At 71.8% G+C, this 56,393-nt stretch carries 51 protein-coding genes and 2 pseudogenes (1 of these 53 only partly in view); 27 read left to right on the top strand and 26 right to left on the bottom strand.

All coding sequences use genetic code 11. The annotated features are described in order from the left end of the window. Window positions 1-56: 56 nt before the first annotated feature. Window positions 57-3,596 (bottom strand): choice-of-anchor D domain-containing protein, encoded by a 3,540-nt coding sequence (locus ACFWVC_RS05110; protein ID WP_384277656.1) that lies wholly within the window; start codon window positions 3,594-3,596, stop codon window positions 57-59. A gap of 288 nt (window positions 3,597-3,884) precedes the next feature. Here ACFWVC_RS05110 and ACFWVC_RS05105 point away from each other — a divergent pair, with 288 nt between their 5' ends. Next, a complete protein-coding gene (locus ACFWVC_RS05105) occupies window positions 3,885-4,448 on the top strand; it encodes a PadR family transcriptional regulator (RefSeq protein WP_384277649.1) in 564 nt (187 codons plus the stop codon). A gap of 47 nt (window positions 4,449-4,495) precedes the next feature. Here ACFWVC_RS05105 and ACFWVC_RS05100 read toward each other — a convergent pair whose 3' ends face one another. Further along, complete coding sequence (locus ACFWVC_RS05100; protein ID WP_384277699.1) at window positions 4,496-5,596, bottom strand: sensor histidine kinase; 1,101 nt, start codon at window positions 5,594-5,596, stop codon at window positions 4,496-4,498. Window positions 5,597-6,080: 484 nt separating this feature from the next. Between ACFWVC_RS05100 and ACFWVC_RS05095 the strand changes: the two genes are divergently transcribed. Next, complete coding sequence (locus tag ACFWVC_RS05095) at window positions 6,081-6,755, top strand: histidine phosphatase family protein (RefSeq protein WP_384277643.1); 675 nt, start codon at window positions 6,081-6,083, stop codon at window positions 6,753-6,755. A 278-nt stretch (window positions 6,756-7,033) separates the two neighbouring features. Here the strand turns inward: ACFWVC_RS05095 and ACFWVC_RS05090 are convergent, their stop codons facing one another. Next, window positions 7,034-8,062: an NlpC/P60 family protein gene (locus ACFWVC_RS05090; RefSeq protein WP_384277637.1), complete on the bottom strand. Its 1,029-nt coding sequence runs from the start codon at window positions 8,060-8,062 to the stop codon at window positions 7,034-7,036. An 882-nt stretch (window positions 8,063-8,944) separates the two neighbouring features. Between ACFWVC_RS05090 and ACFWVC_RS05085 the strand changes: the two genes are divergently transcribed. Beyond that, the gene (locus tag ACFWVC_RS05085) at window positions 8,945-9,610 is read left to right on the top strand and encodes an IS5 family transposase (RefSeq protein WP_384277630.1); all 666 of its coding nucleotides are present in this window, start codon (window positions 8,945-8,947) and stop codon (window positions 9,608-9,610) included. Beyond that, a complete protein-coding gene (locus ACFWVC_RS05080) occupies window positions 9,586-9,726 on the top strand; it encodes a hypothetical protein (RefSeq protein ID WP_384277624.1) in 141 nt (46 codons plus the stop codon). The genes ACFWVC_RS05085 and ACFWVC_RS05080 overlap by 25 nt, the downstream gene beginning before the upstream one ends. Here the strand turns inward: ACFWVC_RS05080 and ACFWVC_RS05075 are convergent. The 5 genes and pseudogenes from ACFWVC_RS05075 to ACFWVC_RS05055 form a co-directional block, all read right to left on the bottom strand. Beyond that, a complete protein-coding gene (locus ACFWVC_RS05075; RefSeq protein ID WP_384277617.1) occupies window positions 9,692-10,174 on the bottom strand; it encodes a hypothetical protein in 483 nt (160 codons plus the stop codon). The two genes, ACFWVC_RS05080 and ACFWVC_RS05075, sit on opposite strands and share 35 nt — an antisense overlap. Window positions 10,175-10,286: 112 nt before the next feature. Next, window positions 10,287-11,516, bottom strand: a complete 1,230-nt coding sequence (locus ACFWVC_RS05070; RefSeq protein WP_384277610.1) for an amidohydrolase family protein — start codon at window positions 11,514-11,516, stop codon at window positions 10,287-10,289. 23 nt (window positions 11,517-11,539) lie between these two features. Then, window positions 11,540-11,671, bottom strand: a pseudogene (locus ACFWVC_RS05065) (IS5/IS1182 family transposase); the annotation flags it as partial. 20 nt (window positions 11,672-11,691) lie between these two features. After that, window positions 11,692-11,841, bottom strand: a pseudogene (locus tag ACFWVC_RS05060) (hypothetical protein); the annotation flags it as partial. Between the two features lie 574 nt (window positions 11,842-12,415). Further along, complete coding sequence (locus tag ACFWVC_RS05055) at window positions 12,416-12,733, bottom strand: hypothetical protein (RefSeq protein ID WP_384277604.1); 318 nt, start codon at window positions 12,731-12,733, stop codon at window positions 12,416-12,418. A 314-nt stretch (window positions 12,734-13,047) separates the two neighbouring features. Here ACFWVC_RS05055 and ACFWVC_RS05050 point away from each other — a divergent pair, with 314 nt between their 5' ends. The 4 genes from ACFWVC_RS05050 to ACFWVC_RS05035 all read left to right on the top strand — a co-directional run bounded on the left by ACFWVC_RS05050 (window position 13,048) and on the right by ACFWVC_RS05035 (window position 18,935). Then, entirely contained in the window at window positions 13,048-16,416 is a 3,369-nt protein-coding gene (locus tag ACFWVC_RS05050) for an amino acid adenylation domain-containing protein (protein WP_384277598.1), read from the top strand. Window positions 16,417-16,733: 317 nt separating this feature from the next. Continuing rightward, window positions 16,734-17,807, top strand: a complete 1,074-nt coding sequence (locus ACFWVC_RS05045; protein WP_384277592.1) for an FkbO/Hyg5 family chorismatase — start codon at window positions 16,734-16,736, stop codon at window positions 17,805-17,807. 147 nt (window positions 17,808-17,954) lie between these two features. After that, complete coding sequence (locus ACFWVC_RS05040) at window positions 17,955-18,311, top strand: isomerase (RefSeq protein WP_384277587.1); 357 nt, start codon at window positions 17,955-17,957, stop codon at window positions 18,309-18,311. A gap of 120 nt (window positions 18,312-18,431) precedes the next feature. Continuing rightward, the gene (locus ACFWVC_RS05035) at window positions 18,432-18,935 is read left to right on the top strand and encodes a DinB family protein (protein WP_384277581.1); all 504 of its coding nucleotides are present in this window, start codon (window positions 18,432-18,434) and stop codon (window positions 18,933-18,935) included. 101 nt (window positions 18,936-19,036) lie between these two features. Here ACFWVC_RS05035 and ACFWVC_RS05030 read toward each other — a convergent pair whose 3' ends face one another. Beyond that, a complete protein-coding gene (locus tag ACFWVC_RS05030; protein WP_384277575.1) occupies window positions 19,037-20,110 on the bottom strand; it encodes a transposase family protein in 1,074 nt (357 codons plus the stop codon). Window positions 20,111-20,122: 12 nt separating this feature from the next. Here ACFWVC_RS05030 and ACFWVC_RS05025 point away from each other — a divergent pair, with 12 nt between their 5' ends. The 3 genes from ACFWVC_RS05025 (at window position 20,123) to ACFWVC_RS05015 (ending at window position 28,927) form a co-directional block, all read left to right on the top strand. Next, complete coding sequence (locus ACFWVC_RS05025; protein ID WP_384277568.1) at window positions 20,123-20,389, top strand: hypothetical protein; 267 nt, start codon at window positions 20,123-20,125, stop codon at window positions 20,387-20,389. A 1,312-nt stretch (window positions 20,390-21,701) separates the two neighbouring features. Next, complete coding sequence (locus ACFWVC_RS05020; protein WP_384277560.1) at window positions 21,702-23,498, top strand: non-ribosomal peptide synthetase; 1,797 nt, start codon at window positions 21,702-21,704, stop codon at window positions 23,496-23,498. Continuing rightward, entirely contained in the window at window positions 23,495-28,927 is a 5,433-nt protein-coding gene (locus ACFWVC_RS05015; protein ID WP_384277551.1) for an amino acid adenylation domain-containing protein, read from the top strand. The genes ACFWVC_RS05020 and ACFWVC_RS05015 overlap by 4 nt, the downstream gene beginning before the upstream one ends. Here ACFWVC_RS05015 and ACFWVC_RS05010 read toward each other — a convergent pair. Next, window positions 28,893-29,654, bottom strand: coding sequence for a thioesterase II family protein (locus tag ACFWVC_RS05010; RefSeq protein ID WP_384277542.1), 762 nt, complete (start codon window positions 29,652-29,654; stop codon window positions 28,893-28,895). The two genes, ACFWVC_RS05015 and ACFWVC_RS05010, sit on opposite strands and share 35 nt — an antisense overlap. A 142-nt stretch (window positions 29,655-29,796) precedes the next feature. Beyond that, window positions 29,797-30,168 carry a hypothetical protein gene (locus ACFWVC_RS05005; RefSeq protein WP_384277533.1) on the bottom strand — a complete coding sequence of 124 codons (372 nt, stop codon included), beginning with the start codon at window positions 30,166-30,168 and terminating at the stop codon, window positions 29,797-29,799. A gap of 122 nt (window positions 30,169-30,290) precedes the next feature. Between ACFWVC_RS05005 and ACFWVC_RS05000 the strand changes: the two genes are divergently transcribed. Continuing rightward, on the top strand, window positions 30,291-30,905 hold the full coding sequence (locus ACFWVC_RS05000) for a flavin reductase family protein (protein WP_384277526.1): 615 nt from the start codon (window positions 30,291-30,293) through the stop codon (window positions 30,903-30,905). Between the two features lie 157 nt (window positions 30,906-31,062). Here ACFWVC_RS05000 and ACFWVC_RS04995 read toward each other — a convergent pair whose 3' ends face one another. Continuing rightward, a complete protein-coding gene (locus ACFWVC_RS04995) occupies window positions 31,063-31,749 on the bottom strand; it encodes a TVP38/TMEM64 family protein (protein ID WP_384277520.1) in 687 nt (228 codons plus the stop codon). 66 nt (window positions 31,750-31,815) lie between these two features. Here ACFWVC_RS04995 and ACFWVC_RS04990 point away from each other — a divergent pair, with 66 nt between their 5' ends. The 4 genes from ACFWVC_RS04990 (at window position 31,816) to ACFWVC_RS04975 (ending at window position 35,600) form a co-directional block, all read left to right on the top strand. Continuing rightward, window positions 31,816-32,523 (top strand): DNA alkylation repair protein, encoded by a 708-nt coding sequence (locus ACFWVC_RS04990; protein WP_384277513.1) that lies wholly within the window; start codon window positions 31,816-31,818, stop codon window positions 32,521-32,523. A gap of 16 nt (window positions 32,524-32,539) precedes the next feature. Next, the gene (locus ACFWVC_RS04985) at window positions 32,540-33,193 is read left to right on the top strand and encodes a class I SAM-dependent methyltransferase (RefSeq protein ID WP_384277510.1); all 654 of its coding nucleotides are present in this window, start codon (window positions 32,540-32,542) and stop codon (window positions 33,191-33,193) included. Window positions 33,194-33,489: 296 nt separating this feature from the next. After that, entirely contained in the window at window positions 33,490-34,662 is a 1,173-nt protein-coding gene (gene tuf, locus ACFWVC_RS04980; RefSeq protein WP_384277507.1) for an elongation factor Tu, read from the top strand. Window positions 34,663-34,742: 80 nt separating this feature from the next. Continuing rightward, window positions 34,743-35,600, top strand: a complete 858-nt coding sequence (locus ACFWVC_RS04975; protein ID WP_384277500.1) for a spermidine synthase — start codon at window positions 34,743-34,745, stop codon at window positions 35,598-35,600. On the opposite strand, the gene ACFWVC_RS04970 is transcribed toward ACFWVC_RS04975, so the two are convergent. Together ACFWVC_RS04970 and ACFWVC_RS04965 are read right to left on the bottom strand one after the other, a co-directional pair. Further along, window positions 35,540-36,877, bottom strand: a complete 1,338-nt coding sequence (locus ACFWVC_RS04970; RefSeq protein WP_384277494.1) for an MFS transporter — start codon at window positions 36,875-36,877, stop codon at window positions 35,540-35,542. The two genes, ACFWVC_RS04975 and ACFWVC_RS04970, sit on opposite strands and share 61 nt — an antisense overlap. A gap of 72 nt (window positions 36,878-36,949) precedes the next feature. After that, window positions 36,950-37,969 (bottom strand): hypothetical protein, encoded by a 1,020-nt coding sequence (locus ACFWVC_RS04965; RefSeq protein ID WP_384277488.1) that lies wholly within the window; start codon window positions 37,967-37,969, stop codon window positions 36,950-36,952. Between the two features lie 72 nt (window positions 37,970-38,041). On the opposite strand from ACFWVC_RS04965, the gene ACFWVC_RS04960 reads away from it, so the two are divergent. Together ACFWVC_RS04960 and ACFWVC_RS04955 are read left to right on the top strand one after the other, a co-directional pair. Next, window positions 38,042-38,494, top strand: a complete 453-nt coding sequence (locus ACFWVC_RS04960) for a DUF4442 domain-containing protein (RefSeq protein ID WP_384277480.1) — start codon at window positions 38,042-38,044, stop codon at window positions 38,492-38,494. Window positions 38,495-38,628: 134 nt separating this feature from the next. Next, window positions 38,629-39,276: a DedA family protein gene (locus tag ACFWVC_RS04955; RefSeq protein ID WP_384277473.1), complete on the top strand. Its 648-nt coding sequence runs from the start codon at window positions 38,629-38,631 to the stop codon at window positions 39,274-39,276. 11 nt (window positions 39,277-39,287) lie between these two features. On the opposite strand, the gene ACFWVC_RS04950 is transcribed toward ACFWVC_RS04955, so the two are convergent. Then, a complete protein-coding gene (locus ACFWVC_RS04950) occupies window positions 39,288-39,875 on the bottom strand; it encodes a gamma carbonic anhydrase family protein (protein ID WP_384277467.1) in 588 nt (195 codons plus the stop codon). 56 nt (window positions 39,876-39,931) lie between these two features. On the opposite strand from ACFWVC_RS04950, the gene ACFWVC_RS04945 reads away from it, so the two are divergent. The 4 genes from ACFWVC_RS04945 to ACFWVC_RS04930 all read left to right on the top strand — a co-directional run bounded on the left by ACFWVC_RS04945 (window position 39,932) and on the right by ACFWVC_RS04930 (window position 43,105). After that, window positions 39,932-40,852, top strand: coding sequence for a pseudouridine-5'-phosphate glycosidase (locus ACFWVC_RS04945; protein WP_384277461.1), 921 nt, complete (start codon window positions 39,932-39,934; stop codon window positions 40,850-40,852). Window positions 40,853-40,892: 40 nt separating this feature from the next. After that, window positions 40,893-41,642, top strand: a complete 750-nt coding sequence (locus tag ACFWVC_RS04940; RefSeq protein ID WP_384277455.1) for an acyltransferase — start codon at window positions 40,893-40,895, stop codon at window positions 41,640-41,642. A gap of 90 nt (window positions 41,643-41,732) precedes the next feature. Continuing rightward, entirely contained in the window at window positions 41,733-42,290 is a 558-nt protein-coding gene (locus tag ACFWVC_RS04935) for a YbaK/EbsC family protein (protein WP_384277448.1), read from the top strand. Next, complete coding sequence (locus ACFWVC_RS04930) at window positions 42,287-43,105, top strand: GNAT family N-acetyltransferase (RefSeq protein ID WP_384277442.1); 819 nt, start codon at window positions 42,287-42,289, stop codon at window positions 43,103-43,105. Before ACFWVC_RS04935 ends, ACFWVC_RS04930 begins: the two co-directional genes overlap by 4 nt. On the opposite strand, the gene ACFWVC_RS04925 is transcribed toward ACFWVC_RS04930, so the two are convergent. Then, entirely contained in the window at window positions 43,080-43,511 is a 432-nt protein-coding gene (locus ACFWVC_RS04925) for a GNAT family N-acetyltransferase (RefSeq protein ID WP_384277693.1), read from the bottom strand. The genes ACFWVC_RS04930 and ACFWVC_RS04925 overlap by 26 nt on opposite strands. Window positions 43,512-43,579: 68 nt before the next feature. Then, complete coding sequence (locus tag ACFWVC_RS04920) at window positions 43,580-43,987, bottom strand: CoA-binding protein (protein WP_384277435.1); 408 nt, start codon at window positions 43,985-43,987, stop codon at window positions 43,580-43,582. Window positions 43,988-44,067: 80 nt separating this feature from the next. Here ACFWVC_RS04920 and ACFWVC_RS04915 point away from each other — a divergent pair, with 80 nt between their 5' ends. Beyond that, entirely contained in the window at window positions 44,068-44,694 is a 627-nt protein-coding gene (locus ACFWVC_RS04915) for a YigZ family protein (RefSeq protein ID WP_384277430.1), read from the top strand. A gap of 184 nt (window positions 44,695-44,878) precedes the next feature. After that, window positions 44,879-45,367: a DUF302 domain-containing protein gene (locus ACFWVC_RS04910; RefSeq protein ID WP_384277422.1), complete on the top strand. Its 489-nt coding sequence runs from the start codon at window positions 44,879-44,881 to the stop codon at window positions 45,365-45,367. A gap of 21 nt (window positions 45,368-45,388) precedes the next feature. On the opposite strand, the gene ACFWVC_RS04905 is transcribed toward ACFWVC_RS04910, so the two are convergent. The 5 genes from ACFWVC_RS04905 to ACFWVC_RS04885 all read right to left on the bottom strand — a co-directional run bounded on the left by ACFWVC_RS04905 (window position 45,389) and on the right by ACFWVC_RS04885 (window position 49,501). Beyond that, the gene (locus ACFWVC_RS04905; protein WP_384277418.1) at window positions 45,389-45,943 is read right to left on the bottom strand and encodes a histidine phosphatase family protein; all 555 of its coding nucleotides are present in this window, start codon (window positions 45,941-45,943) and stop codon (window positions 45,389-45,391) included. Window positions 45,944-46,020: 77 nt separating this feature from the next. Beyond that, entirely contained in the window at window positions 46,021-46,281 is a 261-nt protein-coding gene (locus ACFWVC_RS04900; protein WP_384277414.1) for a hypothetical protein, read from the bottom strand. Further along, window positions 46,278-46,823 (bottom strand): GbsR/MarR family transcriptional regulator, encoded by a 546-nt coding sequence (locus ACFWVC_RS04895; RefSeq protein WP_384277407.1) that lies wholly within the window; start codon window positions 46,821-46,823, stop codon window positions 46,278-46,280. The genes ACFWVC_RS04900 and ACFWVC_RS04895 overlap by 4 nt, the downstream gene beginning before the upstream one ends. A gap of 48 nt (window positions 46,824-46,871) precedes the next feature. Further along, window positions 46,872-47,813 (bottom strand): hypothetical protein, encoded by a 942-nt coding sequence (locus ACFWVC_RS04890; protein WP_384277400.1) that lies wholly within the window; start codon window positions 47,811-47,813, stop codon window positions 46,872-46,874. Between the two features lie 92 nt (window positions 47,814-47,905). After that, window positions 47,906-49,501 carry a serine/threonine-protein kinase gene (locus ACFWVC_RS04885; protein ID WP_384277393.1) on the bottom strand — a complete coding sequence of 532 codons (1,596 nt, stop codon included), beginning with the start codon at window positions 49,499-49,501 and terminating at the stop codon, window positions 47,906-47,908. A 202-nt stretch (window positions 49,502-49,703) separates the two neighbouring features. On the opposite strand from ACFWVC_RS04885, the gene ACFWVC_RS04880 reads away from it, so the two are divergent. After that, window positions 49,704-50,864 (top strand): exonuclease SbcCD subunit D, encoded by a 1,161-nt coding sequence (locus ACFWVC_RS04880; RefSeq protein WP_384277388.1) that lies wholly within the window; start codon window positions 49,704-49,706, stop codon window positions 50,862-50,864. After that, entirely contained in the window at window positions 50,864-53,866 is a 3,003-nt protein-coding gene (locus ACFWVC_RS04875) for an AAA family ATPase (RefSeq protein ID WP_384277384.1), read from the top strand. Before ACFWVC_RS04880 ends, ACFWVC_RS04875 begins: the two co-directional genes overlap by 1 nt. On the opposite strand, the gene ACFWVC_RS04870 is transcribed toward ACFWVC_RS04875, so the two are convergent. Continuing rightward, window positions 53,831-54,280 (bottom strand): Lrp/AsnC family transcriptional regulator, encoded by a 450-nt coding sequence (locus ACFWVC_RS04870; protein WP_384277380.1) that lies wholly within the window; start codon window positions 54,278-54,280, stop codon window positions 53,831-53,833. The two genes, ACFWVC_RS04875 and ACFWVC_RS04870, sit on opposite strands and share 36 nt — an antisense overlap. A 94-nt stretch (window positions 54,281-54,374) precedes the next feature. Between ACFWVC_RS04870 and ACFWVC_RS04865 the strand changes: the two genes are divergently transcribed. Continuing rightward, on the top strand, window positions 54,375-54,884 hold the full coding sequence (locus ACFWVC_RS04865; protein WP_384277374.1) for a rhodanese-like domain-containing protein: 510 nt from the start codon (window positions 54,375-54,377) through the stop codon (window positions 54,882-54,884). Between the two features lie 209 nt (window positions 54,885-55,093). On the opposite strand, the gene ACFWVC_RS04860 is transcribed toward ACFWVC_RS04865, so the two are convergent. The 3 genes in view from ACFWVC_RS04860 to ACFWVC_RS04850 are tightly spaced (at most 53 nt apart) and all read right to left on the bottom strand, a layout consistent with a single transcriptional unit that may run on beyond the window. After that, window positions 55,094-55,252, bottom strand: coding sequence for a hypothetical protein (locus ACFWVC_RS04860; RefSeq protein ID WP_384277368.1), 159 nt, complete (start codon window positions 55,250-55,252; stop codon window positions 55,094-55,096). Between the two features lie 20 nt (window positions 55,253-55,272). Next, a complete protein-coding gene (locus tag ACFWVC_RS04855) occupies window positions 55,273-56,082 on the bottom strand; it encodes an ATP-grasp domain-containing protein (RefSeq protein WP_384277361.1) in 810 nt (269 codons plus the stop codon). A gap of 53 nt (window positions 56,083-56,135) precedes the next feature. Continuing rightward, on the bottom strand, window positions 56,136-56,393 hold the 3' end of the coding sequence (locus ACFWVC_RS04850) for a GNAT family N-acetyltransferase (protein ID WP_384277355.1). 273 nt of this gene lie beyond the right edge of the window; 258 of the gene's 531 nt are visible here — the last part of the coding sequence; the start codon falls outside the window, past its right edge; the stop codon is at window positions 56,136-56,138.

Below are 56,393 nucleotides of genomic sequence, written 5' to 3'. Positions count from 1 at the left end.
GGTGCGTACGCACCCGGCGGCACCGGCGTTCGGCGCTCCGTTCCTGTCAGGTCAGGTCAGATGTTCCAGACCTGGAACTCCGAGAGCTGACCCGCGGGCCAGCCGTCGTTGGCGGTGACCGTGACCCGGACGTAGCGCTGGGTGGACGCGGCGAAGGTGATCGTGACGGTGTTGCCTGCGCCCGGGCTGAAGTTGTAGGAGGCGGACGACTTCAGGGTGCTGAAGGTGCTGCCGTCGGCGCTGCCGGTGAGCGACAGCGTCTCGTTGCGGGCGCCCCAGCCGGACGGCAGCTTCAGGACGACCTTGCTCACGCTCTGTGCCGAGCCGAGGTCGACCTGTGCCCACTGCGGGAAGGCGTTGTTGGCGCTCTCCCAGTAGGTGGCCTGGTTGCCGTCGGTCAGGTTCGACGACGGGTAGACATCGGTGTGGCTGGACTCGCTGGTGGGCCGGCCGGCCGCCAGGTTGGTCGCCGTCGTGCCGCTGCCGGTGCCGGAGAGGGCGACGGTGGTGGGGCTGTTGGTCGCGTTGCTGTTGATCGTCAGAGTGCCGGTGCGGGTGCCGGACGCGGTCGGGGTGAAGGTCACCGCGATCGTGCAGCCGGCGCCGGCCGCGAGCGACGTGCCGCAGGCGTTGGTCTGAGCGAAGTCGCCTGAGGCGGTGACCGAGGAGATCGACGCGGTCGCGGTACCGGTATTGGTGACCGTCACGTTGCGCGCGGCGCTGGTGGTGCCGGGCGTCTGGGCCGCGAAGGTGAGCGAGGCCGGATCGACCGTCAGGGCCGCCGACGACGGGTTGCCGCCGCCGCTCGGGAAGACCTGGAGGTCGGACAACTGGGCGGCGTTCCAGCCGCTGTTGGCGGTCACGTTGATCCGCACGTAGCGGGTCGTCGCCGCCGGGAAGGTGATGGTCACCGTGTTGTTGTTGGCGTTCGGGTCGAAGGTCTGCGCGGCGGACGGCGCCAGGGTGGAGAAGGCGGAGCCGTCGGTGGAGCCCTGCACGGACAGGGTCTCGGTCCGGGTCGCCCACGCGGTGGCCGGCGGGAGCTTCAAAGTGGCCTTGCCGACGCTGTAGTTCTGGCCGAGGTCGACCTGAACCCACTGCGGGAAGGCGCCGTTGGCGCTCTCCCAGTACGTCGACGCGTCCGTGTCCGTGACATTGCCCGGGGCGAAGGTGCCGTTGGTGGAGCTCGCCGACGCGGGACGGCCGGCGGCGATGTTCGTGCCGCTGTCGATGCCGGTGCCGCCGAGCGCGACCGTGGTCGGGCTGTTGTTGGCGTTGCTGGTCACGGTCAGGGTGCCGTTGCGGGTGCCGCCCGCCGTGGGCTTGAAGGTGACGGTCACCGTGCAGGACGAACCGACCGGCAGGGAGGCGCAGTTGTTGGTCTGGCTGAAGTCACCGGTCGCCGCGACGGCCGAGACGGCGGCCGCGCTCGTTCCGGAGTTGGTCACGGTCACCGTCTGCGAGCCGGCCGTCGAGCCGACGACGGTACCCGGGAAGGACAGACTCGCCGGGTTGGTGTTCAGCACCGGGCCCGGCGCGATGCCGGTACCGGTCAGGGAGACGGTGCTGCTGTTGCCGCCCGCGGTGACGGTCAGGGTGCCGTTGCGTTGCCCGGTCTGGGTCGGCCTGAAGGTGACGCTGACGGTGCAGGAGCCGTTCGCCGGTACCGACGAGCCGCAGGTGTTGGTCTGCGTGAAGTCGCCCGAGGTGGCCAGTGCGGAGATGGCGGCGGCGGTGCCCGTCGGGTTGGACACCGTCACGGTCTGCGGGGCACTGCTCGAACCGGTGGCGCTGGAACCGAAGTTGAGTGCGCCCGGGGTGGTGGTGACTCCGGTGACCGGGTAGGGCGGGAAGACCGGGGCGGGGAAACCGCCGCAGAAGGGTGTCCCGGAGATGCCGGAGTTGCCGCCGCCGTCGGTGACGGCGAAGTTGGAGCCCTCACAGCTGTAGACGGGCGACGAGGCGCCGACGCCGGTCGCCGTGACATTGGTGAACGTGGCCGCGCCGCCGGTCTGCTCCTGGAGCGCGAACGTGCCCGTGCCGGCGATCGTCACATTGCTGAGGTGGACGCCGCTGACGGTGCCCTCGACCCACTGCACGGCCTCGTAGGGGCTCTGCTGGATCAGCGCGTTGGTCACGTTGATCGGTCCCGTGATGGCGCCCTGGCTGCCGTCGAACCACAGCGCGCCGACACCGAACTGCCAGTTCGGGTCGAGGCTGCCGTCCCGGATCATGGTGTTGTTGGTGATGTTGGTGGTGCCGACCGGCGTGGAGGTGAAGCGCTGGCCGACGTGGATGCCGCCGCCCTGCGCCAGTCCGGAGTCGACCACCAGGTTGCCGCTCACCGTGTTGTCGTGGCCGCCGTAGATCGCGATGCCGTTGGCCAGGATCTGCAGCTGCACGGTGTTGTTGGAGAAGGTGTCGTTGACATCGGCGCCGAGAGCGGAGTCCGCCCAGGTCGCCAGGCCGTCGTCACCGGTGTTGCGGATGTCGCTGTTGGTGACCGTCGAATTGGTCACGCCGCCGTGGAAGTTGACGCCGTCGGCGGTGGTGTTGCGGATCCGCATCCCGCTGAGGGTCAGCTTGTCCATCGGGCCGTCCATCCAGGCCCCGACCTTCATGTGGTCGATCCAGATGTTCGACGCGGAGGAGTTGCTCATCGCGCCGCCGATGCCGTTGACCTGGTCGCAGTCGTTGCGGGTGCCGACCTGGCCGAAGATCGCGAAGTCGGACAGATGGACACCGCTGCTGACCCCGCGGTTGCCGCCGACCCCACAACTGTCGGGCTCGCCGAGGCCGTAGAAGCCGGGCGCCGCACCGGTCACCGTCGAGTACCACATGCCCGCACCGGCGACGGTGACGTTGTTGACCGTGATGTGGCCGGGGATCTTGAACGTGCCCGGCGGTATCCACACCGTGCCGCCGGCTCCGGCCGCGCTGATGGCCGCGTTGAAGGCCGCCGTGGCATCGCTGCCACCGGTGGAGTCGGCGCCCTTGCTGGTGACCGACACCGAGCCGGCCGGCTGCGGGAGGGGCGCGCCGACCTGTTCGAAGTCGGCGAAGTCGATGGTGGTCGTGGTGCCGCCGGCGCCCACCTGGAGGGTGAAGGTGGTGCCCGCCGGATACGTCTGCGGCAGCAGCCGGTGGACCTCGTCGTAGAAGTGGTGCGGGTTGCTGCCGGGGGAGTTGGTGAACGGGTAGCTGCCGTAGTACCAGCTGTAGGCGTTGGTGAGGGTGAAGTCGGGCTGTGCCGTGCCGTTGATGGTGAACGACAGCGGGGCGGTGTACACGGAGCCGCCGGAGCCGTCCGGGATGCTGTAGCGGAAGTCGATGGAGTTGGTCGCCACGGGGGTGGTGAAGGTGACGAACTTTCCGCTGCCCTGCAGGGTCACCGCCTTGCGGTACGACGCCTCGTCCGCGAGCTCGCCGTACTTGAAACTCGGCCCGATCACCGTGCCGTTGGTCGTGGAGTTCTCCGCCTGCACCTCGACGTAGGGCAGGTTCGCGCCGCTGCCGCCGGTGGCTGTCGCGGCGAAGGCCGGGGTGGCGCTCAGCGCGAGCGCGCCGCCGGTGGTCAGCAGGGTCGTGCCGGCCATGACGGCGATCGTTCGTCTTAAGGCAGGCCGTCTCCGACCTCGAAGGATGGGGGGTACACGAAACATCACATGCTCCTTTCGGCGCAGAATGTCTGTTCTGCACCAGCGAGGTGGAGCGCCAATGCAAGGGGCACCGTAATGTCGCGGTTACTCGCCCGCAATATCTCCGCTCATTCTCGTGAGAAAGTAACTTTTTTGCGCAAGAAGCTGCGCTCTCCTGCAAGTGAGTATCTGGAATGGCTTATTAGTCGTTTTCTTGTCTAGTCAAGAGGGCGATAAGATCCGGGTATGGCATTGCGCAACGCGGTCATGGCGGCCCTCCTGGAGGGCGAAGCGTCCGGCTACGACCTGTCCAAGAGGTTCGACGCGTCGGTGGCCAACTTCTGGATGGCCACGCCCCAGCAGCTGTACAAGGAGCTGGACCGGATGGAGTCCCAGGGGCTGATCGAGGCCCGGGTCGTCCAGCAGGAACGCAGGCCCAACAAGCGGCTGTACTCACTGACCGGGGCCGGCCGGCAGGCTCTGCGCGACTTCACCGCGGAACCTCCCAGACCGACCGCCATCCGCGATGAGCTGCTGGTCAAGGTGCAGGCGGTGGACGAGGGCGACGCGACGGCCGTCCGTGCCGCGATCGCCGAGCAGCTGGAGTCGGCGCGCACCAAGCTGGCCCGCTACGACCTGGACCGTGCGCGCCTGCTCGCCGGGCGCACCGAGGAGCAGTTCCTCGCCGGGGCCGACCGGGTCGGCCCGTACCTGACCCTGATGCGGGGCCGTGCCTTCGAGACGGAGAACATCCGCTGGGCCGAGCGGGCGTTGGGCATCCTGGAGCAGCGGTCCTCGCTTCCGGCCTGACGGCAGGGCGGCCCTCCGCAGGTGCCGGGCCCCGGCCGGGTTCCCGGTCAGTCCGTGGTCTCGACCGGCAGTTCCAGGCGGACCTCGTAACCCCCCTCAGCCGTGGGCCCCGAGCTGAACGAGCCGTTCAGGAGCGCGGCCCGCTCGCGCAGTCCGACCAGGCCGTATCGCGCACTCGGCAGCGGAAGGGGCCGGCGGGTGGGCTGGTCGTTGGTGACCGTGGCGCGGACGACGCCCGCTTCGCGCCGGATCCGTACGGAGGCCCGTGCGCCGGGCGCGTGCTTGCGCACGTTGGTCAGGGCCTCCTGCACCGTGCGGTAGACGGCGCGCTGGACGGGCGCGGGGAGCCCTTTCGGGAGGTCCATGTCGAGGTCGGCCTCGATGCCGCTGCCGGCGACCAGCCGTTCGAGGTCGGACACGGACGGCTGCGGAGTCAGTTCGGTCGGACGGCTGCCGGCCGCCCGCAGGACGTCCACCATGTGCCGCAACTCGTCCAGGGTCTGCACGCTCAGTCGCCGGATCGTCCCCGCGGTCTCCTTGACGGACGCGTTCGGCGCGCCGACCTGCAGAGCTCCGGCCTGCACGGCGATCAGACTCACCTGATGGGAGACGACGTCGTGCATCTCCCGGGCCAACTGGGCGCGCTCCGTGGCCAGCACGGTCTGATCGGTGAGCAGGCGTTCGTGGTCGCGTGCCTCGGAGATCTCGCGGAGCCGGAGCGACAGGTCCCGACGGGCCTGCACGAGTTGTCCGAGGAAGAGCGGGGCGGCCGCCGTCGTCGCGGTGTAGCCGAGGGTGATGTAGGTCGCGGAATCGGTGAGGTCGAACTTCGGGCCCCAGGGGGGCACGTCGCAGAAGGTGAAGGCCACGCCGCACAACGCCAGCAGGGTGCGGCGCCGGGTGAAGGTGGCGAGCGTGTACAGGGCGGCCAGCGACGCGAAGACCGCGGAGGAGACGAGCACGGCGGGGAGCGTCAGCAGGAACGTCAGCAGCGGGCGGTGGCGTCGCAGCATCAGGGAGAGCGCGGCCGTCAGGGCCCAGGCCAGGCTGGCCGAGTCGTTGAAATGGACGTTGATGCGGACGTCGAGCAGCGCGAAGAAGACCAGGACCGCGTCCAGCAGCAGGGGAGGCGGGGTGCGGAAGGTCATCCGTCGGCCCGCCCGCACGGGCGGCGACGATGGCGACGATGGCATGGATCGGAGCGTCGCGGAACGGCACCGGCGCCCGCACAGGTGTGGCGGATGCGCCGGGCTCCCGTCGCCGGTCCCCGGACGGCCGAGGCCGGCAGATTCGTGCGCGCCGCACGGCATGGGGCCATGATCCGATCCCTACCACGCTCCGGGCCGCACGGCTTCCCCAGGCCGCCGCACCGGCCGGATGGCGGATGCCGTCCAGCCGGTCGGTGGAGGCGACGACCGCCGATCGCCGGATGTTCCCCGGGGCGCCGGGGCGCGACCCTGTAGACACACATCACGTATTACGCATCGCGGTCCACAGGCAGGCGTGTGACCTCCTCCGCTCTCGTCGTCACCTGAGTGGCGGCAGACAACCCGGGGGCCGTGTGGGAGAACGGTTGCCGGAGCCTCACAGCACGCCCCCGGTACCCGACCGGGAAAGGAAGGAGGCCACCGTATGGCGATCCACGTGACCCTTCTGTGCGCGGCCGCCGCGACCAGCGGACGCGAGGCGGTCTTCGGAGACGCGCCCGCGGGCAAGCAGCCTCCCGGCAGCGCGGCCCTGCCGGCGTTCGTCGCCCACCCGATGACCATCCGGGCGCCATCGACGCGCTGCGCACGGACCGCCGCGGCCCTCGGCCTCGAGCCGACGGTCGAACCCGCACTGCGGGACCTGGACTACGGGCGCTGGCAGGGGCGCACACGCGAGGAGATCGCAGCCGCCGAGCCCTACGGCCTGTCCTTGTGGCTGACCGATCCCGATGCCGCGCCGCACGGCGGGGAATCCGTCCGGCAGCTGTGCGACCGGGCCGCCGACTGGCTGATCAAACTGCCGCCCGGCACCCGCCCCACCCTGGCCATCGTCGACTCCGCCGTCATCCGCGCCCTGCTCGTGCACGCGCTCTCCGCCCCGGAGAGGACCTTCTGGCACCTCGACGTGCGGCCCCTGTCAGCGGTGTCGCTCGTTTCCACGGACAGCGGCTGGCAGGTCACCCCCGCCTACGATGCGGAATGGGACTCGCCTCGTCCGGCCGGGAACGTTCCACTCGCCGTCCACCGGACGCCGTTCGGCGCTCTCCGCCACCATGCGTCCCTGGACCAGGCGAAGGCGACGACACCGCCGCTCGTGTGACGCGCCACCCGGTGCAGGGGCCGCCGGTCGATGGGGCGACGACAGAGGCGCCTGATGCCGGACAGCCGGCACCGGGCGCCTCCCATCGCGTCAGGGTGTTGCGGTGACTTCCTTCATGCGCTCCTGGGTGACCTCGGTCATGATCGCCTGCAGGGTGGCTTCGTCGACGCCCACGCAGGCCGGGCGGTGCCCGGGCTGTGACACGCCGAAGACCCCGGCTCGGTGAGCGCGGGGCCTTCGGTCACTTCTCTGCCGGCAAGCGGCCTGGCGGCCCGTGATCAGATGCGGACGCCGAACTGGAACGGCATGTTGTTGATCGACTCGTAGCGGACGAGCGCGCCCGAGTGGGGAGCGTGCAGGACCATGCCGTTGCCCGCGTAGAGGCCGACGTGGTGCAGGTCGCCGTAGAAGAGGACCAGGTCGCCGGGCATCAGCTGACTCATCGACAGGCGCGTGCCGGCGTTGGCCTGGTCCTGCGAGGTCCGGGGTATGCGGACATCGGCCTGGGCGTAGGCCCAGGAGGTGAGGCCGGAGCAGTCGAAGGAGTCCGGACCCGCGTGGGTGAAGACGTACGGCGAGTTGATCTTGCTCTGGGCGGCCGCGAGGGCGGCGGCGGCGCGGCCGGAGGCCGGGGTGTCGTTGCCCAGGTCGACGCGCTCGTTGCCGCGGCTGGAACGGGCGTCCTCGGCGGCGGCGAGCGAGGTCCGCTGAGCGGCGGTGAGCGAGTTGAGGAGGGTTCGCGTCTCGGCGAGTTTGCCCTGGACTTCCCGCTTCTTCTTGCCCAGTTCGGTGCGGGTCCGGTCGAGCTCGGAGAGCTTGCTCGCCGCCTCCGCCTTCTGCTGATCGAGGGTGCGCTTCTTCTCCGCGATCTGCTGGAGCGCCTCGGCCTGCTTGGTGCTCAACGCTTCGAGGGTGGACGCCTTGTCGAGGTAGCTGTCCGGGTCGGCGGAGAGGAAGAGCTGCAGCGTCGGGTCGATGCCGCCGCTGCGGTACTGGGCGCTGGCGAGGGTGCCGAGCTCGTCCTGGAGGTCGTTGAGGTCGCTTTGCTGGCGGGCGACCTCGTCCTGGATGTCCTCGACCTGCTTCTGCAGTCGCTCCTGCTTCTCCGTCGCTCCGTTCAGTTTCTCGGTCGCCTGCTCCGTCTGCTCGTACAGGGCGTCGACCTTGGCCTTGACGCTCTTGACGGACTGCTTGGCGGGAGCGGCCTGGGCTGCCTGGGCGGAGATGGCCACGGCTGCGGCGGCGGTCGCGGTGAGCACGGTGACACGTGCGCGACTGGTCTGCTTGGGACGACGGTGGGACGCCACTCAGTCGAGCTCCTTCTTCCTCCAGCCGCCTGCCGTGTGCATCGGGAACCCTGGTTCCCCGGTTCCGAGCGTCGGCGTCCCCCTTACTGCGCACGCCACTTCGGATCGGCGGGACCCCCGCCGCCACCCCGATTGGGTGATCGACCGCGCGGAGGTTCGAGGTCTGACCCTAGTGACCATCTTGTGATCTGATCAAATCCCTGACGCAATAAAGTTGTGCCGCGGCGACTTTTCTTACGCGCATCACACGTACGGTGACGGCGAGTTGACGTGGAGTCGTCGCCATGGAGGCGTCGGCCCGGGTCGCCCGCGCGCCTGGACGGACCGGTCCGGGTTTCGCTGCGGGTCGCCCCGGGTCGCGCCGGAGGGGGTCGTTGGGATGGGCACTCGCCGGGGATACTGGCGACCATGCGTAGCGAGGCGGGGACGGCCAATCTCGCGCCTGCGAAGTTCTGAGGAAAACGGTAGCGGTCCCGGAGCACGTTAGTCCTGGTCAAAGGTCTGTGTAAGGTGGAAGTTCCCCGAAGAGGGCGGTTGGTTGCTTGATCTGCAGCGCCCATGAAGGGTCTCAGGGCGACCAGTGAGCTGTTTCCAACCTCAGGTCGACGCGTTGAGAACCGTTTCTCTATCGATCATGGTGAGCATCGGTTCGAGTGTGGCGACTCGGTCGGGTGATCTTCCGGATGTCCGGGCATGAGGGCAGGGCCTCCTGCACAGCTCATGGGTGTCGAATCCAATTGAGCAACAGGAGGCCCTGGGCTGCAGTCTTGCGTTCCGGTAGCGGCGGAGTCCAACTCGCTTCCTCTGTCGTGTGACTGTCTCGCGCACCGGTTCGGGAACGCCGTGGATCGCTCGCACAGGAGGCCGAAGTATCCATCTGACATGACGGACACGGAGTGGGCGGCCATGCGCGAGCTGCTGCCGGTGCCGGCGTGGATGGAGGGCCGGGGCGGGCAGCCGGAGGTCTACTGCCATCGGCAGATGCGCGATGCGGTCCGCTACCTGGTCGCGGGCGGTATCACGTGGCGGTCGATGCCCGCGGACTTCCCCGCGTGGGACCGCGTCTATGCATTCTGGCGACGCTGGCGCGACGAGGGCCTGATCGGTGAACTGCACGAACGGCTACGTGACCGCGTCCGCCAGAGCGAGGGCCGCGATCCGGAGCCGACCGCGGGCGTCATCGACGCGCAGTCGCTCAAGGGGGCGGCGTCGGTTCCGGCCGCCAGCAGGGGGTTTGACGGAGGGAAGAAGGTCAACGGACGCAAGCGCCACATCGTGGTGGACACCCTCGGGCTGCTACTGGTCGTGATGGTCACGGCCGCGTCCGTGACCGACCGTGAGGCTGCCGGCGCTCTGCCGGCCCGGCTGCGCGAACGGCACTGGCGCATCTCGCGCGTGTGGGCGGACGGCGGTTACACCGGTCAGCTGGTCGACGTCGCCCGCACCCTCTGGCGGATCGCGCTGACCGTGGTCAAGCGCACCGACGACACCCGCGGCTTCACCGTACTGCCCAAAGGCGGCTGGTGGAGCGGACGTTCGCGTGGCTGATGCGCTCTCGCCGCCTGGCCCGCGACTACGAGACCCGCACCGACAGCGCCGAAGCGATGATCCACTGGTCGATGAGCATGGTCATGAGCCGCCGGCTCGCCCGGCTCGGACGCTGAACATCCCCGGACTCTCTTCGGCCAGCCAGCCCCGCGCGACCAGGCGCTTGGCCTTCGACCGCACCCCTTCGACCATCGCCGGCACCGGCGCGAGCCCGAGCGCGACAGCAAGCTGACGGCAGTCCGCCGCCTCCCCGTCCCGGCCGGCCAGGATGTCCACGAGCCGCCGGTAGCCCGGCGCCAGCACCGCCGGCTCGAAGCCAGCCCGCCATGCCGGCACCACCGAACCGGGCGCCCCACCCGCAACCGGCACAGGCCGTTCGTCGGACGCGGCAACGGGCGCATCCTCACGCCCGCTCGATTCCGCCAAGACCTGGCCCACCGTCTCGCGGGCAGTCACGAATCGCTGCCACGTGGCTTCAGCGTCCCGCAACTCGACCCGCAGGATCTCCACCCTCTGACGAGCAGCACGCTCCCGCTCCTCCAACAGCCCCATCACCGACGGCATCCGGCACCCCACCCGAAAAGACGACACGACACACCATCCCTCCCGCCCAAGCACCGATCTCATGCCTGACCAGCGGAAACGTAGCTACCACCTTCGGAAAGACAACACCTTCTCAGTCTGAGGCAGGGCCCTGGTGCCGGCGTTGCGGATCGACTCGGGTGCCGCGGGAATAGACTGCCGCAATCCGGTGCAGGGCGGAGGGATCGCCGATCGGATCGCCCTGTACGACAACGACATCGGCGTCGTACCCCGGCTTCAGCTTGCCCTTGCGGTGGCCGAGACCGCAGACACCGGCGGCGACCGACGTCATACTCCGCAGGATGGCCATCCGGCCCATTCCGTATGCGGCCAGCCGATCCTGCGCGTACGGGAGCACATCGTGCGGTTTGTACGGGCCGATCCCCGCGTCCGAGCCCGCGACGATCACCGCTCCCGCCGCGTGCAGGGCCGCGAAGTTGGCTATGATTTCAGGCATTCTCCGGGATACGGCCGCGGGCACCACCGAGCCAGTTCCGGGTAGCGATCCGGCGGTGGCGCCGAGCGCGACGCGCTGGGAGACGATCCGCTCGACGAGTTCAGGCCCCGGCGCGACGACTCCTTCGGCCGACCAGAAACCGACGTGTTCCACACCATCCACCCCGGCCTCGATCGCGTCGAGTGCAGCGTCGTAACCGTGCGCGTGCGCGGTCACGGGGATCCCGTGCCGGTGCGCCTCCATGACAGCAGCACGCAGGGCTTCCCGGGCGAACTGTGATTGCTCCGGGAAGCTGGCCGACGTCATCGTGCCGCCGCTGGCCATGATCTTGACGATGTCGACACCACGTTCCACATGGGTACGCACCGCGACTCGGAGTTCGGCGGGGCTGGGCCCGACCTCACCGCCGAGGAAATGACAGTGCCCGGCCACGGTGGTCAGCGGCGGCCCGGCCGCCACGATGGTCGGCAGGTCCGTCGCGCCTCGCAGGGCCAGTGACAGGAAGTTTCGGTCGCCGAGGTCACGCACGGTCGTGATGCCAGCGCGCAATGCTGTCGTGGGCGCGACGCGCATCGCGGCCACGACAGCATCGTCGTCGCGATCGGCGAGTGACTTCACCGGGTCGGGGCTCGCGTCGAAGGCGAGGTGCACGTGGGGATCGATCAGACCGGGAATGAGGGTGGCGCCCGGAAAGTCCACGACGGTCTCTCCAAGCCGCAGATCCGCCGTACGGCCGATTCCGACTATTGTCGTTCCTTTGAGGATCACGACGGGGTCGTCCCACGGCATGACCGTTTCGCCGTCGAACAGCCGTGACGCCCGCAGCACCGTGGTGCCGTGATGTGCGGGTTCGTTCACCATAGACATGTACTTGACCTCAACTAATCGTTTCAGAATGCCGCCCGAAGCCGTCGGAGACAGATGATGGTGCAGGCAAGTTGGGGGAGACCTTGGCGGAGGTCGGCGCGTCGCTCGTAGCGGATGCGGAGTTGTTTGAACTGGTGCAGCCAGGCGAATGTGCGCCGAGCAGGACGACGGGCAGCTGAACACCCCGCGGAACGGCGACCGCCACCGCCAGTCCTGACGGCGCTTCGGCGCGGAGAATGCGGCCCAGTTCGTCGGACCACGCCTCAAGTTGTGCATACGTGAGCCGCTCGGTGCCGCACTCGACGGCGACGGCCGTCGGCCTCATCCTGGACACTTCCCTGATCAGCCCGGGCACTCCCGCAGGGAAGGAAAGGGACGTCCGTCGACCTGCTACCTCGGCTATGGCAGGGTTCAGTTGGGGCCGCACATGTGCTCCACTTGCTTGAAGCTGATTTCAGCGCGAAAGCTATAGAGGGTGCGAAGCACAACACAAGGGCCTTTAATGACATCCTAACTCGTCTGTCGCGTTCGGAATGGAATGTGCAGGCCGTCACACGTCTCGGCCAACCAGACCGGATGGGCAGATTTGTGGGTATTCGTCAGTCGCAGGTCACAGGCCGACGCGAAGGGCGTGATCGTGTGGGACCTGAGTCTCGACTCGACGGTGTGCCATGCCGATCAACATGCGGCCCAGGCCCGGAAACCGAGTGACTGCGGAAGGAACCGCCGGGAGCATTCTTCAGCGAACCCGTCCATCACGGGCTGGCACGCTCGCGTGGCGGATGACACCGCCAAGCCTTTCCCGGCCGTCGAACAGGACCGAAAACCCATGCCGATCATGATCACCGCCGGGCAACGCGGCGACTGGCCGCAGATCGAGCCCGTCCTGAAGAAGGTGCCTACCTCGTACCGGGCCGGGTCGGACCCGGCCGGCAGCGTGTCCGTCCTGACCGTGTGCGCGCCGACAAGGCGCTGTTCCTGCCCGTCACATCGTGCTTGTCACAGCCGACGTGATCGGTGATCTCGCCCTCCAGGGCCGACTCCAGCACCCGCCTGGTCAACTGCTGCAACAGCCCGCCCTCACCGGTCAGCTGCAGCCCTTCGGAACGGGCCCGGTCGACGAGCATCGCGACCAACTGATCGTCCGACACCGCCTCCGCAGCCGGCTCGATGACCGGCTCCTCCACGGCCTCGTGCTCGGTGATGGTCTCGCTCATCAGGCATCTCCTTGATCATCGGATTCGCCGCCTATCGGACACTCTCGTAAGTCCGGACCTGATGGGTCATCGCGAGCGGGGCGGGGTCCGACCCACGGGCCTGGTCCCGGTGCGTGATCCGGTTGCCGGAACTTGGCGCCCGTTAGTTCTTCGTATGAATGCCGAAGCCGGGCTACCCCGTCGCGCACAGGTACTGCTGAACTTGCTGCCGGGACGGTCCACGCCGAAAAGAAACCGCGTCAGGTCGGCCTCCGACGCCACCGGTCAGGCCGGTGAACTGGACCATCCCTCCCCCGATTCTCGAAGAGAACGCAATGACGACTGTCTATGATCTTGTGGCCGCTCAGGCCGAACGTGTTCCCACCGCCACAGCGGTCATCGCGGGCGAACGCCGGACCAGCTATCAGGAGCTGACGGCCATGGCCGCCCGATTCGCGCAGGGCCTGGCCGAGCCCGCGGCGAACCTGATCGGTGTCTGTCTCCCCCGCGATGAGCGGATGGTCGCGGGGATTCTCGCGGTGTGGCGGGCAGGGTGCGGTTACGTCCCGCTCGACCCGCTAATGCCGTTGTCCCGCCTGAAGGAAATGGTCCAGCTGGCGGCGATCCGGTACGTGCTGACCACCCGCGAGCTGGCCCCCACCTGCGCGGCGACTGGTGCCCAGCCCGTCATCGTCGAGGACCTGAACGACAGCGGCGGCGCCCCTGTCCCAGCGGACGGTCTCGCGTACGTCCTGTTCACGTCCGGCTCCACCGGCGCACCCAAGGGTGTGGCGGTCGAGCACTCCTCAGTGGTCGCCTTCCTGCGGTGGGTGGAACGCACGAGCGATCCCGCGCATCTGCGAGCGGGACTGGCCACTGCATCGCTCAGCTTCGACGCATCGGTCCACCAGATCTTCGGGCCGTTGAGCACCGGAGGTTCCGTAGTCCTGGCCGACGACATCCTTGCCCTGCCGACGCTACCGGCCCGCCACGAGGTCACGATGATCGGCGCGCCGCCTTCTGCGATCGCCGCCCTGCTGGAACAGCCACTGCCCAGCGGGGTGCGCCGGGTGAACCTCGGTGGCGAGGTGGCCACTCGCTCGCTAGTCGATCGTCTGTACGCACAGCCGGGCGTGGAGACCGTCGTCAACGTGTACGGGCCGACCGAGTGCACCGTCTTCTGCGCCACACACGTCATCGGCCGGGCGGAGAAGGGGAACCCGCCCATCGGACAGCCCGTCGCCGGCAGCGAGCTGACCGTCCGCGACGCCGATCAGCGGGTGGTCGCCGACGGGACACCTGGCGAGCTGTGGGTGGCAGGACCACTCGTCGCCCGCGGCTATCTCGGCGCACCGGAGCTGACTGCCGAGCGATTCGTCGAGGACCCCGCCTCCCTGGGTGCGCGGCGCTACCGCACCGGCGACCTCGTCCGCCGCGTCGATGGTGTCCTGCACTACCTCGGCCGCTTGGACGACCAGGTCAAGGTGCGCGGTTTCCGGGTGGAGTTCGGCGAGGTCGAGTCCGCACTGGCCGCGCACCCGGGCGTGCGCAACGCCGTGGCCACCGCCCCGGCGGACCCCCAGGGCGTCCGCACGCTGCACGCCTATGTGGAGGCGCCGGCGGGGACCACGCCGGTCACCGAGGCCGAGCTTCACGATCACCTGCGCGACAGGCTGCCCGACTACATGGTCCCCGCTCGCATCATGGTGCTGGAGAACCTGCCCCTGAACTCGAGCGGCAAGGCGGACCGGGCAGCACTGCCTCCCATCCCCGCCACCGGCGGCACCGGTGGCGGCGACGGTGAGCAGCCGCACGGCGCGGTCGAGGAGCAGGTGGCCGCCATCATCGCGGACGTGCTGGGCCTGCCCCGGGTGGGCCGGTCGGACCGGTTCGACGTTCTGGGTGGCAATTCGCTGGCCGCCGCCCGGGTGGTCGGCCGCGTCCGTGCGGAACTGGGCACCGCGGTCCAGCCCGGAGCGTTCCTGACCGAGCCGACCGTGGCGGGCCTGGCGCGCCGGCTGGCTGATGCCGGGACGGCCCTACCACCACCGGTGCGGCATGTCGGCGCCGCGAGTGTGCCGTTGACCGACATGCAGCGCCAGCTGTGGATGACCCGCCAGGTCAGCGGCTTTCCCGGCGCCACTGCAGAAGCGTTTGCGATCGGCATCACCGGCCGGGTCGACTCGGCCGCCCTGACCGCCGCCCTGAACGCTCTCGTCGTCCGACACGAGGCGCTGCGCACGGTGGTGCGGGCGAACGGGACGGAGGTGACGGGCGAGGTCCGCCCGCCGGCCGGGGTCCCGTTCGCCGAGTACGACGCGCAGGCCATGAGCGACGAGGAGATCCACTCCGTCCTCGACGAGACAGCCCGGCAGCCTTTCGCGCTCGACGTCGACGTGCCGCTGCTGCGCGCCGCCTTGGTCCGGACCGCGGAGGACACGGCCACCCTGGTCATCGCGGTGGACCACGTGGCCTTCGACGGCTGGTCCGCCGGCATCCTTCTGCAGGAACTGGCCACGCACCTCGCCGGGTCCGAGCAGTCGATGGCGGAACCAGCCGTGCAGTTGAGTGACGTGGCCCGCTGGGAACAAACGTTGTTCGCCGCGAACACCACCGCCGATCGGGAGTTCTGGACGAAGGAACTGGCCGGCGCGCGGCCACCGTACGACGTGTCCCGCCGTGCCCGCAACGGTGCTCTGAGCTGCCGGGGAAAGCGCCTGAGCCGTCCACTCGCACCGGAGACGGTTGACGCGGTGCGCAAGCTGGGTTCACTCAGTGGGCTGAGCCCCTTCGCGGTGTACTTGGCGGCGTTGGACGTGCTGCTCGCCAGGTGGACCGGGACCCGTGACGTACTCGTCGGGGTGCCGGCGGCGCGACGCGATGTGGTGGAACTCGATCACGTGGTCGGTCCGTTGATCGCGACCCTGCCCGTCCGGGTGCGGTGGGAACCCGAGCAGAGCTTCCGGACGGTGGTGGCAGAAGCGGCGCTGGCGCGCAACCGCTCACTGACGCACCGCGATCTGCCGTCCGCGGCACTGTCGGACGCAGCCGACTCCGCGGGCGTGGTGCGGCCACCGGGAGTACCGCTGACCCCGGTGGTCCTGTCGGTGCGCCCGTCCGGGATGCCGGTACGCCTGCGGTCAGGTGCCGCGGAGCTCCATGTGCTCGGCGAGCGGGACTCCGGCGCGGCTCCCAACGAAGCCACCTTCCTCGTCAACGACACGATCGCCGGGAGCGAGGTGCAGCTTTGCTACGACGTGGAGCGCTTCGATCAGGCGACCGCCTCGGCGTTGCTCGATGGATTCTGCCAGGTCCTCACCGAGGGCAGCGCCCATCCCGACCGCGTCTGCTCGGCACTCGCGGTGCCCGTTCCGCCATCGCATGAGCCGGATGCGCTCCCCGGGGCGCAGCGCGAGCCGGCGGGGCGCAAGCGGGTGGAGCCCGCGACCGTGGTGGAGGAGTTTCTGGCGGCAACGTGGGAACAGGTGCTCGGAGTGCAGGGGGTGGCCGCTTCCGACTCCTTCTTCGACTGCGGGGGCAACTCGATGACCGCGATCCGGGTGACCAGGGAGATCTTCGACGCGTTGGGCGTCGACGTGTCCGTCCGCACCGTGTTCGAGTTTCCGGTGCTGGTCGATCTGGCCACGGTGGTCGAGCAACGGGCACTCGCCGCGCTGGCGACCGAGGAGGGAGTCGCGCGATGAGCGCGGCCACCGGCACATCCTCCGGCAACGACCAGCAGCGGCCGAGGACACTCGGCAGTTGTCCGGTGGTTAACCGATGCGGCATCGCATGGCCGAGGACGCAGACAACTCGGGCTTGCTGCGACCCGTCCTGAGTGCCGTTCGACTGGTTTGGGCTGGTCGAATTCGTCGGACCGGAACCCGATTCAGATGCGCCCTGCTGCGCCTCGCGGCGGGCGCCGCAGTCATGATCAAAATTTGGAGCTACGTTGAATCACTCACGACTTCGGAACCGTGTGCGGGGGCTGCGGTCCGATCTGGTCCCGAGCATTGCCGGTGTGGCCGACGCGACGGGCGGCAGTGTGCTGGGGCGGATCATCTTCGCCGAAAGGCCGGCCGAGCCCACCTTGGTCGATGGGATCCCCTGCCTGACCACCCACATGGCGAACGGGAGTTGTGCTCCGGTCGAGGAGGTCTGGCAGACCGACCGACCCGGGCGCTCCGGCACGTCGGGGGACGCTGTCTATTCCGAGGACGGCGAGTACCTGTTCTACGCCGTACGTCTCGGGCCGCAGCCGGTGTACCGGGAGCGTGTACGCGAATTGTACGATGACGCCCTGCGGTTCGTGTGGGAAAGCGGCTATACCCACCTGGTACGCATGTGGAACCTGATCGGCGACATCACCGGCCCGAACGCGGAAGGCGTGGAGATCTACCGCGACTTCTGCGTCGGCCGGGCCGAAGCATTCGCTGCTTGGGCCGGACAGTTCCCACAGCTGCCGGCGGCCACCGGAATCGGCACGCTCAGTCCCGGCATCGACCTCTGTGTCCTGGCCGCGAAACAGGGCCGGACCGTCCACCTGGAAAATCCGCGGCAGACCCCGGCCTACCGGTACCCGGCGCGGTATGGGCCGAAGTCTCCGAGCTTCGCCCGCGCGACGTTCCTGCGGGGGCAGCAGACGGGGAGCGTGTTCGTGTCGGGCACGGCCAGCATCCTGGGCGAGGACACCGTGCACGCGGACGACGTCACACGGCAGACCCTCGAGACCCTTTGCAACATCGACGCACTCGTCGGTCGCGACAACCTGCGCCGGCACGGCGTGGAAGGCCACGGTTACGCCGCGCGGGATCTCGACCAGGTCAAGGTCTACGTCCGCGATCCCGAGCACCTTGCCACCGTTCGCGACATCTGCGCGCAGGTGTTCCGCGCTGATTCCGAGATCGCCTACTTCAACGTCGACGTGTGCCGGCCCGACCTGCTCGTGGAGATCGAGGGGGTGTGCCGGCAACGCCCGGCCAGTTCGGACCCGGATTCGCGAGTCGTCGCTGAGCTGATGTCGGATGTCGATGGTGTCGGGGTATCGGGTCGGGAGCCGGGCAGCTCCGAATCGGGCGAGTATGTCGGCGAGTAGGCCGTGGCCGGAGCAGGGTGAGGTGGGCGGCGCGGTGACCGCGGCAGGCTCGACCACTGCGTCCGAGCCGAGCGACTCGGACGAGTTCGACCCGCGATCACACCGCCGCGCTACTGGTGGGTTCTTCGATCACGGGAAGGTGTCGGCATGCCACAGATAACGGTCCAGTACCCGGAAGCCCTGGCGGCGGGTTTCGATAGGAGAGGGTTCGCCTTGGCCGCGCACGCTGCGGCCTCCGACCTGATCAGTAGCGCGCTGGGGGGATTCAAGACCCGGTTCCTCGCCCTCGACGAGACTGTTGTCGGCGACGGAAGCCCCCACCACCACATGGTTCACGCAATCGTCGACATCCTGCCAGGCCGTCCTGAGGAGCTGAAGGAACGCTTGGGAAAACTGATACTGGGCCTGCTCAAGGAGCACCTCACGATCCCCAGTGCACACTCCGTCCAAGTAACCACTGAGATTCGGGAACTGCAGGGGTATTACCAGCTCGTTCTCCCCTGATCTCGGTCATGGGCGGGACTGTATGCGCCAGGGTCCAGAGGTCATCAGGCTTCGACGGCGGATAGGCGAGACAATCGTTTTCCCTCACTCCGAGGGGCGGGATTAGATATTATGGATACCATGCTGCACTGTACTGAATGTGATTACGAGTACGATCTGGCGTTGGCCGATAAAGTGTCGGTGCTGACCCACCACTATGTCTCCGAATACGTGGAACTGTTGCGCGCCGACCCTGTCGTACTCCGACGACGCGCCGCACCTCAGCTCTGGAGTCCCCTCGAGTACGCCTGTCACATGCGCGATGTGCTGTTCGTCCAGCGAGAACGGCTACTTGCCGCGCGACGCAGCGACTCGCCGGTCACCGAGCCGATGGGGCGGGACGAGCGGGTTGAACACGACGGATACATTCAGCAGGAACCAGCCGATGTCGCTCGTCAACTGCACGACGCGGCCCTGCTGTTCACCCACGGACTCGACCAGCTCGGACCCGCGGACTGGGAACGCACTCTGAGCGTCCCCTACCCCGAGATGGCCGTGCGATCCCTGCGTTGGTTCGCAGTGCACACGCTGCACGAGTTGCGGCATCACCGACTCGATATTCGCCGCCAGCTGGAACACGCGTAGGCGGCTCCATCCTGTCATCGCCGGAATCCGAGACGACGAACTCGCCGATGAGGCGATCCACAAGCGGTTCCCGCGACCGAGTGAGGTTTTCTCAACGAAGATCATTTCCAGATTCCGTTGAGGACGAGTGCGGCGCGGGCGATGTCGCCGATCCGGCTGGGGCTGAGGGAGACGTGCTTGAGTGCGCGCCAGCGTTCTTTGAGTTCGGCTGATGCGCGTTCGCCGAGGGCGCGCAGGTCTCTGATCAGGGTGTTGATGGTGCGGGTGTCGGCGTGGAGGGCCTGTTCGGACTGGCCCTTGGGGCGTCGGACCGGGACGTGTATGCCGATGCCGGCGCCGATGTAGCCCTTGTCGGCGAGTGTCGGCAGGCCGTCGTCGGTGGCGGCCTTGTACAGGGCGGGCAGTGCGTGGATACGGGCGGCGGTGATGTCGGGCGTGGAGCCGGGCTCGACGTCGGAGACCCACAGCGGGGTGCCGTCCGGGGCGGACAGGAACTGCACGTTCCCGCCGAATGCCTTGTGTTTCTGGCTAAACCACAGGTCGTTCCCGTTGTCGCGGACACCGGCCAGGCGGTTGGACTCGATGAGCGTGCCGTCCAGGATCACGTGCGGCATGCCTTCCTGCCGGCAGCGGTCCAAGACGTCGTGCAGGCCGGGGGCTTGGTAAGCCGGCCGCCGCAGGCTCGTCGAGGTCGTCCAGGGCAGGTTCATGGGCTGCTGACTCGTGACGAGGAAGTGCCGTTCGTGCCCGTCGGCGCCGGCTTGGTCCAGGAGGTATCGGGACTCGTCGGCGTTGGCGTCGTACGAGACCGCCCGCGCCCGTGTGAGCGCGACGACGGAATCGAAGGCGTCATGCCGCGCGATACGCAACTGCTCGCGTTGGCTGGAGATCTCGACGAGCCCGGTGACCAGCACAACGAGCACGAGGGCGCTGGCGGCTGCCGCACCGGGGTTGATCATGCGACGGAAACGCGAGAACGGGTAGAGCCGCAGTGTGGTCAGAAGCGCCAGCAGTACGAGTGTGGTCAGGAGGAAGGTGACGCGGATGACGGACTGGGTGCCCGAGCTGTCCTGATAGGTGCGCTCGAAGGCGGCGTCGTTGACGTTGACCAGGCGATCGGCCTCCGGCAGCAGATGCGTGCGCATGAGGTTCGAGGCGGAGTTGTACGTGGCCACCGCCGCCAGGCGGTGGCCCTGCTCGCCGAGGAGCAGGGCGCGGGCAGCCCGTTCCTCGTAGGCGCCGAGGTCGCTGATGGCCTCGGCAACGTCGCGTTCGGCCTCCGGATCGTCCTCGGCCGCTTCCGCGAGTTCACGGAGGTGGCCGGCGGCCTCGGCACGCCGCTGGTCGTGGAGTGCGGAGGCCTCAGTCTGCTAAACCCCGGCATCAGCCGGTTGGCGAGCTGGGCGTCCATGTCGTTGAGGGTGAAGTACAGGCCCGTGGCACTGGTCACCTGAGGCGCGGAGTGGTGACGTATGTCCGACCACGATCCGCTCAGCGTGATGCCGCCCGCCGTGAGGATGCCTGCCAGTCCGGCCGCAGTCGCGAATAACACGGTACGCAGCAGTCGAAGCCGGGAGGGGACGGTGCCGGGGTGGTGGCGGGACGGCTGCGATCGCCCCGGGGGAGTGGTCGGAGATGACGGAAAGGGGCGTGACCTGTCGGGGCCGTCGGGATTCGACGGCACTTCCGGCCCGTTTTCCGGACCTGAAGAAGGGGTCCTTGATGTGTGGCAACGGCGACCGTGTCCGGCATCGCGCTGTGCCTCCCCTTTGCGCCCCCGGAGAGGCATTGGCGCCACTCTGCCTCGCGAACCATCACTGTCGCGCTGTGCTGGCGGGCGCGGAGTCTCGATGGCGAGGCAGAGTGGCGCCGGGCCGGGCGAGCTTGACGAATTCCTGATGCCCCGTGGCGTGCGTCACCGATGTCGTCGGAATGGCGTCAGCAGCGCGGCCCGCGGCACCAGGGTTGCGGAACGACACGGGAGAGCCGTGCGGTTCCGCCTTCGCGCGCGTGACGAAGACCACCGACTCCACACTGTCGACGACCACCTACACCGACGACACCGCCAAGGACCCCCGCGGTCCGGAACCTCCCGCACCGACTCCGTCGCCGGCGCCTTCTCCGCGACCTACGACGCGGACAGCGACCTCGCCACCCAGAGCCTCAGCCATGGTGCTCCTCCTCCGCGCGGGCCGCCGTGTCGCGGGCCAGGCGCGGTACGGCGGACGAACCCACACCCGCATGCCGACGCCGGGAAGCGGTGTCCGCCCGGACCTGTCGTCAGGGCGCCATCAAAAATGAGAGCGGCCTCAGATGATGGCCGCGGCGGATCGCCGTCACCGGCCCGCGGGGTGCCCGGGCCCCGGTCCTCCGGATCGGGCCCACCCGATTCCCACTTCTTTACGAGGGGCACGGCTCAGGGCGGCCGGGGCGTACGGCCCCGATCGCCCAGTCGGCCCTCATGGATCGGTTGCCCCCTGTCGGTGCAACGGCCGTCTCCCTGACTCACCACAGCCGCCGCCACGCCCGTCGCACTTCCCGGCGCATTCAGGTGAACACGGACAAGAGGTCTGAAAAGCACGGTTGTTAAGGTCTCATCAGCACCTCTATGGCGTTCGACCGGCTGTTCCTAGTGTGACTCGCGGCCCTGTCCGGGCGAGAGGAGCAGAGGACGTGCAACACAATTCGAGTGCCGGATCCGTGGAACTCGCGGGACCCAAGGTCATGAGGGACTGTCCGACCGGCTTGCCAGGTCTGATCAGGGACGTGGCGGAGCGGCACCCGGACCGCCCGGCCGTCCGGTCCGGGGTGGACGTCCTCACCTATCGGCAGCTCGACGCGTGGTCGGACGCCATCGGCCGGACCCTGCGTGACCGGGCTCCGGAGGGCGTGCCGGTGGTGGTGGCCGTGCCCCGCAGCAACGGGCTGCTCGCGGCGCTGCTGGGCGTCCTGAAGGCCGGGTTGCCCTACCTGCCCGTCGACCCGAACGATCCGCCGGCCCGGCTGGCCGCCGTCCTGGAGACCGCGGGCAGCCGGGTGGCGCTCGTCGGCGGGCAGGCCGGACCTGTCCTGGCCGGGCACGGACTGCGCACGGTCGAGGTCGACGTATCACGTGTCGCGGTGGAATCCGGCGGCCCCGGGTTCGTTGCGGATCCGCTGCCGCAGGTGGCCGACGACCAGCCTGTGTACGTTCTGTTCACCTCCGGTTCCACGGGCGCGCCGAAGGGCGTCGTCCTGCCGAGCCTGGCGTTGTGCAACCGGCTGCTGTGGATGCGCGACACGTACGGCATCGGGCCGGAGGACCGGATCCTGCAGAAGACCCCGGTCACCTTCGACGTCTCCGGCTGGGAGCTGTGGCTGCCGCTGATCTCCGGGGCCACCTGCGTCTTCCTGCCGCCGGAGGAGCACCGCGACCCGGCTCTGGTGGCGCGCGCCGTCCAGGACCACCGGATCACCGTGTGCCACTTCGTGCCGTCGATGCTCCGCGAGTTCCTGCGCGGGCCCGCCGCGCAGGACTGCACCTCGCTGCGACATGTCTTCTGCAGCGGCGAGGCCCTGCCCGTCGCCGTGGCACGCGACTTCACGGCGAGCCTGCCCGCCCGGTTGCACAACCTGTACGGCCCCACTGAGGCGGCAATCGACGTCACGCACTGGACCTGTCCGCAAGAGGCCGCCGACGTCGACCGGGTCCTCATCGGGCTGCCTGTCGACAACTGTGTCCTCGGCGTCTTCGGCGGCGACGGCGAGCCGGTCCCCACCGGGGAGGAAGGCGAACTGCGCATCGGCGGCATGCCATTGGCCCTGGGCTACCTCAACCGGCCGGACCTGACGGAGTGGGCCTTCGTCCCCGCGGACGACGACGCGTCGGTACCCGTCTGGTACCGCACCGGAGACCGGGTGCGCGTGGTGGACGGCGGCCTCGAGTACCTGGGCCGCGTCGACGACCAGGTGAAGATCCGCGGCCAGCGCATAGAACCGCAGGAGGTCGAACACCACCTGAACGGTCACCCCGAGGTGGCCGAGGGCACCGTGGTGGCGGCCAAGGTGGGTGAGGACGTGGAACTGGTGGCCTGGGTCCGTCCCACCGCCGACGGCGCCGGGACGCCGGCCGGGGACGGGCTGCCCCGCAGGCTCCGCGAGCACCTGGCCGACCGGGTACCGCCCGCCTACGTGCCGACCCGCTTCCTCATCGCCGCCGAACTCCCCCTCAGCAGCAGCGGCAAGCGGGACCGCAAACTCCTGCGGCAGCGAGCCGAGGAGCAGTTGAACGCGCAGCGGTCCGCGTCACGGTCCGGCCGGATGGACGGCGGACGGCCGCTGCTGCAGCGCCTGATGCGCGAACGCTCCGGCCGGACGGGCGCCTCCGCCGAGGAGGGCGACCCGGACGCCGTGGCGTCGATCTGGTACGAGGTCCTCCCGCAGGCCTCTGAGGTAGGCGATCCGCAGGCCCGCTTCGTGGCGCTCGGCGGGCACAGCCTGCTGGGCGCACGCGTGGCCGCCGAGATCCACAACCGGCTCGGGGTCTCCCTGCCGCCCCTCGACGCGGAAGGCGGTGCCCGATGACGACGTCCCCCGTCCACTCGCCGGGCACCGACCAGGACCGGCTGCGCGCCCTGCTGGCCACTCGGGCCGCGGCCGCCCGGCAGCGTGCCCCCCGCGACGACGACGCCCCCGCGCCGCTCAGCACGGCCCAGGAACGCCTGTGGTTCCAGGCACAGTTGCAGCCCGACAGCCCGGCCTACCTGGTACCCGTGCTGCTGCGCCTGCGAGGGCCGCTGGACCGGGAGGCCCTGCTCGGCGCCGTGCGCGACCTCGCCGAGCGGCACCAGGTGCTGCGCGGCTCCGTGGACGCCTCCGGGCCGCGACCGGTGCTGCGGATCCGCCCCGTCGCCGACGTGCCCGTGGAGCACGTCGACCTCACCGCCCACCCCGATCCCGAGGAGGAACTGGACCGGCAGGTTGGCGAACGCGTCCGCCGGCCGATCGCGCCGGAGAAGGAGTGCCCCCTGCGCGCGGCCTGCTTCACCGTGGGCGAGCGGGACCATGCGCTGCTGCTGGTCGTCCATCACATCGCCACCGACGCGTGGTCCAACGGCCTGATGATCGCCGACCTGGCCGCGCTGTACGCCGCCCGCCGGGGCCTTCGTCCCGCACCGCAGGCGGCACCGCAGTACGCGGCCGTCGCCGAACGGCTGCCCGCGGAACTGGAGGACGCCCGCCTGGACTGGTGGGCGGAACGGCTGTCCGGCTGCGGTGCGGGACTCGACCTGCCCGCCGACCGTCCGCACCGTCCGGTCCCCTCCGACCTGGGCGGCGCGGTGCCGCTGGTGTTCTCCGCCGAGCTCCACGCGCGGCTGCGTGCACTGGCCTCGTCGTCCGGCTGCACACCCTTCATGGTGCTGCTCGCGGCCTGGCAGGCGCTGCTGGCCCGCGTTTCGGGCAGCGCGGACATTCCCGTCGGCGTCCCGGACGGCGGCCGACGCACCCCCGGCAGCGACCGGGCGGTGGGCCTGTTCGTCAACACCGTGGTGATGCGCACCGATCTGTCCGGCGACCCTTCCGGGCGGACGCTGCTGGAGCGGGTGCGGAGCACCGTCCTGGACGCCATCGGCAACGGCGACGTGCCGTTCGAGCGGGTGGTGGAACGGGTGCGCCCGGACCGCGCGGCAGGTGCCAACCCCCTGTTCGACACCATGGCCAACCTCTACCGCCGGCCCGACGTCAGCGAACTCTTCACGGGCCTGACCACGGAGTTCCGCGAGGTGCCGACCGGTTCGGTCAAGGCCGACCTCGCCCTCCAGCTCTTCGAGCGGGAGTCCGATGGCACCCTCAGCGGCGTCCTGGAGTACCGGGCCGAGCGCTTCGAGCGCGACAGCGCCGAACGGCTCGCCGACTGGTACCTGCGGCTGCTCGACGCGCTGCTGGCCGACCCCGACGCCCCCGTGGGCGCCCTCGCGCTCGACGAGCCCGGCGCCGGCGTCGTCCACGGTCCGGTCCGGCGCTTCCCGCTGGACCGCCCCCTGCACGCCCTGATCGAGGACTGGGCGGACCGCACTCCCGACAGCGTGGCGGTGGTGGCCGCAGAAGGCTCTCTGACCTATGCGGAGCTCGACTGCCGGGCCAACCGCGTGGCCCACCGGCTGCTGGCGACCGGCGTACGGCCCGGGGCCCCGGTCGCCGTCCTCGCCGAACGCGGTCTCGACCTGGCGGTCGCCGTCCTGGCAACCCTCAAGGCGGGAGCGGCCTTCGTACCGCTGGAGCCGTCCTACCCCGACCAGCGGCTTGCGGCCACGCTGAAGGCGTCCGGCAGCGAGCACCTGCTCGTCCAGTCCGCTCTCGCCGCACGCGCCACCGCCCCCCGATGCACCCTGATCGGTGAGACCGCCGCGGACGCGACGCTTCCCGACACCAGGCCGGACACCGGCACCGCCCCGGACGACCTCGCCTACGTGATCTTCACCTCGGGCTCCACCGGCACACCCAAGGGCGTGGCCGTGGAGCACCGCAGCCTCGTGCACTACGCGCACGGCGGCCTGGAACGCGTCGACGGGCACGGCCGCTCCTTCGCCCTGCTGTCCACGGCGGCCGCCGACCTCGGCTACCTGTCGGTCTTCGGCGCCCTGATCAGCGGCGGCACCCTGCACCTCGTCGACCGTGAGACCGCGACCGACCCGCAACGGCTCGCCGCGTACTTCACCACGCACCCGGTGGACGTGGTCAAGATGGTGCCCAGCCACGTCGAACTCCTCGCCGCTCACGGCGACCTGGCGGCCGTCCTGCCGCGCCGCACCCTGGTACTGGCGGGGGAGCCCTGCCCGTGGGAACTGGCCGACCGCATCCGCGCCGCCCGCCCCGACCTGGTCCTGCACAACCACTACGGCCCGACCGAGACCACCGTCTCGGTCCTCGGCTGCGACCTCGGCCAGGTGGACCCGCGCCGGCGAGGCGGACCGGTGGCCCCGCTCGGCACGCCCTTCCCCAACGCCGTCTGCTACGTCGTGGACCCCGCGGGGCGGCCGCTGCCGCCCACCGTTCCCGGCGAACTCCTCATCGCGGGCCCCGGCGTGTCCCGCGGCTACCTCGCCAACGCGGAGGCCACGGAACGGGCCTTCGTCCCGGACCCGCTGGACGGCACCCGCCGCTGCTACCGCACGGGTGACCGCGTCCGCGTGCGCGCAGACGGCCTCATCGAGTTCCTCGGCCGCCTCGACGACCAGGTCAAGGTCCGCGGCTACCGAGTCGAACTCGGCGAGGTCGCCGCCGCCTGCCGCGCCCTGCCCGGCGTACGCGAGGCCGTCGTCCTGGCCGTCGGCGCGGGCAACCAGCGCCACCTCGCGGCCTGGCTCGTCCCCGCCGGCGACGAGCCGCTGGACATCAAGGCCGCCCGCACCGCGCTGCGCGCCGACCTGCCGAGCCACATGGTGCCCACAGCGCTGACGGCCATCCCCGTCGTCCCGCTGACCCCCAACGGAAAGGTGGACCGCGCCGCCCTGCCGCAGCCGACGGCCCAGGCCGCGGCCGAGCGGGTGACGCCACGCACGGACACCGAGCGCCGCATCGCCGCCGTCTGGCAGGAGGTACTGGAACTCCCCGACGCCGACCTGGACGTCGACGAGGACTTCTTCGCCCTCGGCGGCGACTCCTTCCGCGCCCTGCGGGCCGCCCGCGCCATCGACCCGGAGCTGCGGGTCATCGACCTGTTCACCCGCCCCACCGTGCGCGACCTGGCGCTGTTCCTGGACGGCCCCGCCGAGCGCGACACCCGGCTGCTCCAGCGGCTGGCCGGACCGGCGCAGGGGACCGCCGTCGGCCTCACCGTGCTCTGCGTCCCGTACGCGGGCGGCTCCGCCGCCTCCTACGGACCGCTCGCCGCCGAGCTCACGGCGCGTCATCCCGACGCGGAGGTCCTCGCCCTGGAACCACCGGGGCACGACCCGGCCCGTCCGGACGAGACCATGCCGACCCTCGCCGAGCTGATCGACGGCTGCCGGGACGAACTCGCCGGACGCGACGGCCCGGTACTGGTGTACGGCCACTGCGTGGGCACGGCGACCGCCGTCGGCCTCGCGCTGGAACTCGAGGCGCTCGGCACGGAACTGGCCGGCGTCGTCCTCGGCGCGTCCTTCCCGACGGCCCGGCTCCCCGGACGCCTGTCCTCCCTGGTGGACCGCTGGTTCCCGAGCGACCGCTGGACGTCCGACCGGGCCTACCGCGAGGTTCTCTCCGCCCTAGGCGGCCAGTTGGAGGAGGCCACCGAGGAGGCCGTGATCCGCGGCGTGCGGCACGACGTGCGCCAGGCCGTGGACTGGTTCAGCGCCCGGCTCGGCACCCCCGAGGCGGCACGGCTGCGTACGCCCGTGCTGTGCGTCATCGGCGACCGCGACCGCACCACGGAACTGTCCGAGGAGCGGCACGCCGAGTGGTACGCCTTCGCCGACCGGGTCGACCTGGCCCGGATCCCCGACGCCGGCCACTACTTCGTCAAGCACCAGGCGGGCGAGCTCGCCGACCTCATCTCCGGGAGGATCACGGAGAGCCCGGCCGCCGGCACCGCACCCGGAAATACGCCGGCCGCCGCCCCGGCACGTCCCGCCCGGCCCGCCGGCCAGGACCTGCGCGACCTCAGGAGATTCGGCCTGCTGGCGCTGAGCCAGACGATCCTGCTCACGGGCGCGAGCCTGACCGCCTTCGGCCTCGGCGTCTGGGTCTACCAGCGCACCCACAACGTCGCCTACTACTCGATGATCACGATGCTGGCCCTGCTGCCCGCCGTGCTCGCCGCCCCCTTCGGCGGCGCCGTGGCCGACCGGTACGAGCGGCGCAAGGTCATGCTGGCCTGCACAGCCGTCTACGGCACCGCACTGGCCGCGCTCACAGCGGTCGCCGCAGCGGGCGCGCTCCAGGTGTGGCAGATCGCCCTCTTCGCCGGGCTGACCTCGCTCACCGCGGCGTTCCAGCGCCCCGCCTACCTCGCGGCTGTCGCCCAGCTCGTGCCGAAGCCCTACCTGGCACAGGCCAACGGCGTGGCCCAACTCGGCACCGCGCTGAGCACCCTCATCGCACCCGTCCTCGGCGGAGCGCTCATCACGCTGGCCGGGCTCAGCGGTGTGATCGCCCTGGACCTGGTAGGCCTGGCGGGCGGCGCGGCGGTGCTGCTGGCCGTCCGCTTCCCCGACCGCCTCTTCCGCAAGCGACGGGAGACCTTCGCCTCCGCCATCACCGGCGGCTGGCGCTTCATTGTGCGGCGCAAGCCCATGGTGGCGATGGTGGTCTTCTTCGTGGTGGTCAACTACATCACCGCCACCACCACGGTGCTCACCGCCCCGCTGGTGCTGTCCTTCAGCACCCCGGCCGTCCTCGGCCTGGTGACCGCCGCCGGCGGCCTGGGCGCTGCGGTCGGCGGACTGGCCATGGCCTTCTGGGGCGGCACCCGCCGCCGCGCCGACGGCATGATCGCCACCACGGTCGGCATGGGCCTGGCCACCGCCCTGATCGGCCTGCGGCCGGCACCCGTGCTGATGGGCATCGGCCTGTTCCTGTGGTGGGCACTGAACGCCGTGCTCAACGCGCACTGGCTGGCGATCATTCAGGCGAAGGTCGGACTGGAGCTCCAGGGCCGGGTCGTGGCGACCAACCAGATGCTGGCCACCGCCATGATGCCGCTCGGCTTCCTGCTGACCCCGGTGCTCAACGAGCACGTCTTCGGCCCCCTGGTCAGCGGGAACCATGTGTTCCAGGCAGTGCTGGGCGACGGACCGAGCCGCGGCATGGGCCTGCTCATGATCACGGGCGGGCTCCTGCTGTCCTGCTGGGGCGTCTTCGGACTGCGCTACCGCCCGTTGCGGAGGATCGAGGACAGACTGCCCGACATCCCCACCGGCAGCGTCATCTCCGAGGACCTCGACGTCCTGCAAGGCCAGGCGGACGCCCTGCAGGACGCGGCGGAGACGGCGGCGCTCAGCCCAGCAGCCGGGGGCGCAGCACGGCACTGACGGCGTCGACGACGGGGGCCCACCCTTCACGGATGAAGAGGTGGGCCCCCGGCTCGTTGCGCAGCTCGAACCCCGCGGCGGTGCGGTCCGCCCAGGACGCCATGTCCGCGGCGGGCACCACCTGGTCCTGGTCCCCGGCGAAACCGGTGATGGCCGCGCCGAGCCGCCACGGGGCGCCCGGACGCGGCCGGTACGAGCGGTACAGCGCGAAGTCGGCGGCCAGCAGCAGCGTCAACTGACGCACCCAGGCCTCGTCGTCGCGGACCTCCGCCGGGAGACCGCCGAAGTAGCGGTCGATGTGCTCCGCCAGCTCCTCAGGCGGCACCTCGGTCGGCACCGAGCCCGTACCGGGCGCATACGCGGCACTGACGAACAGGTGGACCGGGCCCTGGCCGGTCGCGCGCTCCAGCCGGGTGGCGAGTTCGTACGCCACCATGGCCCCCATGCTGTGCCCGAAGAACGCGTAGGGCACCTCCGGAAGTTCGGCCCAGGCGCCGCGGAGCCGGTCGAGCAACTCGTCCATGTCCCCGACGGGCTCCTCACGCCTGCGATCCTCCCGGCCCGGGTACTGGACCGCCAGGAGTTCGACACCGTCCGGCAACCGGGAGCCCCACCCGCGGAACAGGGACGCCGCGCCACCCGCATAGGGAAAGCAGACCAGCCGCAAGGCGGAATGGTCTCCGCCCGAGTACTGGCGGAACCACGACGCGGCCGTGGAGAAGGGCATGTGAACGCCTTTCGGAATACCTGTTCTCACATGCGGGATCGATGACTCACGCGAAATCCCGGATCGGACCGGGGCACCGGTCGGGACGCCAACAGCAGTGGGGATCAGCTTCTCCGATCCGTGCGGAACGTTGACGGAAGGTTTATGCCCGTGCCCCGTAGATGACGCCGGCTGCGAGATCACCGAGGAGCTCTCGGAACTTCGGACGGATGACCACCCAGTCGATCGTCCCGTCGGCGCGCACGACCTTGCGCTTCTTGAACGCCGAGGTGTCGTTCTCCTTGTAGATCTTGGCGAACGGTCCCCAGCGCAGCCGTGCCCGAGTGTCCTCGGCATCTTCCTCCTGGCGGTCGACTCCGGCTTCGATGCCGAAGCGGTCGAAGGAGATCCGCAGATAGGCAGCCGGCCGTTTGGGGAGGTACGCGGCCAGCTCGTCGTTGAGGTTCAGGGTGACGCGGCCGCCGCGTGCCTGCGGCGGAATGAGTATGTCGTCCCACTCGTACGGCGTGGACATGGGGTGATCGACTCCGGTGACTCGTGCCTTCCGATACCAGGCACTTTCATCGGAACCTCGCGTTCGGCCAGGGCGGAGAGGTCGGTTACGGTCCGCACCCGCCGAAGGGGATACTGGCGACCATGCGTATCGACTTCGATCCCGAGGCCATGGGCCGCACCCCGTTCTACAAGCTGCTGACCTCGGTGGTCGTGCCACGGCCCATCGCGTGGGTGTCCACCTTGAGCGAGGCGGGGACGGCCAATCTCGCGCCGCACTCCTTCTTCACGGTCGCGTGCGTCAGCCCGCCGGTCGTGCAGTTCACGTCGGTCGGCCGGAAGGACTCGGTGCGCAACATCGAGGAGACCCGGCAGTTCGTGGTCAATCTCGCTCCGGAGCACCTCTTCGAGCAGATCAACGCGACCGGGACCGACTTCCCGCGCGGCGTCAGCGAGTTCGAGGAGGTCGGCATCGCCCGCGAGCCCAGCCACGCGGTCAAGCCGCCGCGCGTTGCCGCCTCCCCGGTGGCCCTGGAGTGCGAGCTGCACAGCATGGTGACCCTCGGCGACTCGACGGTGGTCTTCGGCCGCGTGGTGCACGCCGCCGTCTCCGAGGCCGTGATGGCGGACGGCCTCCCCGACGTCCGCAAGCTGCGCCCGCTCTCGCGCCTCGGCAAGGACGAGTGGGGCACGACGGGCGAGATCCTGGAGATCTCCCGCATCCGCTACGCCGACTGGCCCGGCGCACGCCAGGGCTGACGGGCGGGGCCCGTCGGGCCGGCTGAGGCCGCGTCAGCCGACGACGGCCGTGTCACGATGCGGCGGTGAGCCGGGCGCCACCCGGTCCCCGGCTCCCCGCATCAGACCCCGGCGTGTTTTCGGCATCTCTGTGGAGGCCATCGCCCGGGCCGCGCGGTCAGCGACGCCGGCGGCGGCGGGCCCAGGCGGTGAAGACCAGGGCTCCGAGTCCGGTCACCGCGAGGAAGCCCATCGCCAGCAGGAACACCGGCGAGGTGGGGGTGGCGGCGCGGCTGCCCGCGACGACGTAGGCCGCCGTGTTCGGGATCGTGCCGAGCGCCGTCGCGATCAGATAGGGCACCAGGCGCGTCTCCGACACCGCCGCCGCGTAGTTGGCCGCCGCGAAGGGGATGCCGGGGAAGAGGCGCATCAGGAGCATCGTGCGGAAGCCGTGCCGGCTCAACTGCCGGTCGGCGGAGCGCAGGATGCGGCCCCGCAGCAGCGGGCGCAGCGCGTCCCGGCCCAGAACGCGGACCAGGACGAACGAGATCGCGGCGGAGATCACCGTGCCGCCGATCGCCGCGGTCAGCCCCCACATCGAGCCGAAGAGGGCGCCCGCGCCCATGCTCAGCAGCGGGCGGGGGACGAAGGCCGTGGCGCAGATGCCGTAGCCGGCCGTGAACAGCACGATCGCCGCGAACCCCGTGAGGTGGGCGGGCCAGCCGCCGGCGAGGTAACGCTGCGGTTCCCAGACCAGGACGCAGACCCCGGCGGCCACGAGGAGCACGACGAGCAGCGCAAGTCGGACCCACGGCGACACGCGCAGGCGTGGGCGGGAACCGGACATGGCAGGGGCGTCGGACATCCCGTGAGCCTAGCCCAGGAGGATGTCCGTCCGGGGACTGTCAGTGGTCCCGCGTACGGTGCGCGTATGACATCCCATGTCCCGGTCGTACCGGACAGCGCCCTCGCCGATCAGGTGCTGCCCCGCCTGACCTCGGTGTACGCCGCGGCCGCCGACCCGGACCGGGCCGCCTCCGCGTCGGCGTACATGCGCGGAGCCTTCCCCTTTCTCGGCATCGCCACTCCTGCCCGGCGGGTGCTCTCCCGGGAGGTTCTGGCGGGCACGCCCCGACCCGGCGAGGAGGACTGCGCGGCCGTGGCGCTGCGCTGCTGGGCGCTGCCCGAACGGGAGTACCGCTATTTCGCGGTCGACTTCCTGCGCCGCCACATCGGGCGGTGCTCCTCCGCGTTCCTCGGCACGGCCCGGTACCTCGTGGCGACCGAGCCGTGGTGGGACACGGTCGACCTGCTCGCGGCGCACGTCGTCGGTCCCCTGGTCGCCGCCGATCCGGCCCTGGTGGCGGCCATGGACGCCTGGACAACCGACGACGACCTGTGGATCGCGCGCACGGCCCTCCTGCACCAGCTCACGTACAAGGGCGACACCGACGCCGAGCGGCTGTTCCGCTACTGCCTGGCTCAGTCAGGACACCGCGACTTCTTCATTCGCAAGGCGATCGGCTGGGCGTTGCGCGAGTACGCCCGCACCGATCCGGACGCCGTGCGGGAGTTCGTCGCGTCGTCGGCGGACCGGCTGTCGCCGTTGTCGGTGCGGGAGGCCACCAAGCGCCTGTGACTGCCATGCTGGGCGCATGCCCAGTGCCAGAGAGCACGACCACGGCCGTGTGCGCCGGAGCTACGACACCGTGGCGGGGGAGTACCGGACGCGCATCGCCGGTGAACTCGCGCACAAGCCGCTCGATCGCGCCCTCCTGTCGGCCCTCGTCGAGGAGACCGCCGACGGGGCGCCCGTCGCCGACCTGGGCTGCGGTCCGGGCCATGTGACCGGCTGGCTCGCCGAGCGGGGCGTGCGGGCGGTGGGGATCGATTTGTCGCCGCAGATGGTCGCGCTCGCCCGCGCCGACCACCCCTGCGCCGAGTTCCGGGTGGGCGACCTCCGCCGTCTCCCCGCCGCCGACGGCGAGTTCGGCGCCGCCGTCGCGCTGTACAGCGTGATCCACCTCGCTGCGGACGAACTGCGGCCCGCCTTCGCGGAGATGCGGCGCGCGCTGCGGCCCGCCGCGCCACTGCTCGTCGCCTTCCATCTCGGCGCCGAGGTCCGGCACATGGCGCAGTGGTGGGGCCACGAGGTGGACGTGGACTTCCACTTCCTCGCCGTCGGGGACGTCCGCGCCGCCCTGGAGGACACCGGATTCACCGTGCGGGCGGCGCTGGAGCGGACCCACTACCCGCACGAGGCCGAGTCCCGCCGCGCCTATGTGCTGGCGCGGCGCGCGGCGCCCTGACCGGAAAATCGTTCGCCCCCGGCCCGTCCCGTGCCGCATGATCGGCGGCATGTTCCGGTACGCCTTCCTCGCAGACGCCTCCGCGGTCGCGGACGCGCCGAAGGCTGCGCCGGCACCGGCTTTCCCGGTCCACGCGTTCGGCGGCGCCCGAATCTGACCCTCCCCGGACAGTCCGGCGGACCCCGCAGGGGGAGGGTCGGCAGGACGCAGGGGTCCCGTTCCGCAGATCGACTTGTCGATGAATCAGCCGAATCAGCTGCATCGGACGAGCCGACTGACCGAGGAAGCACCGCACCATGCCCAAGCAGGCGTACCAGCGCACCAAGCCGCACCTCAACATCGGCACGATGGGTCATGTCGACCACGGCAAGACCACGCTCACCGCCGCCATCACCAAGGTCCTCAGCGCCCGCGGCTCCGCCGCCTTCGTCCCGTTCGACCGGATCGACAAGGCTCCGGAGGAGGCCGCCCGCGGGATCACCATCACCATCGCGCACGTCGAGTACGAGACGGACACCCGGCACTACGCCCACGTCGACATGCCCGGCCACGCCGACTACGTGAAGAACATGATCACGGGGGCGGCGCAGCTCGACGGGGCGATCCTGGTCGTCTCGGCCCTCGACGGAGTCATGCCGCAGACCGCCGAGCACGTGCTGCTCGCCCGCCAGGTCGGCGTCGAGCACATCGTCGTCGCGCTCAACAAGGCCGACGCCGGGGACCCCGAACTGACCGACCTGGTCGAGCTGGAGGTGCGCGAGCTGCTCTCCGCCCAGGGGTATCCCGGGGACACCCTGCCCGTCGTCCGCGTCTCCGGGCTGGGGGCGCTGGAAGGCGACCCGCGGTGGACGGCGGCGATCGAGGCGCTGCTCGACGCCGTGGACACGTACGTGCCGATGCCGCACCGCTACACCGACGCGCCATTCCTGCTGCCGGTGGAGAACGTGCTGACCATCACCGGTCGCGGCACGGTCGTCACCGGCGCGGTGGAGCGCGGCACGATCCGGGCCGGGGACCGCGTCGAGGTGCTCGGTGCGGACACGGCGTCGGTGGTCACCGGGCTGGAGACCTTCGGCAAGCCGATGGAGGAGGCCCAGGCCGGCGACAACGTCGCGCTGCTGCTGCGCGGCGTCCCGCGCGACGTCGTGCGGCGTGGCCACGTCGTCGCGGCTCCCGGGAGCGTCACGCCCAGCCGCAGGTTCCGCGCCGCGGTCCACCTGTTGTCGGCCGCAGAGGGCGGGCGGCGCACGGCGATCGCGACCGGCTACCGCCCGCAGTTCCACGTGCGCACGGCGGACGTCGTCGGCGCGGTGGACCTCGGCGGGGCCGGGATCGCGCTGCCCGGCGCGAGGGTGGAGATGACCGTCGAGCTGGGCGTGGCGGTGCCGCTGGAGACGGGTCTCGGCTTCGCCGTCCGCGAGGGCGGGCGCACCGTCGGCGCGGGCACCGTCACCGCGTTGCTCGACTAGCGAAGGGGCCCGGGCCAGGCGGCCCGGGCCCCTTCCCGCCCCCCGGGCACGGTCGTGCCGGGCGCTGGGACAATGGCCCGATGGAGGACGACGACGACCGCATCCCGGTGAGCCAGGCCGTGGACTTCGGTGCGGCGAGGCTGCTGCCCGACGTGGACCGGCCCGCCGGCTGGCTGCTGACCGTCGACGGGGCCCCGCAGTCGTACGTCGACCTCGACGACCCGACGTATCTGGAGTTCGAGTACACCCGGCGCCTGGCGTACGCCCTGGACGAGTCGGCCCCCGCGGGGCAGCCGCTCGACGTGGTCCATCTCGGCGGCGGCGCCCTCACGCTGCCTCGCTACACCGCCGCCACCCGGCCCGGTTCCCGCCAGCGTGTGGTCGAGGCCGACCGGGCGCTCGCGGACCTGGTCGCCGGACGACTGCCGCTGCCCGCGAGCGCCGAGGGGCTGACCGTGGCCACCGAGGACGCCCGCGGCTGGCTGGAGGCGGCGCCGGACGCCTCCGCGGACGTCGTGGTCGTCGACGTCTTCGGCGGTTCGCGGGTGCCCGCGCATCTGACCTCGTACGAGTTCCTCACCGAGGCCGCGCGTGTGCTGCGTCCCGACGGCGTCTACCTGGCGAATCTCGCCGACTCCGCCCCCTTCGACTTCGTGCGGCCCCAGATCGCGGGTCTGCGCGCCCTGTTCGGCGAGGTCTGCCTGATCGCGGAGCCCGGCGTGCTGCGGGGCCGCCGCTTCGGGAACACCGTGCTCGCCGCGTCCCGCCGGCCGCTGCCCGTAGACCGGCTCACCCGGCGCGCCCTCGCGGACGCCTTCCCCGCGCGGGTCGTCCACGGTGACGCACTCGCGCTCTTCCTCCGGCGGGCACGCCCGGTTCACGACACGGACGCGGTGCCCTCTCCCGAGCCGCCCGCGGGGTCGTTCGGGGTGGGCTGAACCACGAGCGCTGGCCCGCCGCCCGCCACCTGGGCGGTGGTGTCCTTGCGCCGCAGGCCGCGCACCTCCGGGGCCAGCAGGACGGCGCCGGTGAGCAGGATGGCGAGGCCCGCGCATCCCCACAGGGCCCCGGTCAGTCCGAAGGCATCGGCCGCGGGACCGGCGAGCGCGGTGCCGAGCGGGATCATGGACACCGACCCGAACCAGTCGTAGGCGGCGACGCGGGACAGCTTGTCCTCCGGGATCTCCTGACGCAGCGCCAGCATCCACGTCACGCCGAAGACCTCGACGGAGAGCCCGGCCACGAGCATCGTCGCCGCGAGGAGCGGCACCGGCACCACCAGCGCGAGTGCCACCGCGGGCAGGGCGAACGGGAAGACGCACAACGTGCCCGCGAGCAGGATGCGTTGCGGTCGCCAGCGCAGCATCAGGAACCCGCCCGCGATGTTTCCCACGCCGAACGCGGCCAGCGCCGCGCCCCAGGGGCCGGCGCCGCCGAGCTCCGCCTGCGAGACCAGGGGGCCGTAGACCGCCTCCGCGGCGACCATGACCGCGTTGACGACGGAGAACTGCACGACGATGCTCCACAGCCAGCGCCTGGACGCGAACTCCCGCCATCCGTCGCGCAGATCGCCCAGAAGACCGCCGCCCGGCGGGGCCGTCGCGGACTTCCGTTCCACCCGCAGCAGTGCCCGCAGCGACGCGGCGAGCGCGAAGCAGGCCGCGTCCACGGCCAGTACCCACCCGGGGCCCACGAGCGCGATGAGCGCCCCGGCGAGCGCGGCGCCGCCGACGTTGGCCCCGTTCACCCCGAGCCGGAACACGGCGAAGGCGCGGCCGGCGTGGGCGCCGTCGACGGTGGACAGCAGCATGCCCTCGTTCGCGGGAGCGAAGAACGCCGTACCGGTGCCGCCCAGTGCGGCCAGGGCTGCCATGTGCCAGATCCGGGCGTCCCCCGAGATCACGAGCAGGGCGAACACGCCCTGGGAGACCGCGTTCAGGCAGTTCGCGGCGACCATGACCCGGTGCCGGGGCAGCCGGTCCGCCACCGCGCCGCCGATGAGCAGGAAGACCACCAGCGGCACCGTGCGTGCCGCCGCGACCAGTCCGACGTCCGTGCCGTCGCCGCCGGCCCGCAGCACGGCGAAGGCCGAGGCGACCACGGCGCCGGAGGTGCCGAGGTTGGTCACGAAGGCGGCCGCGGCCAGCAGCCGGAAGTTGCGCCCGGCCCAGTCGGGGAAGCGGGGGAGGGCGAGGCGGGAGGTCGAGAGGGTCACCCGGGGACTATGGTCGCCGGAGCCGTCATCTGCCAAACGTATTTGGCGCGCTTGCCGCCTGCCGCTCGGCGATCAGCCGATCAGGCGGACGCTGTCGCGCACCTTCGCGATGGTCTTGGCGTCCGGCGCCCCCTTGAAGCCGTCCACGACCAGGATCCAGGAGCGGACCTCCTTGTCCTTGCTGAGGAAGGTGAAGCTGTAGGCGGTGCCGTCGGCGGCGCACTTGCCCTTCATGCCGGTCGCGCGGGTGCTGGAGATCCAGCCGCTGACGCCCTGGCCGTTCTTGTAGGTGCGGGTCGTGGACTGCGTGAGCTTGGTGCCGCCCTCCTGGTTGTACTTGGCGTACGCCCAGTTGTAGGCCTCGTTGGCCGCTTCGGACTTCAGGCTCTCGGCGCCCTTGCCGCCCTTCACCCCGGCCATGCCGCGCTGGTCGGTGCCGCACCAGTCCTCGCCGAGGGTGGCGGCGCCTCCCGTCACGATGCGGTTCTTGTCCCACTCGTAGCCGATGAGCAGCCCCGCGGCCTTCACCGTCCAGTTCTTGGGGACGTCGTAGGCGACGCCCATGTCGCTGCGGACGACGGTCTGCCACCCGGCGACGACGGGCTTGATCGCGCTCTCGCCGGGGTTGCCGCGCGCGTCGTCGGCGCCGGGGCCGTCGTCCGACGCCGTCGGGGAGGGCGGGGCGGAGGACGTCCCGTCCGACGGGCTCGCGGAGGCCGTCGGGGTGCCGCTCGCCGACGGGCCGGCCTCGGGGCGGCCGGAGTCGTCCCCGGTGAGCTTCACGGCGATCAGCACACCGGCCGCGGCGACCGCCGCGGCGGCGACCACCGACACCGCGACGGCCACGCCCCGCCGGTTGCCGGGCGGCTTCGGCGCACCGGGACCGCCCGGCAGCGTCTGTGCGCCCCACGGCGGGGGCGGCGGCTGGTAGGCCGGGTGCTGCTGCGGTGCGTACGGCGACGGGAACTGCTGCGGGGGGTGCTGGGGGTACTGCTGCGGGTACGGCTGCCCCCCGGGCTGCTGGGGGTACTGCGAGCCTTCCGGCTGCTGCGGGTACTGCTGTCCTCCGGGCTGCTGTTCTCCTGGCCACATGGCTGGAAACACTAGGGGTTACGGCCTCCCGGTTCCATGGATCTCGTCATTACCAGCTGGTAACATCCGGCCATGTCCGAGAACCAGCCCCAGATAGCCGAGCTCCTGACGGCCACCGTGCCCATGGTCCGCACCCTGAACCTCGAATACGTGGAGACCACCGCGGAGCGCGCGGTGCTGCGCCTGCCCGACCAGGCCGACTATCACAACCATGTCGGCGGCCCCCACGCGGGCGCCATGTTCACCCTCGCCGAGTCCGCGAGCGGCGCCATCGTGCTCGCCGCCTTCGCCGACGAGCTCTCGCGCGCGGTGCCCCTGGCCGTCCGCGCGGAGATCTCCTACAAGAAGCTGGCCATGGGCCCGGTCACCGCCACCGCCGAACTCGGCCGCCCCGCCGCCGATGTCGTCGCCGAACTCGACAAGGGCGAGCGGCCCGAATTCCCGGTCACCGTCGCCATCCGGCGCGGGGACGGCGCCGTGACCGGCGAAATGTCGATCGTATGGACCCTGCGCCCCAACTCCTGACGAACATTGGCCCTGTGAGGGGCCGGCCCACAGGCGCGGGCGCCGCGCCGGGCCGTACGTCGGCTACGCTGCAACGACGTGCGCGCCCGGCGCACCGACCGGTTACCCGACCGCCCCAGGGGGAGGAAGCGGCCTTGCACGTCCAGGAGTGGCTCGGGACGATCCCGCCCGTCAGCATCTATCTGCTGGTGGGCCTGGTCATCGGTGTGGAGAGCCTGGGCATCCCGCTGCCGGGCGAGATCATCCTGGTGAGCGCCTCGCTGCTCGCCTCGCAGGGACACGTCAACCCATGGGTGGTCGGCATCTGCGCCACGGCCGGGGCGATCGTGGGCGACTCCATCGGCTACGCGATCGGCCGCCGCGGCGGACGTCCGCTGATGGACCGGCTCGGCCGGCGCTTCCCCAAGCACTTCTCCCCCGGTCACATCGCGACCGCCGAGGCGTCCTTCGAACGCTGGGGCATGTGGGCGGTGTTCTTCGGGCGCTTCGTCGCGCTGCTGCGGATCTTCGCCGGGCCGCTGTCGGGCGTGCTGCGCATGCCGTACTGGAAGTTCCTCGTCGCGAACGTCCTCGGCGGCATCGTCTGGGCGGGCGGCACGACGGCCGTCATCTACTACGTGGGCATCGTCGCCGAGCCCTGGCTCAAGCGCTTCTCCTGGGTGGGCCTGGGCGCGGCCGTGCTGATCGGCCTGGCGTCCTTCCTCGTCGTACGCCGCCGGGCCAAGGCCGCCCTGGCCGCCGCGGAGCCCGAAGAGGAAACGGTCGCCGCGACGGCCGAGTGAGGCGCCGGGGTTCAGCCCGCTGTGTCTGCCGTGTTCGCTGCGTCCGCTATGTCTGCTGCGTCCGTACCGTCCTGCGTGAACGCGGCACGGTGTGCCCCCGCCAGCTGCACGTAGTGCTCGGCGTTCAGCCGGATCATCTCCCCCTCCTCGGCCGTCAGCTCGCGCCGTACCTTCGCGGGCACCCCGGCCACCAGCGAACCCGGCGGCACCCGCATCCCCTGCGGTACGAGGGCGCCCGCCGCCACCAGCGAACCCGTGCCGATCTGGGCACCGTTGAGCACCGTCGCGCCCATGCCGACCAGTACGTGGTCCTCCACGACGCAGCCGTGCACCACCGCGTTGTGCCCGATCGTGACGCCCGCGCCGATCACGGCGGGGAAGCCCGGGTCGGCGTGGACGGTCGCGTTGTCCTGCACATTGCTGCCCGCGCCGAGGCTGATCGGCGCGCAGTCGCCGCGGAGCACCGCGTGGTACCAGGCGCTGGCGCCGGCGGCCATCGTCACCTCGCCCAGCACCACCGAGGTCGGCGCGGCGAAGGCGTCCGGGTCCACCCGGGGCGTGTGGCCGCCCACGGTCGCGATCAAGGCTCTCTCCGTCATGGAGATCACCGTAGCCCCGAGATTGCGGTGATCGCGGGGCGGGTAGCGCCTACAGCGTGCTGAAGTTCTCCGATGATGTGATCGCCGCGCTGGAGTCGGGCGCCCCGGTCGTCGCCCTGGAGTCGACGATCATCTCCCACGGCCTGCCCCGCCCCCGCAACCTCGAAGTCGCCCGGGAACTGGAGGCCGCCGTGCGGGACGGCGGAGCCGTGCCGGCGACCATCGCGGTCCTCGACGGCGTGCCGCGCGTCGGGCTGGACGACAAGGAGCTGGAGCGCGTCGCCCACGACGAGCAGATGCGCAAGCTCGGCCACCGCGACCTTCCGGTCGCCCTCGCCACCGGCGCCAGCGGGGCCACCACCGTCTCCGCCACCGCGTTCCTGGCCGCCCGCGCCGGGCTGCGCTTCTTCGCCACCGGCGGGCTCGGCGGGGTGCACCGCGGCTGGACCGCCGAGCAGGACGAGTCCGCCGACCTGCGGCTGCTCGCCGAGACGCGGATCACCGTGGTCTGCGCCGGGGTCAAGTCCATCCTCGACGTCGCCGCCACCCTGCAACGCCTGGAGACCCTCGGCGTCACCGTCGTGGGCTACCGGACCGGGGAATTCCCCGGCTTCTACCTCAGCCGCTCCGGGCAGCCGGTCGACTGGACGGTGGGCACGCCCGAGGAGGTCTCGGCGGTCATGGCCGCCCAGGACGACCTGTGCGGACCGCCCGCCGCGATCGTCGTCGCCAACCCGGTGCCCGAGGAGGAGCAGCTCGACCCGGAACTCCACGACCGCGTACTGGCACAGGCGCTGGCCGCCGCCGAGCAGGAGGGCGTCACCGGCCAGGCCGTCACACCGTTCCTCCTCGGCCGGCTCGTCGAGGGCACCGCGGGGGCCAGCCTCGAGGCCAACCTCGCCGCGGTGCGCGGCAATGTGCGGCTGGCCGCGCGGCTCGCCGTCGCCTGGTCCGAACGCGGCACACATCACACCTGATCGACCGGCCGGGCCCGACGGCCCTCGATACGGTGAGCGGGTGCCGAAAAACGAGAACCTGTTCTCCCCGCTGGGGGCCTGGCGCCGCCGTGCCACCTCCCGCCTGGTGCACCGCGGCTGGCGGTGGGTCCAGGGCGCCGGCGCGGTGACCGCCGACCGCCCCGGGCCGCTGCGCTTCGGCCGCATCGGCACCGGGACCCGGCTGGCGTTCCCCCAGGGGACGATCTTCGGCGAGCGCTGGATCCACCTCGGCGACTACTGCATCATCGGCGAACAGGTCACCCTCACCGCGGGCATGATGCCCGGCCTCGACCTCGGCCCCGACCCCGTCGTCCGCCTCGGCGACGGCGTCGTCCTCGGCCGCGGCAGCCATGTCATCGCCTCGCGGCCGGTGGTGTTCGGGAACGACGTCTACTGCGGTCCGTACGTCTACGTCACCAGCGACAACCACTCCTACGACGACCCGCACGAGCCCATCGGCCGGCAGTGGCCGCGCTCCGCGCCCGTCGAGATCGGCTCCGGAAGCTGGCTGGGGGCCGGGGCGGTGATCCTGCCGGGAGCTCGGATCGGGCGGAACGTGGTCGTCGCGGCGGGGGCGATCGTGCGGGGCGAGGTCCCCGACCACTCGGTGGTGGCCGGCGCCCCCGCACGCGTCGTACGGCGCTGGCACCCCGAACGCGGCTGGGAGCCGCCGCTGCGGACGCCGGCCCCGGTGCCGGTGCCCGCGGGCGCGACGCACCAGCAACTCGCGGCACTGGCCGCGCTCGTAGAGCTCGAACCGGAGGGGTGACCGCCCCGCACGGGCCGCGCCCTGCCCTCGGCCGTCCGTTCTCCGGATCGGCGGCGCGTCCGACCGGGCACGTTTGTTAGCGTGCCGGACATGCGCGCACCCATCGGCACCTTCACCGACGTGTCTCCGGCCGTCGAACGGCTCGACCTGCTGCCGGAGCCCGTCGCCGCGGCTCTGACCGCCTGGCACGGGGAGGTGCCTGCCGAGGAGGTGCTCCTCGTCGACACCGACCCCGAGAAGGCGGACACGGCCGTCTTCGCGGAGGCGTACGGCGTCGGCATGGACCAGTCGGCCAACTGCGTGGTCGTCGCGGGCAAGCGGGGCCAGGACGTGACGCTGGCCGCGTGCGTGGTCCTCGCGACGACCCGGGCCGACGTGAACGGCTTCGTACGGCGCCATCTCGGCGTGCGGAAGGCCTCGTTCGCGCCCATGGACACCGCGGTCGGCGAGAGCGGGATGGAGTACGGCGGCATCACCCCGATCGGGCTGCCCGCCGCGTGGCCGCTGCTGGTGGACGCGGCGGTCACGGACACGCCGTACGTGATCATCGGCAGCGGCCGCCGCCGCGGGAAGCTGCTCCTGCCGGGCAAGGCGCTGGCCGCGCTGCCCGGTGTGCAGGTCGTCGAGGGACTGGGCGTCCCGGCGTGACCGAGTTGCTGGCCCGTCTGGAGCGGTACTACGACGCGGTGCCCCGGGCGGCCGCCTACGCCGAGGACTTCGGCCCGCTGACCCTCTTCGTCCGTGAGGGACTCGGCTGGCCGTACTACGCACGTCCCACGCTCGGCGTGGACGGACGGGTCGGCCGCGCGGACGTGGACCGGGTGCGGGAGCGGCAGCGGCGGCTCGGCGTGCCGGAGTGCTTCGAGTGGGTGGCGGAGACGACGCCGGGTCTGCGGGAGGCGGTGGAGGCCTCAGGCCTGCACGTGCACGCGCATCCGCTGATGGCGCTCGAACCCCGGGCGGCCGGAGCCGTTCCCGCGCGAGCCGACGGTGTGGACGTCCGTGTACTGGAGCCCGGCGACCCGGCGTTTCCGAGCGCCCTCACGGTGCCGCACCTGGCCTTCGCGTATCCCGGCACCGCGATCGGCACGGCCGGGACGTCCGAACTGGACGTCGCCCGGGTGCTGCACGCCGCCCCCGCGGCGCTCGCGGCGGCCGAGGCGCGGGTCAAGGACGGCCTCACCGTCCACGCGGCGGCGGTGGACGGCACGACCGCGCTGTGCGCGGGGCAGTACAACCCGGTCGGCGAGGTGTGCGAGATCGTCGCCGTCGGCACCCTGCCGAGCGCCCGCCGCCGCGGCCTCGCGCTCGCCGTGACCTCCGCGCTCGTGGGGCACGCCCGGGCACGCGGGCTGGGCACGGTCTTCCTGTCGGCGGGCGACGAGGACGTGGCCCGTATCTACGCCCGCATCGGCTTCCGCCGGGTGGGCACGGCGCTCATCGCGGAACCGGCGGCCGGCTGAGGTCCAGCGACAGCGGTATGGAGTGCTCGGCGAAGCCCAGGCTCCGGTACAGGGGCTCCGCCTCGGGGGTGGCGTGCAGGTCCACGCGCGTGACGCCGCGCTCGGCGAACCAGGCGAGCAGCGCTCCCGTGGTCGCCCGCGCGTGCCCCAGGCCCCGGTAGTGGGGATCGGTGCAGACGTTGAAGACGAAGCCGAAGCGCCCCTCTGGGTGCGCGGGCGCGGGCAGCCGCTCCTCGACCCGCCCCACCGCGCACGCCGCCAGATGCGGCCCGCCACCGGCGTCGCCGTCGACCACGAACGCCCCGAGCGCCCTTGCGGCACCGCCCGCCAACTGCTCCCGGACCCGCTCCTCGGCAGCGGCCTCCCACGCCCCCGGCTCGTCCCGGCCGCTCATGGCCATGAACATCAGCCGGCGCAGCCGCACCAGCTCGGCGGCGTCCTCGGGACGGGCGGGGCGTACGACGTCGTTCACCGTCACCCGAGGCGGGGGATCTCGATCGCGGGACACCGGTCCATGACCATGACCAGCCCCGCGTCCTTCGTGCGCGCGTACGCCGCCTCGTCGATCACGTCCAGCTGGAACCACACGCCCTTGGCGCCGATCGCGACGGCCTCGTCCGCGACCGCGCCGGCGAGGTCGGAATTGACGAAGACGTCCACGACGTCGACCGGGAAGGGGATGTCCGCGAGCGAGGCGTAGCCCTGCTCGCCGTGCACGGTCTCTGCCTTCGGGTGCACCGGCACCACGCGCTTGCCGAAGCGCTGCAGCACGCGGGCGACCCCGTAGGCGGCGCGTGAGGTGTTGTTGGACAGGCCTACCACGGCCCAGGTGTCCCCGAGCCCGGTCAGCAGCTCGCGTACCGCCGCGTCGTCTTCGTGCACGTCGTCCTCCCTCGGCCCGCCATGGCTCTCCGCAGCAGTCAACCAGAGGGCCCGCCCGGCCATTCCCGTAGGGTGGCGGGGTGGTGGAGCGGTATCTGACGATCGGGCGCGCGGGCGTCCACGAGAGCGAGATCAAGCGGTCGCGCTTCCTGTGCGCCCTGGCGCCGGTGTCCAGTGAGACGGCGGCGCAGGAGTTCATCGCGCGCGTCCGCCGGGAGCATCCGGGCGCCAGTCACAACTGCTTCGCCTACGTCATCGGGGCCGAGGGGCGTGTGCACAGGGCCAGTGACGACGGCGAGCCCGGCGGCACCGCGGGCACGCCCATGCTGCAGGTCCTGCTGCGCCGCGAGATACGCGACGTCGTCGCCGTCGTCACCCGCTACTACGGGGGCATCCAGCTCGGGGCGGGGGGTCTGGTGCGGGCGTACGGCGGCGCGGTCTCGGCGGCGCTGGACGAGCTCGGCACCGTCGAGCGGCAGAAACTCGCGCTGGTCACCGTCGTCGTCGACCATCAGCGGGCCGGCCGCATGGAGAACGACCTGCGCGCCGCCGGCCGCGCGGTGCGGGGGGTGGCCTACGCGGCCGACGTCCGTATCGAGCTCGGCGTGCCCGAGGAGGAACTGGACTCCTTCCGCGGCTGGCTCGCAGACGCCTCCGCCGGCTCGGCGGGGATGGAGATCTCGGGCAGCGCGTACGTGGACGTGTAGGGCCGAGGGCGGCACCGGGGTCGATTTGCCCCGGCCGATGGACGGCCATATGGTCACTGTAGGTGACGGCCGCGGTGACCGGGCTGACGTGCGAGATTCCCGCCCGGACCTCCGGTCCGTTGCTCCGCTGAACCTTGATCCCGAATCGGGGAGCTGTCGGATGGCCAGTCGGCACAGCCACACCGTGACCCGGATCGACGTCGCCACGGGAATTCCCTACGACGACTTCGTGACCGCGTTCGAGCAGGCGGCACCCGCGTTCGATCCGGGTCCGGTGGAGCTCATTTCCGAGTCCGGAGGCGACTGGGACGACGTTCGCGCCGCGATCGCCGTGAACGCGCCCCACGAACTGATCCGCTACGCCCGGATCAACGGCACCGCCTTGCTCGGTATAGCGGGACACACCACCAGGTCCATCGAGTACCTGACGGGCAATCATGTCATCGCCGAGTCCATGTTCCGTCATGATCCGCGGGCGTTGCTGTATGCGCCGTTGCGGATGCTGATCTACAGCGACGAGGACGGCAACGCGGTGTTCAGCATGCATCGTCCGAGCGACGAGTTCGGCAGCCTCGGCATCGCGGAGGTCACGAAGGTCGGGGAGGATCTGGATCGCATCGTGGTCGACCTGCTGCGGGTCTGCGGCGTCGACGCCTCGCAGGACTTCGCCTGACCGGGTGTCGCGGCAGGCCGGTCATTCGAGATGGGCGGTCGCGGCGATCTCCACGACGGACAGGTGGTCCAGCGTCGTGATCGCGCAGGACGGGACGCCGTCGCGCATCAGCGCGGCCGGCACCGCGTCGTCACCGATCAGCGTGCGCAGCAGGTCCACGGTGACACCGCCGTGCGTGACCAGGGCGACCGGGCCCGGCGCTCCGGCCAGGTCGACCAGGCAGGCGCGCAAGCGCTCCGCCGCGGCGCGGGAGGAGTCGCCGGAGGCGGGGAGGAAGTCCCGGTCCTCCACCGAGGCGGCCCAGTCCCTCAGGAAGTCCTCCGCGGACCGGGACGCGTCCCAGTTCATCCGCTCGCGCAGGCGGACGTCCTCCTGAAGGGGCAGGCCGGACCGGGACGCGATGGGCGCGGCGGTCTCGCGGGCCCGCCGCAAGGGGCTGGTGAAGACCGCGCGCACGCCGAGGTGCCTCAGCCGCTCTGCGGTCCTCGCGGCCTGCCGCCGTCCCGCTTCGGTCAACCCCGGGTCACCGGGCCGGCGTTCCTTCTCGGCGTGCTGCACCAGATGGAAGACGGTCATGTCAGCAGGGTGGCGGTTCGACGCGGTTGCGGCCACCGGTATACGGCTTCCAGCGCGCGGGACGGGCCGGCGGCGCCTCACTCGGCCGTGAGCTCGCTCAGCTGCTCGGCGGCGGTGGCGTTTCCGGCGTCCGCGAGGCGGCGGAGTTCGTCCAGGTCCTCGTTCTCGGTGGCGAGTTCGATGAGCAGATCGGCGGCGTCGCTGTTTCCGGCGTCGGAGAAGCGACGGAGCAGGTCCATGTCGCCGTGCTCGGCGGCCAGTTCGATGAGCTGGTCGATCGCGTCGCTGTCGCCGGCATCGGCCTCGGCACGGAGTCCGGCCGGAAGGTAGTCGGTCATGTCGATGCTTCTCCCTGGTGTCCTTGGTGTCCTTGGCGTGCTTGGTGTTCGCCCGGTGTGGGCAGGGTCCCCGCGGCGCGGAGGGCGTCGCGGTGCGCGTGCCACTCGTCGAGGAGCACGGGCAGGCGTGCGCCGAGGAAGTCGGCGAGTGCGACCATCTCCTCCAGCGCCGCGCGACGTTCCGCAGGGGCGTCGGTGAGCAGCGCCAGCCCCTCCCGGAAGAGGGCGGCGTGTTCCCGGTGGATCGCGGAGTCGAAGTTCTGCGGTTGCTGACTCGCCGGGTTGATGTCCACCCGGTCCACCCGCTCGCCGGCGGCGCGGGTGCGACGCGCCATCCGGTAGGTCTCCAGCAGCTTGACCGCTCCGGTGATCGCGCTGCGGCTGGCCAGCAGGGCGTCGCTCAACTCGTCGATCGTCTGCTGTGGCGGATCGCAGACGAACAGGTAGCCCAGCAGCCGCCCGGCCATCGGGGGGAAGCCGTATTGGCGCGCGTAGAAGCGGCCGACGTGGTCGGCGAAGATCAACTGCGCATCGTGCGGCATGCCGCCACGATATCAGTCCCGACCGAGATGACAGTAATAAGTGTCATCTCATGCGTCCACTGCGGAACCCCTCCGTGCCGCGCGGGCGGCGCCCGCCGTCGTCACAAGCCACATCGCCACCGCGATCCACAGCAGTACGCGCCCCAGTACGCCGAGCCACGGGAAGCCCGTCGGCGCCGAGGCCGACAGGCAGGTCACCGCGGTCATGCCGAGGGGGAAGACGGTGGCCCACCGGCGGATGTCGTACCGGGGGCGGGGCCAGCGCAGTTCGGCGTAGACGAGGAAGGGCAGCCACAGGAGAGCGGCCGCCAGGAGTGCCAGGGTGGCGGCGCGCAGGGGAGGGTGCAGGGCCGGGGCCCAGCCGAGCGGGCCGCCCGGGTCGGTGGCGACCGTCAGCCGGGCGCAGGCGAGGGCGTTGATCGACAGAGCCCCGCCCGCGATCCAGTGGTCGCCGAGCGCGGTGCGGACTTCCCGCCGGTCGAACCGCGTGAGCGCCACACCGTAGAGGACCACGCCCAGCACCAGGAACACGAGCGCGGGCAGGCACAGCCAGTCGAGCCGCCACGCCACGGCCAGCGTGGCGGCGCCCACGGCCAACGCCGCCGTTGCCACGCTGACGAGAAAGACCACGCCCGGAAGGCGCCGCGCGCGGTTGCGGAGCACCGGCACGAGCAGCGGTGCCCATGCCGCGGCGGACAACGCCAGGGCGACCGCCGCGGCGGTCTGCCGGCCCCGCTGCGACAGGCAGGTGCCCAGGATGCAGGTGGCCGCCACCGCCGTCAGCGCGGGCGGTGTCATGGCCTCCCGCCGCCACTGCTCCGTGCACCCGATGAGCCGTACCGCGAAGGTCACCGCGAGCGCGACCCACACCGCGCCGCCGAGCGCGAGCGCCACCGCGGACAGCACCTGATGACCCGTCATCCCGAAACCGACGCTGATGATGCAGGTCGCCATCACGAACGTGCCGGCCGCGGGTGTCAGTGTGTTCACCGTGCCCACGGTGGGCCCGCGACGTGCCCGGGTCAGCCCCACACGCCGGGGTACCGCCGACCGGGGCGCCGAGGCGTCGGGGCGTCAGGGCGTCAGGGCTTCATGACGAGGTTGACCTTGCCCTGGAGTGTGGCCCGGACATAGCAGGTGCGGTAGTCGTCCGTCCGGTACAGCGACATGTAGCGGACGTGGTCGATGCTGCCCGAATCGACGATCAGGTACATGTTCTTCGGGTGGGCCACTCCGCAGTCCTTTTCGGCCCGCTTCATCAGGGCGGGGAGGGCCTCCCAGCGGACGGAGTCGAGGTCGATCAGTGCGTCCTCGGGATCGACGGTGCCGCCGGCGCCCCACTTGCCGGCCGCGCCGTCGCGGTAGAGGGAGCCGTCGTAGATGGTCTTGTCGGACTTCGTGGGGGCGTCGAAGGTCGCGAAGTCCGGGTACAGGGTGAGCTTCAGCACCTTGGTGCCGCCCGACACCCCCTGGACGACGCCCGCCATGGAGCGGCCCCCCGCGACGCTGAGCAGCTTTCCCGCGGCGGGCGGCTGCGGGGACGTCGAGCCGGAGGCGTGCGCGCCGCCGCCACCGCCGTGCAGGTCCGGGAGGAGCGTCCACAGCAGCGCGCCCGCGAGGCCGACCGCCGCGACGGCGGACGCGGACGCCACGACGAGGGCGCGCCCGTGGCGGCGGGAAGGAATGGCGGTCCGCATGGGCCGGTACGTCGGCGTCGGCGGCGGCCCGAAGCCGGCGGGCACCGCGTCCACGGGCGGGGCCGGACCGAGGGCGGGCGCGGGCGCGGGGTAGGGGGCCGGAGGCGCCGGCAAGTGCGGCGCGGGCACCCCGCCCCGTTCGGCCTCCACGAGCATGCCGTCGAGGCTCCCGGCGTCGGGCCGTGCGCCCGCGTCCCGGACGAGCAGCGCGTCGAGCACCGGTGCGAGCGGCCCGGAACGCGCCGCCGGCGGCAGGGGTTCGTCGAGGATCGCGACGAGCGTGGCGATGCTGGTCTCGCGGCGCAGCGGATGGGCGCCCTCCACCGCGACGTACAGCATCATGCCGAGCGACCACAGGTCGGACGCGGGGTTGCCCTCGTCGCCGCGGATGCGCTCGGGGGCCATGTACTCGGGCGAGCCGATGAGGCCCCCGGTGGTGGTTAGCCGGGGGGAGCCGCCGAGCGTGGCGATGCCGAAGTCCGTGAGCACGGGCGTGCCGTCGGGCCGCAGCAGCACGTTCGCCGGTTTCACGTCGCGGTGGTGGACCCCGGCCGCGTGGGCGGCGCGCAGCCCGGCGAGGACGCCGCGCCCGATGCGGGCCGCCTCCCGCGGCGCCAGCGGGCCACGGGCGATCAGGTCCTGGAACGTGCCGCCGGTCACCAGCTCCATGACCAGCCACGGGTGGGCGAGGTCCGTTCTGTCGACGATGTGGTGGATCGTGACGACGTTGGGATGGTGCACCCGGGCCAGCGCGCGGGCCTCGCGCAGCACGCGCTCCCGTACCTTCGCCGCCGCCTCGGGGTCGGAGGTGGCCAAGTCCGGTTCGGGCGGGCGGACTTCCTTCAGTGCGACCTCGCGGTGCAGGGCGGTGTCCCGGGCCCGCCACACCAGGCCCATGCCCCCACCGCCGAGCCGTTCCAGCAGCTCGAAGCGATCGTCGACGAAGGGTATGAGGGGTCTGCCGGAGTCGCTCGCCGTCATGGCGGTCATCGTACGGGCCGCCACCGGCCGCCGTGGCCGCATCTGACCGGCCTTGCCCGGATTCGGACTCCCGCGCCGCGTTGTCACTGGTGGCGGATAGCCTGATCGGCGAAGCGCATGGGAAGGGTGGGGACACCGGTTCTCCTGCGGAGGATGCGGGACGAGAGCCGGAGGAGCGGAACATGCGGGTGGGGGAGTCACGGTGAGGTTGCTGCACACCTCCGACTGGCACCTGGGGCGGTCCTTCCACCGGGTCGGGCTGCTGGACGCCCAGGCGGCGTTCGTCGACCACATGGTGGCCACCGTGCGCGAGCAGCGCGTCGACGCCGTGCTCGTCGCGGGGGACGTGTACGACCGGGCGCTGCCGTCGCTGCCGGCGGTCGAGCTCTTCGACCGCACCCTGCACCGGCTCGCCGAACTGGCCGTGCCCACGGTGATGATCTCCGGCAACCACGACTCGGGCCGCCGGCTCGGCGTCGCCTCCGGGCTCATCGACCGCGCCGGCATCCACCTGCGCACCGACCCGGCGGGCTGCGCGACCCCCGTCGTCCTGGTCGACGCGCACGGGCCGGTCGCGCTGTACGGGCTGCCCTACCTCGAACCCGCCCTGGTGCGCGAGGAGTTCGCCGTGGAGCGCGCCGGGCACACCGAGGTGCTGTCGGCCGCCATGGAGCGCGTGCGCGCCGATCTCGCCGCCCGCCCCGCCGGCACCCGCTCCGTGGTCCTGGCGCACGCCTTCGTCGCGGGCGGCGCGCCCAGCGACAGCGAACGCGACATCACCGTCGGCGGTGTCGCCGCCGTGCCCGCCGGGGTCTTCGACGGCGTCGACTACGTGGCCCTCGGCCATCTGCACGGCGCGCAGACGATCACCGACCGTGTGCGCTACTCCGGCTCCCCGCTCGCCTACTCCTTCTCCGAGGCCGACCACCGCAAGAGCACGTGGCTGGTGGACCTCGGTGCCGACGGCTCCGTGACCGCCGAGCGGATCGACTGCCCGGTTCCCCGGCGGCTCGCCCGTATCCGGGGCCGGCTCGACGACCTGCTGGCCGACCCCGCCCACGCGCGCCACGAGGACGCCTGGGTGGAGGTCACCCTGACCGACCCGTACCGGCCGCACGACGCGATGGTGCGGCTCCGTGAGCGCTTCCCGCACGCGCTCGCGCTCGCCTTCGAGCCCGAGCGCGCCGACGAGGACCCGCACGCCTCGTACGCCGAGCGCCTGCGGGGCCGCACGGACCGCCAGATCGCCGAGGACTTCGTGGCCCACGTACGCGGCACCGCCCCCGACACCGCCGAACGGGCCGTCCTGCGCGACGCCCTGGACGCGGTCCGCACCGACGCCGCCCGCGCGGAGACCGACTGATGCGCCTGCACCGCCTGACCCTCACCGCCTTCGGGCCCTTCGCCGGCAGCCACACCGTCGACTTCGACGAGCTGTCCTCGGCCGGGCTGTTCCTGCTGCACGGCGCGACCGGCGCGGGCAAGACCTCCGTGCTGGACGGCGTCTGCTACGCCCTGTACGGCGGCGTTCCCGGCAGCCGGCCCGGCAACCGGCTGCGCAGCGACCACGCCGGTACGGACACGCCGACCGAGGTCGTCCTGGACCTCACCGTCGGCGGTCGGCGGCTGGAGGTCACCCGCCGCCCCGAGCAGCCGCGCCCGAAGAAGCGCGGCAGCGGCTTCACCATGGAGAAGGCCGTCACGCTGCTGCGCGAGCAGTCGGCCGGGCAGTGGCGGGCGCTGAGCAAGTCGCACCAGGAGGCGGGAGAGGAACTGCTGCGGCTGATCGGCATGAGCCGTGAGCAGTTCTGCCAGGTCGTGCTGCTGCCGCAGGGCGAGTTCGCGACGTTCCTGCGGGCCACCGCCACCGATCGTGCCGCCCTGCTCGGCAAGCTCTTCGACACGCGGCGCTTCAAGGCGGCCGAGGAATGGCTCAAGGCGCAGCGCAACGCCGCCCAGGCCCGGGTGCGGGCCGGGGACGAGGAGTTGCTGCGGCTCGCGCACGGGATGCAGCAGGCCGCCGGCGACGGCTCCGAACGCCTGGAGGACTGGCTGCCCGAGGGCGCCGAAGCCGGGCACCCCGACTTCGCCCCGCACGTGCTGCAGTGGGCGGCGGTCCTGCGCGCGACGGCTCGTGAGCAGTCCGCCGTCGCCGACCTCGCCACCACCGCGGCCGAGACGGCGCACGCCGAGGCCCAGCGCGCGGCCGAGGCGGTGCACGAACTGCACGCGCTCCAGCGGCGGTACGCCGTCGCCACCCGCCGCGCCGAGGTCCTGGCCGAGCAGAACGAGCTCCGTGACCGCGAGGAGGCGGTCCTGGAGACCGCCCGCCGGGCCGAAGCCGTCGGGCCCGCGCTGGACCTGCGGGACCGCGCGGCCGCCCGGCACCGGCGCGCGGCCGAGGAGGAGCGGGCCGCCCGCGTGGATCTCCCCGCGGCGCTCGCCGGCGCGGGCGCCGACCAGCTCACCGCGTACGGGAACGGGCTGCGCGAGGAACTGGGGGGCCTCGCCGAGGCCGGCCGCGCCGAGCACCGTGCGGCCGAACTCGTGGCCGAACGCGCCCGGCTGGACCGCGAGACCGGCGCCGACGAGCAGCTGATCGCCGACACCGGCGACTGGCTGGAGGACTGGGAGGGCGTACGTCTCGGCCACGAGCGCCGCATCGACACCGCCCAGGCCGCCGCCACCCGCGCCGCCGAGCTCGCCGGCACCCTCGACTCCTCCCGCCGCCGGTTGGCGGCGGCCCGTGAACGCGACGCCCGGGAGCGGGAGTTGCGTGGCGCCGAGGAGCGGCACCGGGCCGCCCGGGACGCCGCCGCCGATGCCCGCGACCACTGGCAGGACGTCCGCGAGGCCCGCATCAACGGCATCGCCGCCGAACTCGCGGCCCGGCTCCGCGACGGCGAGGGCTGCCTGGTCTGCGGCGCGACCGAACACCCGCACCCCGCCCGGCCCTCGGACCGCCAGGTCGGCCGCGCCGAGGAGGAGGCCGCCCAGGCCGCCCACCAGGAGGCCGCCGCCGCCCGCGAGAGCGCCCAGGAACACCTCGTCCGCGTCACAGCGGTTCGCGACGCCGCCGTCGCCGAGGCGGGGCGGACGCCCGAGGCCGAACTCGCCGCCTCCCACGCGGAACTGGAGCACGCCTGCCGCGAGGCGGCCGCCGCGGCCGCCGCGCTGCCCGAGGCCCGGCAGGCCCTCGACCGGGCCGTCGCGGAGCACGGCCGCCGCACGCTCCTGCGGCACGAGGCCGTGAGCCGTGTCGCCTCCGTCACCTCCCGCCGCGAGGTGCTGGACCAGGAGCACACCGCGCTTGTCGAGCAACTGGCGCGCGCCCGGGCCGGATTCGCCACCGTCGCGGAACGGCGCGCCCGTCTCGCGGCGCAGGCCGAGAGGATCGACACCGCGGCCGGGGCCGCCCGTGCCGAGCAGGACACCGCCCGCGCGCTCAAGGACGCCGACGCGGACCTCGCCGACGCCGCCTACCGCGCCGGGTTCGACACCCCCGAGGCCGCCGCGGCGGCGCTGCTGCCCACGGCCGAGGTGCAGCGGCTGCGGCAGCGCGCGGAGGAACGGCGCCGTGAGGAGACCGCCGTCACCGCCGAACTGACCGCGCTGGACGTCGCGGAAGCGGCCGGGCTGCCGGCCGCCGACCCCGAGGGCGCCCGCCGCGCCGTCGAGGACGCCACCCGGGAGCTGCGCGGCGCCGCGGCGCGCCAGGACGCGGCCCGTACGACCTGCGCCGCGCTCGACCGCCTCGGCGCCGAGGCGCTGACCCGTACCCGCGAACTGGCGCCCCTTCGAGGCGAGTACGCCCGGCTGCGCCGGATGGCCGACCTGGCCACCGGCACCGGTGAGAACACGCTCCGGATGGAGCTGGAGACCTATGTGCTGGCCGCCCGCCTGGAGCAGGTGGCGGCCGCCGCGAGCGTGCGCCTCCAGCGCATGTCCTCCGGCCGGTACACCCTCGTCCACACCGACGCCCGCGCCTCACGGGGCGTCAAGTCGGGCCTCGGCCTCATGGCCGTCGACGCCTGGACGGGCACCGAACGCGACACCGCCACCCTGTCCGGCGGCGAGACCTTCTTCGCCTCGCTCGCCCTGGCGCTCGGCCTCGCCGACGTCGTCACCGACGAGGCGGGCGGGGCCCGGCTGGACACCCTGTTCATCGACGAGGGCTTCGGCAGCCTCGACGAGCAGACCCTCGACGAGGTGCTGGACGTGCTCGACGGGCTACGCGAGCGGGACCGCGCGGTCGGTCTCGTCAGCCACGTCGCCGACCTGCGCCAGCGCATCCCCGCGCAGTTGCAGGTGGTCAAGGGGCAGCACGGCTCATCCCTGCGCCACCGCGCGGCGGGCGAGCGGTGAGGAGTAGACGACGCTCGTCGTCACCGAACCGAGGCCGGCGATACGGCCGGTGATCTCCTCCAGGTGGCGCATCGAGCGCGCGGTGACCTTCATGATGAAGCAGTCGTCGCCCGTGACGTGATGCGCCTCCAGCACCTCGGGCGTCGACGCCAGCAGGTCGTGGAACGGTTTGTAGTTGCCGTGCGGATAGCGCAGCCGCACGAAGGCGAGGATCGGCCGGCCGATCCGGTCCAGGTCGACCACCGCGGAGTAGCCGGTGATCACCCCGGCCTCCTCCAGCCGTCGCACGCGCTCGGTCACGGCGCTGGCGGACATCGCCACCGCCCTGGCGAGCTCGGCGTAACTGGCCCGGCCGTCGCGCTGCAGGGCGTCCAGAATGCGCCAATCGGTCGCGTCAAGGGATTCCACGGTCATGGACGGTTTCTAGCAGGGGATTCCCCGGCCGGACAAGCGTGGCGCCGGGGAACGCGCCTTCCGAGCCGCGATCTCCGGCCGTAGATTCCTGGCCATGACGCAGACCTCCGCGCTTTCCGGAACCCCTTCCGCCACCGGTACCGGCAACCCCGTGCTGCGCGTGCCGCCCGCCGCGCCCGCCCAGGCCGCGGCGTACTTCGCCGCGAGCCTCGCCTTCCACACGGACGTCTCCGATGTCGCCGCCGCGCCGGCCGCCGGCGGCGACCCCGGCTTCGTGCTCGTCGACTCCCGTTCCACCGAGGCCTGGGAGCAGGGGCACATCCCCGGGGCCGTGCACCTGCCGACCGCGGACATCCCGCGACTGGCGCCCGCACTCCTCGACCCCGCCGTCCCCGTCGTCGTCCACTGCTGGGGCCCCGGCTGCAACGGCGCCACGCGCGCCGCGCTCGCGCTGGCGATGCTCGGCTACCAGGTCAAGGAGATGCTCGGCGGCATGGAGTACTGGATCCGCGAGGGCTTCGCCTACGAGTCGGCCGCTGGCACCGAACAGCGGCCCGCCGACCCGCTCACCGCCCCCACCGGCGCGGGCGACTGCGGCTGCTGACGCGCCGGAGGCGCGTGTCGTGCGGTCCGGATCCCGCCGCCGGTGCGGTGGCGCGTAGGCGCCATGTCGAGCACCGCGTCCTCGTCGGGGGCGTGGTGCCGGCTCGCCCAGGCGGCGTTGGCCGCGGCCGGTCGTTCGTGCGGTCCGGGCGGGAACAGCGGTGGGGCGGAGTTCGGGACCTCGTTCCGCTGCTGCTGCTGACGCGGCGTTCAGCGGACGACGGAGGCGTCGGGCCACCGGAAGCGCGCGTCGCGCGGTCCGCAGATAGCCGCGGGGGCGGCCGCGCGCAGCACGACGTCGAGCACCGCGTTCTCGTCGGGGGCGTGGTGCCGGCTCGCCCGGGCCGTGTTCGGCCGCGGCCGAGGCAAGCCGTTGGGGCAGCCCGCGCTCAGCGGACGACGGAGGCGACGGGTCGCCGGAAGCGGGCGTCCCGGGGTCCGGACGTGGCCGCGGGGGCGGCCGCGCGCAGCACGGCGTCGAGCACCGCGTCCTCGTCGCAGGCGTAGTGCCCGCTCGCCCAGGCCGCGTTGGCCTCGACCACGGCCCACTCGCCGTTGACGCGGCCCACGTCGACCACGATCGCGGCAGGCAGTTCGGGCAGCTGCGGACGCCCGGGCGCGACCAGCCGCGCGGCGAAGTCCAGGACCTCGGCCCGCGCGGGGTCGGTGTCGAGCGGCGCGACGTCCAGCTCGCCGTCCGTCGCGTAGCGGCTGCCCGTCAGCACTTCGCCGTCGCGCAGGAAGAGCCGGTACTCCACCTCGAAGGCGACGATGTCGCTGACCAGTACCGGCACGTCGTCGTCCACCGCGTCCGGGCCCGGCAGTCCGCTGCCGTCCCGGTACACGCGGGCCGGGAAGCTCTTGTCGTTGGGCGGCTTCACGAACGCCGGCCGGCGCAGCCGACGGGCCTCCGCCAGCGCGGTGAAGGCAATGTGGCGGAGTGTCAGGTCTCGGGGGAGGCGGGCGAGCCAGTCCGCGTCCGCCTCCAGCAGCGCGAGGTTCAGGTCGCCCGCGACCGCGTCGGCGAAGAGCGGTCCGGCGTACAGGGACGGGCCGGGCGCGTTCCGCAGCTCGGCCGGCACGCGCCACTCCCGCAGGGTGTGCACGGGTATGCCGCGCCGGTGTGCGGCGGCCGCCAGCGCGCGGCCGGTGGCCGTTGCACGGGGCGAGAGGAAGAGCGTACGGGCCGAGGTGTTCACAGTGGTCGATGATGGCCGGGCGAACCGTCCGGCGACACCGATTTACCGGCCGGTCACGCGGCGCGCAGCCGCAGTTCGTACGCCCGCTGCGCGTCGCGGTCCGCGACCCGGCCGAACCCCGCGCGCTCCAGAACCCGTTGTGACGGCCGGTTGCCCGGGTCGGTGGTGGCCAGCACCGTGCGGACCTCGGCACGGGTCAGCGCCCAGTGCGCGATCACACGGACGGCGTCGGTGGCCCAGCCGGCACCGCGGGCCGACTCCGAGAGGTCGTAGCCGATCTCGACGACCCCGTCGTCGACCGACGGCGGGCC

This window comes from Streptomyces sp. NPDC058691 (assembly GCF_042714775.1).
In the GTDB taxonomy this organism is placed as follows: Bacteria; Actinomycetota; Actinomycetes; order Streptomycetales; family Streptomycetaceae; genus Actinacidiphila.
Note: the sequence above shows the minus strand (reverse complement) of the source record. Positions and strands in the feature narration are given on the sequence as shown.

Coding starts and splice junctions, on each gene's coding strand:
- ACFWVC_RS05110 (WP_384277656.1), bottom strand. CDS start 3,596: ATGGCCGGCACGACCCTGCTGACCACCGGCGGCGCGCTCGCGCTGAGC.
- ACFWVC_RS05105 (WP_384277649.1), top strand. CDS start 3,885: ATGGCATTGCGCAACGCGGTCATGGCGGCCCTCCTGGAGGGCGAAGCG.
- ACFWVC_RS05100 (WP_384277699.1), bottom strand. CDS start 5,596: ATGACCTTCCGCACCCCGCCTCCCCTGCTGCTGGACGCGGTCCTGGTC.
- ACFWVC_RS05095 (WP_384277643.1), top strand. CDS start 6,081: ATGGCGATCCACGTGACCCTTCTGTGCGCGGCCGCCGCGACCAGCGGA.
- ACFWVC_RS05085 (WP_384277630.1), top strand. CDS start 8,945: ATGACGGACACGGAGTGGGCGGCCATGCGCGAGCTGCTGCCGGTGCCG.
- ACFWVC_RS05075 (WP_384277617.1), bottom strand. CDS start 10,174: ATGCCGTCGGTGATGGGGCTGTTGGAGGAGCGGGAGCGTGCTGCTCGT.
- ACFWVC_RS05070 (WP_384277610.1), bottom strand. CDS start 11,516: ATGTCTATGGTGAACGAACCCGCACATCACGGCACCACGGTGCTGCGG.
- ACFWVC_RS05055 (WP_384277604.1), bottom strand. CDS start 12,733: ATGAGCGAGACCATCACCGAGCACGAGGCCGTGGAGGAGCCGGTCATC.
- ACFWVC_RS05050 (WP_384277598.1), top strand. CDS start 13,048: ATGACGACTGTCTATGATCTTGTGGCCGCTCAGGCCGAACGTGTTCCC.
- ACFWVC_RS05040 (WP_384277587.1), top strand. CDS start 17,955: ATGCCACAGATAACGGTCCAGTACCCGGAAGCCCTGGCGGCGGGTTTC.
- ACFWVC_RS05035 (WP_384277581.1), top strand. CDS start 18,432: ATGCTGCACTGTACTGAATGTGATTACGAGTACGATCTGGCGTTGGCC.
- ACFWVC_RS05015 (WP_384277551.1), top strand. CDS start 23,495: ATGACGACGTCCCCCGTCCACTCGCCGGGCACCGACCAGGACCGGCTG.
- ACFWVC_RS05010 (WP_384277542.1), bottom strand. CDS start 29,654: ATGCCCTTCTCCACGGCCGCGTCGTGGTTCCGCCAGTACTCGGGCGGA.
- ACFWVC_RS05005 (WP_384277533.1), bottom strand. CDS start 30,168: ATGTCCACGCCGTACGAGTGGGACGACATACTCATTCCGCCGCAGGCA.
- ACFWVC_RS05000 (WP_384277526.1), top strand. CDS start 30,291: ATGCGTATCGACTTCGATCCCGAGGCCATGGGCCGCACCCCGTTCTAC.
- ACFWVC_RS04995 (WP_384277520.1), bottom strand. CDS start 31,749: ATGTCCGACGCCCCTGCCATGTCCGGTTCCCGCCCACGCCTGCGCGTG.
- ACFWVC_RS04990 (WP_384277513.1), top strand. CDS start 31,816: ATGACATCCCATGTCCCGGTCGTACCGGACAGCGCCCTCGCCGATCAG.
- ACFWVC_RS04985 (WP_384277510.1), top strand. CDS start 32,540: ATGCCCAGTGCCAGAGAGCACGACCACGGCCGTGTGCGCCGGAGCTAC.
- tuf (WP_384277507.1), top strand. CDS start 33,490: ATGCCCAAGCAGGCGTACCAGCGCACCAAGCCGCACCTCAACATCGGC.
- ACFWVC_RS04975 (WP_384277500.1), top strand. CDS start 34,743: ATGGAGGACGACGACGACCGCATCCCGGTGAGCCAGGCCGTGGACTTC.
- ACFWVC_RS04965 (WP_384277488.1), bottom strand. CDS start 37,969: ATGTGGCCAGGAGAACAGCAGCCCGGAGGACAGCAGTACCCGCAGCAG.
- ACFWVC_RS04960 (WP_384277480.1), top strand. CDS start 38,042: ATGTCCGAGAACCAGCCCCAGATAGCCGAGCTCCTGACGGCCACCGTG.
- ACFWVC_RS04950 (WP_384277467.1), bottom strand. CDS start 39,875: ATGACGGAGAGAGCCTTGATCGCGACCGTGGGCGGCCACACGCCCCGG.
- ACFWVC_RS04935 (WP_384277448.1), top strand. CDS start 41,733: ATGCGCGCACCCATCGGCACCTTCACCGACGTGTCTCCGGCCGTCGAA.
- ACFWVC_RS04925 (WP_384277693.1), bottom strand. CDS start 43,511: ATGTTCATGGCCATGAGCGGCCGGGACGAGCCGGGGGCGTGGGAGGCC.
- ACFWVC_RS04905 (WP_384277418.1), bottom strand. CDS start 45,943: ATGACCGTCTTCCATCTGGTGCAGCACGCCGAGAAGGAACGCCGGCCC.
- ACFWVC_RS04900 (WP_384277414.1), bottom strand. CDS start 46,281: ATGACCGACTACCTTCCGGCCGGACTCCGTGCCGAGGCCGATGCCGGC.
- ACFWVC_RS04895 (WP_384277407.1), bottom strand. CDS start 46,823: ATGCCGCACGATGCGCAGTTGATCTTCGCCGACCACGTCGGCCGCTTC.
- ACFWVC_RS04885 (WP_384277393.1), bottom strand. CDS start 49,501: ATGACGGCGAGCGACTCCGGCAGACCCCTCATACCCTTCGTCGACGAT.
- ACFWVC_RS04875 (WP_384277384.1), top strand. CDS start 50,864: ATGCGCCTGCACCGCCTGACCCTCACCGCCTTCGGGCCCTTCGCCGGC.
- ACFWVC_RS04870 (WP_384277380.1), bottom strand. CDS start 54,280: ATGACCGTGGAATCCCTTGACGCGACCGATTGGCGCATTCTGGACGCC.
- ACFWVC_RS04865 (WP_384277374.1), top strand. CDS start 54,375: ATGACGCAGACCTCCGCGCTTTCCGGAACCCCTTCCGCCACCGGTACC.